This window comes from Azotobacter armeniacus (genome assembly GCF_054779355.1).
Genome location: NZ_BAAGYK010000154.1, coordinates 1 through 54,841, shown reverse-complemented (window position 1 = coordinate 54,841; position 54,841 = coordinate 1). Strand labels below are relative to the sequence as shown.

Below are 54,841 nucleotides of genomic sequence, written 5' to 3'. Positions count from 1 at the left end.
GCCCAGGGACCCGGCGGGGCGCGCCTGCTGATCACCGCGCTGACCGACCTGGTGGGCACGCAGGGCTTTCGCTGGGTCGTCTTCACCGGGACGGCGATGCTGCTGAACAGCTTCCAGCGCCTGGGCCTGCCGCTGGTCGAGCTGGGTCCGGCGGACCCGGCCCGCATGGGGGCGGATCTGGCTGACTGGGGCCGTTATTACGACACGCATCCTGAGGTCATGGCGGCGAACGTCGCCGAGACCCACAAGCGCCTGCAGTCCTCCGGCGTCTACCAGCGCCTGGGGTATCGGCCACTGTATCGGGAGATCGCCGATGTCGCCTGCGGTTGAGTCCTTCTGGCAGATCCTGGCGGCCCATGGCGAGCGGCCGGCCTTGCAGGAGGGCGAGCGTCGGCTGAATTACCGTCAGCTGCTCGACGAGGCCGGGGAGCGAGCCGGACATCTGCGGCGAATCGGTGTCCGGCGCCTGTCGCTGGAGCTGGACAACGGCATCGAGTGGGTGCTGTGGGATCTGGCGGCGCTGCGGGCCGGTGTCGTCTGCATTCCCCTGCCGGGATTCTTCTCCGTGGATCAGCAGCGCCATGTGCTGGACAATGCCGGCGTCGATACGCTGATCGCCGCCGACCTCTCCCGGCATGCGCTCCTGGGCTTCCTGCCGCTGGCCGAGCAGCTCGCGCAGCGTCGGCCGCAACAGGTCGCCGAGCTGCCGGCAGGGACCGTGAAGATCACCTACACCTCCGGCACCACCGGCCAGCCGAAAGGCGTTTGCCTTGATGCCGACCTGCAGTTGCGCGTGGCGGCAAGCCTCTGGCAGGTCTGCGGGCCAAGCGGGATCGAGCGTCATTTGTGCGTGCTGCCGCTGGCGGTCCTGCTGGAGAGCGTCGCCGGTCTCTATGCGCTGCTGCTGGGCGGGGCACTGGTCGAGCTGGCAGCGCTGGCCCAGGTAGGCCTCGAAGGCGCCAGCCGCTTCGATCTGCCGCGCTTTCTCGGGGCATTGCAGCGCAGCCGTCCGAACAGCCTGATCCTCCTGCCGCAGCAGCTGCTGGCCTGGGTTACGGCCCTGGAAAGCGGCCAGCCGCTGCCGGATTCCCTGCGCTTCGTTGCGGTCGGCGGCGGGCGGGTTGCGCCGCAGCTGCTGGAGCGCGCCGAGGCCCTCGGCCTGCCGGTGTTCGAGGGCTATGGGTTGTCCGAATGCGCCTCGGTGGTCTGCCTGAATACCCCCGGACAGCGCCGTATCGGCAGTGTCGGCCGGCCGCTGGCGCACCTGGCGGTGCGCCTGGCCGAGGATGGCGAAGTGGAGGTTCGCGGCGCGCGGATGCTCGGCTACCTCGGCGAGCCGGCGCCGGCCGGCGACTGGCTGGGCACTGGCGATCTCGGCCACTTCGAGGGCGACTTCCTGATCCTGCACGGGCGCAAGAAGCACCAGTTCGTCACCGCCTTCGGGCGCAACGTCAATCCGGAATGGGTCGAGGCCGAGCTGATGCAGCAGTTGCCGATCGCCCAGGCCTGGCTGCACGGCGAGGCGCAGGTGGCCAACGTGGCAGTGCTGCAGCCGCGCTCGGCCGAGATCACCGACGAGGCGCTGGCGCAGGCCGTGGCACGGGTCAACGCCGGCCTGCCGGACTATGCCCGCGTCCACCACTGGCTGCGTGCCGAGCAGCCGTTCGGCGTCGCCAACGGCCTGGCCACCGCCAATGGCCGGCTACGCCGGGGGGCGCTGCTTCAGCGTTACCGGGCGGCCATCGAGCATGTGCTGGCCACCCTCATCCCTTGAAGGAGACAGCATGGATTTCCATACGAGGTTGCAAGAGCAGACTGCAGCCGAGCGCGACTACCTGCTGGCGGCGCCGCTCATCGGGCAGGCTCTGCAGGGACAGCTCAGTCTGGCCAGCTACCTGGCGTTTCTCGGCCAGGCCTACCACCACGTCAAGCACACCGTGCCGCTGCTGATGGCCTGCGGCGCGCGCCTGCCCGAGTGGCTGGAATGGCTGCGCGAAGCGATCGCCGAGTACATTGAGGAGGAATACGGCCACCATGAGTGGATCCTCAACGACATCCGTGCCTGCGGCGGAGATGCCGAGGCGGTGCGCAAGGCCACGCCCAACCTGCCCACCGAGTTGATGATCAGCTACGTCTACGACCGCATCAACCGCGGCAGCCCGGTGAGTTTCTTCGGCATGGTCCAGGTGCTTGAGGGGACCAGCGTCGCCGTCGCCACCCGCGCCGCCGGGTCCATCCAGGCGTCCCTGGGACTGCCGCCGCAGGCATTCAGCTATCTGACCTCCCACGGCAGCCTCGATCTCGAGCACATCGAGCTGTTCAAGCGGCTGATGAAGCGTCTGGAGGACGGCGAGGACCAGGTCGCGGTGGTACATACCGCGAAGGTGGTCTATCGCCTGTATGGCGACCTGCTCCGTAGCCTACCGTTGACCGCCTGAGGAGGTGGATATGCAGTTATCCGATTGTCGGGGATTGCTCATCGGGGCCAGTGGTGGCATCGGCCAGGCGCTGATCGTCCGGCTCTGCGAGGCCGGCGCCCGGCTGCTCCTGGTAGGCCGCCATCTCGAGCCCCTGCAGGCCCTGCAGAAGCGCTACCCGGCACAGCTGGAAATCGCCCAGGCGGACATCGCTGAGGTGGACGGACGCCAGGTAGTACTGGTCGCGGCCCGGCGTTTCGGCGGGCTGAACATCCTGATCAACGCCGCCGGGGTCAACCGCTTCAGCCTGCTGGAGGACCATGACGAGGAGGGCATCGCCGCCCTGATCGGGCTGAACGTCACCGCCACCCTGCAGCTCACCCATCGCCTGCTGCCGCTGCTGCGCCTGCAGCCGCGTGCCCTGGTGGTCAACGTCGGCTCGACCTTCGGCTCCCTCGGCTATCCCGGCTTCACGGCCTACTGCGCCAGCAAGTTCGCTGTGCGCGGCTTCTCCGAGGCTCTGCGCCGCGAGCTCGCCGATACCCAGGTCAAGGTGCTCTACGTCGCGCCGCGGGCGACCCTCACGGGCATGAACGCCGACAACGTGGTGGCGATGAACGACGAGCTGAAGGTGGCGATGGACGATCCGCAGACGGTGGCCACGGCACTCGCCGAGGCGATCCTGCGCGAGCAGGAGGAACTCTACCTGGGCTGGCCGGAAAAGCTCTTCGTGCGCCTCAACAGCCTGTTGCCGCGGGTCGTCGACCAGGCCCTGCGCAAGCAGTTGCCGGTCATCCAGCGCTTTGCCCGCGGCAAGTCCTGAGCGAAGATCCCACACCCACCGAACGAGGCACCCCATGAACACATCCATCCTGCGCGGATTGCTGCTGGGCGGCGCGCTGGTCTGCAGCCTGCCCGGCTTCGCCTTCGGTGAGGCCGGCACCCTGAACCTGCAGCATCTGCAGAGTCGCTGGGCCGAGATCAGTTACCAGCTGCCCGAGGTGCAGCGGGAGGCGGCCTTCGAGCGTCTCGCCGGCGAGGCCGAGATGGCGCTCAAGAGCGAGCCGAACTCGGCCGAGCTGCTGATCTGGCGAGGTATCGTCCTCAGTACCTGGGCTGGAACCAAGGGTGGGCTGGGTGCGCTGGATCTGGCCAAGCAGGCTCGGACGAGCTTCGAGCAGGCCCTGGCGATCGATCCCAAGGCCCTCGACGGCTCGGCCTACACCAGTCTCGGCACCCTCTACTACCAGGTGCCGGGCTGGCCGCTCGGCTTCGGCGACGACGAGCGCGCCGAGACGCTGCTCAAGCAGGCCCTGGGCCTGAACCCTGACGGCATCGACCCCAACTACTTCTATGCTGACTTCCTGTATCGCGAGAAGCGTTATCCCGAGGCGCTCGCGGCGCTGCATAAGGCGCAGGCCGCACCGCCGCGCCCCGGCCGCGGCGTCGCCGATGCCGGCCGGCACAGGGAAGTCGAGGCGCTGCTCGGCAAGGTCCGCGCCGAGCTGAAATGAGCTGAGGGAGAGGCGACCGGGATATGCGCATTCTGCTGGTGGAGGACGATGCGGCGCTGGGCGAGGGCATCCGCACCGCGCTCAAGCCCGAGGGCTACACGGTCGACTGGCTGCAGGACGGCGCCGCCGCGCTGCATGCGCTGGGCTGCGAGAGCTTCGACCTCTGCGTGCTCGATCTCGGCCTGCCGCGGCTGGACGGCCTGGAGCTGCTGCGGCGCCTGCGCGCCGCGGGCAATCCGCTGCCGGTGCTGGTGCTGACCGCGCGCGACGCCACCAGTGAGCGCATCGCCGGGCTGGATGCCGGTGCCGACGACTATCTGGTCAAGCCGTTCGACGTCGCCGAGCTGAAGGCGCGGCTGCGCGCGCTGCTGCGGCGCAGCTTCAATCGCCCGCAGCCGGTCCTGGAGTACCGTGGCATCCGTCTCGATCCGCAGAGCCAGGCGGTCAGCTACCAGGGGCGGGACATCGCCCTGGCGCGCAAGGAGTTCCTGCTGCTGCACGAGCTGCTGGCGCAGCCGGGCCGGGTGCTGACCCGCGACCGGCTGCAGCAGGCACTCTACGGCTGGGAGGAGGAGGTGGAAAGCAACGCCCTGGAGGTGCATGTCCACCACCTGCGCCGCAAGTTCTTCCCCGAGCTGATCCGCACGGTGCGTGGCGTCGGCTACATGGTGGACAAGCCCTGATGCGCTCGATCCGTGCCCGGACCCTGTTCCTCGTCCTCGGTGTGCTGACCCTGTCCCTGTCGCTGATCTCCTACAAGAGCTACCGGGATGCCCAGCACGAGATCGAGGAACTGTTCGATGCGCAGCTGGCGCAGACCGCCCGGCTGCTCGCCGGACTGGTCGGTCGCGAAATGCTCGAACGCGAGCGCGGGGAGGTGCAGGCCATGCTCGACGAGGCGCTGGCGATGCAGACCCTGCCGGGTGGGCATGCGGCGCTGTCGCTGGGCCATCGCTACGAGGGCAAGCTGGCCTTCCAAGTGTTCGACGAGCAGGGCCGGCTGATGCTGCATTCGGCGAGCGCCACGCACTCCCTGTTCTCCAGCCTGCTGGCGGAGGTGCCGACAGCCTTGGCCGAGGAGCGGCTGATCGGCTATCACCTGCTGGAGCTGGAGCCGTTCCGCTGGCGGGTCTTCGTCCTCCACGACCGGGCCGACCGGCGCTGGATCCTGGTGGGCGAGCGCGAGGATGTGCGCGGCGAACTGGCGGGCAAGATCGCCAAGCGCAGCCTGATGCCGGACCTGTTCGGCCTGCCGCTGCTGGCGCTGCTGGTCTGGCTGGCGATCGGCTGTGGGCTGCGTCCGCTCGAGCGGATGGTCGGGCTGATCAGGGCGCGCGATCCGAACAACTTGGCGCCGCTGCTGCTGGCGCCCCTGCCGCGGGAGCTGGAGCCGGTGATGGCGGCGCTCAACCGCCTGCTGCTGCAGCTCACCCAGCTGCTGGAGCGCGAGCGCCAGCTGCTCGCCGCCGCCGCCCATGAGCTGCGTACGCCACTGGCGGTGCTGCGCATCCATGCGCAGAACGCTCTCGAGGCGCCGGATCCGGCCGACCGCGCCGAGGCGCTGCGCCAGCTGGAGCCGGGTGTCGAGCGGGCGACCCGGGTGGTCGGGCAGCTGCTGGCGCTGGCCCGCCTGGAGCCGGCGGCGGTGCAGCTGAACATGGCCAGCCTCGACCTGGCCGCCTTCCTGCGCAGCGAGCTGGCCGAGCTGACGCCGCTGGCGCTGGCCAAGCGACAGGAACTGATCCTGGAAACCTCCGGCGAGGGCGGCTACGAGCTGCGCGGCGATGCGCCCAGCCTGGCGATCCTGGTGCAGAACCTGGTCGCCAACGCCGTGCAGTACACCCCGGTGGGCGGGTGCATCCGGTTGCTGCTCGAGGCTGGCGCGGGCAGCCTGCTGCTGCGCGTGCAGGACAGCGGTCCGGGCATCCCGCCGGCGCTGCGCGAGAAGGTGTTCGAGCGCTTCTTCCGGGGGGGCGATGGCCAGGGCGCCGGGCTCGGGCTGTCCATCGTGCGCCGGGCGGTGGAGCTGCACGGCGGCGGGATCGCCTTGGGCGAGTCGCACTTCGGTGGGCTGGAGGTTTCCGTTCGTCTTCCCCGTTAGCTATGCTGCGCAGCTCCGGCGCACTGCCACCCTCGCGTGATGAGCGGGTGCGGTAATTCTCCAACAGCTTGCTAAGATCCACTCGGAATCCGAACAAGGAGATCGGTCATGTTCGCTCTGGATTCACGTTTACAACAAGACACCCTGCCAATCGGCGATTTCCCGCTATGCCGTCTGCTGCTGATGAAGGATGCCCACTATCCCTGGTTCATCCTGGTACCGCGGCGGGAGGAAGTCAGCGAGCTGTTCCAGCTCGATGCCGAGGACCAGCGGGTCCTGTGGCAGGAAACCACCGAACTGGCGGAAACTCTCAAGGACACCTTCGGCGCCGACAAGATGAACGTGGCCACCTTGGGCAACATGGTCGCCCAGTTGCACATGCACGTCATCGTGCGCCGGCGCGACGACGCCGCTTGGCCGGCCCCCGTGTGGGGGCAGCATCCGGCGCAGCCATACTCGGCCGAACAGGTTGCCGCCATTCGCGACAAGCTGCGCCTGGTGCTGACCGGGGACTTCCGCTTCATCGAGGACTAGAGCATGAGCCTGGAAACGCGCATCAACGATCTGGAAACCCGCCTGGCCTTCCAGGACGACACGATTCAGGCGCTGAACGATGTGCTGGTCGCCCAGCAGCGGGTGGTCGAGCGCCTGCAACTGCAGCTGGAGGCACTGGCCACGCGCCAGGAGGCGCTGATCGACGAGCTCGGCTCGGTGGAGGACGACGGGGCGCCGCCACCGCACTATTGATGGAGGATCATGCCCGCACCCCGTCGGGTCGCGGGCTTTCCCTCAGCGCCGGGCATGCGGACGGGCGACCACGTCCTCGGCCTGCAGTCCCCGATCGCACCGGGTCACGCTGAACTCCACCCGCTGGCCTCCGACCAGCATCCGCGGCCCTTCGCCGCGAATGGCGCGAAAGTGCACGAACACATCTTCCCCGGTATCGCGGGCGATGAAGCCGAAGCCCTTGGTTGTGTTGAACCACTTCACAATGCCGGTTTCGCGCCCGCTCCACTCCCGCTCGTCCGTCTCCTCTCTGATCTGGGGCTGGCCCTGCTGCGGCGCGGCGCGGCGGCCCAGGTTGAGGCCCAGGTGCAAGAGCACGGCGGCAGCGGCGCTGGACAGGCTGAACAGTACGGCCGGCTGTCCGCCGATATACTCCAGCGGCACCAGAAGGATCAGAGCCTGGAGCTGCACGCTCAGCATCAGCAGGCCCGAGACCAGCCGCTGCGCCGGATGGGCGACGCGCCGGGCGCCGGGCGCCTGGAGCAGGTTGAGCAGGCCGAACAGATTCAGGTAGACGGCATTGGCCTGTTGCAAGAGGGGCAGGGCGTCGCTGCCGAAAGTAGGAACGAGCGACAGCGGCAGGGCCATGCTCCCTGTCGCGAGGTGAAGGATCTTCAGCATGTTCGATGGCTCACGATGAAAATGAAAAAGTCGGTCCGGTAAATAAATAGCCAATCGGGGCTTGGCGCTGCCCGATCCGGCCAAGTGACGTTGCAAAAAAACGCACGGTGCGCGGCCGGTGATTATCGACCCGCCGGAAAGTGCGTTTCATGCGCTGGGACACAGGAGGGCGTCCAGTTTTCGGCAATCTTCCGGGCGGCCGCGCACGGGGCAGTCCCCACGGCTCTGGGTTAGAATGCAGGCAGAATCCTGCAGGAGCTGTCCATGTCGTCCTTCAAAAAAATGATCGAGAACATCACTCTGGAGATGTACCAGAGCCTCAAGCTGGCGGTGGAAATCGGCAAGTGGCCGGATGGCCGCAAGCTGACCCAGGAGCAGAAGGAGCTGAGTCTGCAGGCGATGATCGCCTGGGAGATCCAGAATCTGCCGGAGGAGGAGCGCACCGGCTACATGGGCGAGCAGAAGTGCAAGTCGAGCGGCGAGCCGATTCCCAACCTGCTGTTCAAGCCCTCGGACACCCTGCACTGATGGCCGAGCTTGCACGCGGTGCGCTGGACAAGATGGCGACACGCCTCGACGCCCCGGTGTACTACGCCCTGCGCCTGGGTGAGGAGGAAATACCGGTCAATCCGCTGATCGGCAGGCCCCTGCGCCTGGAGTACCTGGGCGCGATCCATTGCAGCCATTGCGGGCGCAAGACCAACAAGAGCTTCGGCCAGGGTTACTGCTACCCCTGCTTCAAGAAGCTGCCGCAGTGCGACAGTTGCATCGTCAGCCCGGAAAAGTGCCATCACGCCCTCGGTACCTGCCGCGACCCGGCCTGGGGCGAGCGCTTCTGCATGACCGAGCACGTCGTCTATCTGGCTAACTCCTCCGGAGTCAAGGTTGGCATCACCCGTGCCAGCCAGGTGCCGACCCGCTGGCTCGACCAGGGGGCCAGCCAGGCGCTGCCGATCCTGCGCGTCGCTACCCGCCAGCAGTCCGGACTGGTGGAGGATCTCTTGCGCAGCCAGGTCGCCGACCGCACCAATTGGCGCGCGCTGCTCAAGGGCGACGTCGCGCCGGTCGATCTGCCGGCCGTGCGCGAGCAGCTCTTCGACAGCTGCCGGGATGGCCTCGAAGCCCTGCAGGCGCGCTTCGGCCTGCAGGCGATCCAGCCCCTGATTGATGCCGAGCCTGTGGAAGTCCGCTACCCGGTGGAGGTCTACCCCGATAGGATCGTCAGCCTCGATCTGGACAAGACGCCGGTGGTGGAGGGGACCCTGCAGGGCATCAAGGGCCAGTACCTGATCTTCGACGTCGGAGTGATCAACATCCGCAAGTACACGGCGTACCAGTTGGCGGTCTCGGCCTGAGCCGAGCCCGGTTTTTATCCCCTCACCCCACCCGCTTCCCCAGGGGAACGGGTATCGATGGAGCCGAACGATGCGTACCGAACAGCCGAAAACCATCTGCCTCAAGGACTATCAGGCGCCCGACTACCTGATCGACGAGACCCACCTGAGTTTCGAGCTGCACGAGGACCGCACCCTGGTGCACGCCCGACTGGCGATGCGCCGCAACCCGGTCCGCGGCGCCGGCTTGCCGCCGCTGGTACTGGACGGCCAGCAGTTGGAGCTGCTCTCGGTCGTCCTTGACGGCCGCGAGCTGGGCGCCCACGAATACCAGGTGGACGACAGCCACCTGACCCTGCAGCCGGAGCGCGCCGAATTCGTCCTCGCCACCAGCGTGTGCATCCATCCGGAGAGTAATACTGCGCTGGAAGGCCTGTACAAGTCCGGCAAGATGTTCTGCACCCAGTGCGAGGCCGAGGGCTTTCGCAAGATCACCTACTACCTCGACCGCCCGGACGTGATGAGCCGCTTCACCACCACCGTCAGCGCCGAGCAGCAGCGCTACCCGGTGCTGCTCTCCAACGGCAACCCCATGGCCAGCGGCAGTGAGGACAACGGCCGGCACTGGGCGACCTGGGAAGATCCGTTCCGGAAGCCCGCCTATCTGTTCGCCCTGGTCGCCGGCGATCTCTGGTGCGTGGAGGACAGCTTCACCACCCTGAGCGGCCGCGAGGTGACCCTGCGCATCTACGTCGAGCCCGAGAACATCGACAAGTGCCAGCACGCCATGGACAGCCTCAAGCGCTCCATGCGCTGGGACGAAGAGGCCTACGGCCGCGAGTACGACCTGGACATCTTCATGATCGTCGCGGTCAATGACTTCAACATGGGCGCCATGGAGAACAAGGGGCTGAACATCTTCAACTCCAGTGCCGTGCTGGCCAAGGCCGAGACCGCCACCGACGCCGCCCACCAGCGGGTCGAGGCGATCGTCGCCCACGAATACTTCCACAATTGGTCGGGCAACCGGGTGACCTGCCGCGACTGGTTCCAGCTGTCGCTCAAGGAAGGCTTCACCGTTTTCCGCGACGCCGGCTTCAGCGCCGACATGAACTCCGCCACGGTCAAGCGCATCGAGGATGTCGCCTACCTGCGCACTCACCAGTTCGCCGAGGATGCCGGCCCCATGGCCCACTCGGTGCGCCCGGACTCCTACATGGAGATCTCCAACTTCTACACCCTGACCGTCTACGAGAAGGGCTCCGAGGTGGTGGGCATGCTTCGCACCCTGCTCGGCGCCGAAGGCTTCCGCAAGGGCAGCGACCTGTACTTCCAGCGCCACGACGGCCAGGCGGTGACCTGCGACGACTTCCTCAAGGCCATGGAGGACGCCTGCGGCGTCGACCTGACCCAGTTCAAGCGCTGGTACAGCCAGGCCGGCACGCCTCGCCTGGAGGTCGCCGAGCAGTACGATGCCCAGGCCAGAACCTGCACCCTGACCTTCCGCCAGAGCTGCCCGCCGACCCCCGGCCAGGTGAAGAAGGAACCCTTCGTGATTCCCGTGGCCCTGGGCCTGCTCGACAGCCAGGGCCGCGAGCTGCCGCTGCGCCTGGCCGGCGAAGCCGAAGCCGGCGGCACCAGCCGGGTGCTGGCGGTGAATGCCGCCGAGCAGTCGTTCACCTTCGTCGACCTTCCCGAGCGGCCGCTGCCGTCGCTGCTGCGCGGCTTCTCCGCACCGGTCAAGCTGGTCTATCCCTACAGCCGCGACCAGCTGATGTTTCTCATGCAGCACGATTCCGACGGCTTCAACCGCTGGGAGGCCGGCCAGCAGCTCGCCGTGCAGGTGCTGCAGGAGCTGATTGGCCAGCGTCAGCGCGGCGAACCCCTAGTGCTCGACCGGCGGCTGGTCGCGGCGCTGCAGAGCGTGCTGGAGAACGACAGCCTGGACCAGGCGATGGTCGCCGAGATGCTCTCCCTGCCGGGTGAGGCCTACCTGATCGAGATCAGCGCGGTGGCCGACGTCGAGTCCATCCACGCGGCCCGCGAGTTCGCCCGCCGCGAACTGGCCGAGGCCCTGTACGAGCCGCTCTGGCAGCGCTACCAGGCCAACCGCGAGCTGTCCCGGCAGAGCCTCTACTTCGCCTCGGCCGAGCACTTCGCCCGCCGCGCCCTGCAGAACATCGCGCTGTCCTATCTGATGCTCTGTGCCCGGCCCGAGGTGCTGGCGGCCTGCCAGGACCAGTACCAGGCGACCGATAACATGACCGAGCGCCTCGCCGCCCTGGCGGTGCTGGTCAACTCGCCGTTCGAGGCGGAGAAGGCCCAGGCGCTGACCCTGTTCGCCGACTACTTCCAGGAAGACCCGCTGGTCATGGACCAGTGGTTCAGCGTGCAGGCCGGCTGCCCGCTGCCCGGCGGCCTGGAGCGCGTGCAGGCGCTGATGGAGCACCCGGCGTTCACCCTGAAGAACCCGAACAAGGTGCGCGCGCTGATCGGCGCCTTCGCCAACCAGAACCACGTCAACTTCCATCGTGCCGACGGCCTGGGTTACCGCTTCCTCGCCGACCAGGTGATCATGCTCAACGCCCTCAACCCGCAGATCGCCGCCCGCCAGCTGGCGCCGCTGATCCGCTGGCGCAAGTACGACGGGGCCCGTCAGGCGCTGATGAGAGCCGAACTGGAGCGCATCCTCGCCTCCGGCGAGCTGTCCAGCGACGTCTACGAAGTGGTCAGCAAGAGCCTGGTCTAGAGCCTGCGGCCCTGCCTTTCCCGGGAGCGGAATGGCAGGGCCAGCCTTGCCATTCAAGAGCGAACGTCGGCGAACTTCAGCCATTCGACCTATGTCTAGACTCGACTTAGGTCTTGAAGCGTAATTTCCGCGAATCGATAAGACTCGGGCTCGTCGTCAACCTGACTCCGAGAAGCTCCCATGTATTCCGATCGTATTCGCCTGCCCTCCCTGCTTGAAAAAATCATGAGCGCCGACGAAGCCGCAGCGCTGATCCAGGACGGCATGACTGTCGGCATGAGCGGTTTTACCCGTGCAGGCGAAGCCAAAGCCGTGCCTCTGGCCCTGGCCAAGCTGGCCACCAGCTCGCCGCGCCAGATCTCCCTGGTCACCGGCGCCAGCCTGGGCAACGATCTCGACAAGAAGCTCACTGAGGCCGGAGCCCTGGCCCGTCGCATGCCCTTCCAGGTGGACAACACCCTGCGCAAGGCGATCAACGAAGGCAAGGTGATGTTCGTCGACCAGCATCTGTCGGAAACCGTCGAGCAGATGCGCTCCAAGCAGATCAAGGCTCCGGATGTCGCCGTGATCGAGGCCGTCGCCATCACCGAGGAAGGCCACATCGTGCCGACCACCTCCGTAGGCAACTCCGCCAGCTTCGTCGCCGAGGCCAAGCAGGTGATCGTCGAGATCAACCTGGCCCACAACCTGAATCTCGAAGGTCTGCACGACATCTACATCCCGATTGCCCGCCCGGGTCGCGGTCCGGTTCCGCTGGTCAACGTTGACGACCGCATCGGCACCAAGGCCATCGTGGTCGATCCGGCCAAGATCGTTGCCGTCGTCATCTGCGATACCCCGGACTCCCCGTCTACCGTCACTCCCCCGGACGACGAAACCCAGGCCATCGCCGACCACCTGATTGCCTTCCTGGAGCGCGAAGTGGCTGCCGGTCGCCTGGCCAAGAGCCTGCTGCCGCTGCAGGCCGGCATCGGCTCCATCGCCAACGCCGTGATGTGCGGCCTGCTGAAGTCGGACTTCAGCGGCCTGACCATGTACTCCGAAGTGCTGCAGGACTCCACCTTCGAGCTGATCGACGCCGGCAAGATGGACTTCGCTTCGGGCTGCTCCATGACCCTCTCCGAAGAGTGCGGCAAGCGTGTGTTCGGCAACATGGAGAAGTACAAGGACAAGCTGGTGTTGCGTCCGCAGGAAATCTCCAACCTGCCGGAAATCGCCCGCCGCCTCGGCATTATCGGCATCAACACCGCGCTGGAGTTCGATATTTACGGCAACGTCAACTCCACCCACGTTGGCGGCACCAAGATGATGAATGGCATCGGCGGTTCCGGCGACTTCGCTCGTAACGCCCACACTTCGATCTTCGTCACCAAGTCCATTGCCAAGGGCGGTGCGATCTCCAGCGTGGTGCCGATGATCGGCCACGTCGACCACTGCGAGCACGATGTGGACGTCCTGGTGACCGAGCAGGGCCTGGCCGACCTGCGTGGCCTGGCGCCGCGCGAGCGCGCCCGCGTGATCATCGACAACTGCGTGCACCCGGACTACCGCGCTGCGCTGAATGACTACTTCGAGCGCGCCAGCGCCAAGGGCGGCCAGACCCCGCACATCCTGCGCGAAGCCTTGGAGTGGCACATCAACCTGGAGGAGCGTGGCAGCATGCTGGCCAGGTGATCGGCTACTTCCGGGCAGTTGCTCGATCCTGAAAACCGCGGCCCTTGGGCCGCGGTTTTCGTTTTTGGGGGCGAACTCGTTTATATGGCGCGTTTCATTTCAGCGGCTTCACGCCCCCGCGCCGTCCCAGTCCGAAGGCGATACGGTACACATCCGGCATCTGGATGCGCTGGCCGCCCATGCGCTTCAGCAGGCCGAGCGACTCGAGTTCGGCCAGTACTGCGTCGCTCACGACACTGGGAGGAGGAAGCTTGACTTCGGCGGGCGTCTCCTTGAGGCGCATCTGTAAAGCGGAGAGCGTTTCGTCTTCCTCCCAGAGCCGTTCGATATCCTGAGCCGTGCAGGGAACGGTCAACTTGCCGCGCAGCGGCTGCATGACCAGATCTACCCACGGGTAGTCCTCGCGGATCAGCTCGTTCACCCGAATCTTCGAGGCCTCGCGGACACCGGCCTGAATAGCCTTGTAGTCCAGCACCAGGGCGGCATCTTCACTGGTATCTTCCGCGGCATGGCGCAAGGCTGCGCTGAAGCTGCGCGGGCTGACTTGATCGAGACCGTCCTGCAGGTGGTTGACCAGCCAGGTGTAGGGCTTGCCCCGCTTGTAACCGCTGGGGCCGTAGGCCATGGCCGTGCCGGCCATGCGGGCAAAAACCTGCTCCTGCTGCTTTTCTTCTGAGCGAAGCGCTGCCGGAAGCTGCCAGGTGTCGTTGGTCTGCCGCCAGTCGCAGCCCAGCTCTTCCCGGCACAATGCGCGAAACGCCTCACCATCGCCTGGCGAGTTGGCCAGGCACTGGAACAGCAGCGCATACAGGTCCACACGCCGCCACACCAGAGCTGCCTTGCGCGCCAGTAGTTTGGAGGCATCGGGGAACTGGGTGATTTCCTTGTCCTGCAGCATGTCCGGGCGCATGAACAGCTTGAAGCGGATGCGGCGGGTTGAGCGCAGTTCTAGGGCCACCTGCAGCAACCCCTTGGCGAGGGGGCGGATGTGCTGCCAGTCCTCAGCCAAGCGGTCGAGCGCATCGAACAGGACCACCAGGGTTTCCCCCCTGGCATCCAGTGCCAGGTCGACCTGCTGGAGGGCGTGGTCGAAGGCTTCTGGGTGTTCTGCCACCCAGCGCACTCGCTCCAGCCATTCGCCCTCGCACGGAAAACTTCCAGCGAAGTCCGCCTTCCGTGCCAGCACGGCTTTCCAGACGGTACGGGCCGGATACTGGGCGACCAGCGAAGTCAGAACATCCTGGCTTGGTGCATCGATGGAGGACACCTGCGCACCGAAGGCTTGCACCACCCGCACACCTTGCTCGAGACGGATCTCGGGGAAGGCTTTGACGATGACGTTGCGGTGCGACTCCGAGGCCAGGTGGGCCCACCAGAAGCTCTTGCCGGCGCCCCGAATCCCCTCGACCACGCTGACTTCCGGATCGAGCGCCTTGGCATGGCTCGGTGGCACATAGGTATAGGCCGGTGCCCGATCCGGCTCGGCCCCGGCGTGATCCACCGCTGGTAGGGATTCGATGAAGGCCCTTCTCAATGCAGCCATATCAATCATTCATTCAGCCCTGCAATGGAGTCGATCACTTTATCGAAGAACGGACCAAACGCCAGCTCAATGTCCGTATCGTCCATGCCGCCTGCTTCCCGGCCGGCAAGTGGGTTGAACTCCTGGAAGCGGGCGTTCCAGCGCACCCGGAACGGGAAGTGCGGCGCGTCCGCGGCATTCGGAGCAAAGCTGAAGGCATCCGGATCGGGCTCTGCGTCGGGCTCGATCTGGTCGTACAGGTGTTCGGCAAACAGATCGTAGGCACGTTGCACGAAGCGCTCGGCACGCTGCTGCTGATCGCTCTCGGGAAATAGTGCCTGCACGATGGCCAGACGCTCCCGCACGTCGCGCAGCACGCTCGGGTGCTGGTTCCAGTGCTTGAAGAGCTGGGTGTAGCCTTGCCAGGTTTGTTCGGAGTCGGTGGCAAACAGCAGGGCGACGGTGGCCAAGCCAGAAATCGCCACTGCGGCGACATCGTGCAGACCGGCGCGGCTGTCGATCAGTACCACATCCGGCCTTTCCCGCTGCTCGAGGATTTCGACGATACGCGCCATTCGCTGGGCGAAGCGTTGCGGGCCAGTGGCGGACGGAACGTCGGCATAGATCCGCGCCAGCTTGCTCAGATAGGCCTGCTCACCCTGGCCCATGGCCGCGGCGATGCGGATCGAGCCCGGCGTGTTGTCTGCCAGTGGGCTGTCGGAGAGCAAGTCGTTCAGCACGATCTCGCCCTGGCCCACGGCATCCTCCAGAAACCAGTCCACCAGGCCGTTGCCGGCGACGCGCTCCGCCGGCAGCAACAGGCCGGACAGACCGGGCGACTCCAGGTCGAAGTCGATCAGCAATACCCGTTTGCCGTTCCGTGCTAGACGATAGGCCAGCATGGCCAGCGCCGTAGAGCGGCCAACCCCGCCTTTCAGGCCGTAGAACACGATGCGTGGCGGGTGGGCGACCTCGTCATTCTGTTTGGTGCGCAGCCAGTTCTGGCCGATGATCTGCCGGTCCAGAACCCGGACCTCGATTTCGGCCGGATTTTCCTCATCCTCGGCACGGGGGGCGGGGACACGGCTCAAGCGCCAGTCGGCGCTGCCGAACACCGCATCGGGATTGGAGAAATCATCGCGGAAGATCATGCTGGCGTTGGTCGCATAGCAGCCGAGGGATTGCTGGGCGGACTCCAGTTGCTGTCGCGCCGCTTGCGGATAATCGGCGGCGTTGCAGTTCACCGCAAAGCGGATGCGGCCGTAGACGTCGCGGACGATGCCCTCCGGCCACTCGGTCGGTAACTCGGAGGTCTGGGCGGCTTCGGCGGCCTGACGCAGGGCGTCATTGAATTGGACTTTCGGCATCAGATCACTCCATCCAGGGCGGCCTGGTCGAGCATTTCATTTACTTCCATCGCAGCCAGTTCCCAAGCAGGTACGGAAGATATGGGGATGGCCGACTCGCTCCAGTAGCGGTGGTCCGTACTCCATTCTGCAAGTGCATTCAGGCTTGGCAGCATGGCCACATAACCGGTGGCTTTGGGGCCATCCGGTATCAAATGGCCAAAGGCGACAATCCTGACGGAAAGGTGTGGCAGGTGGGTGCGGAATTTATGACGTTCCGGAATCCCTCCATCCGCACCCGGGGGGCACGCCACATGCGATCAGCAATGCCTTGATCCCGCATTCCACGCTGAAGCCGAACAACTGGCCGGCATTGGCTTCCCGCTTTTTCCCCAGCAGCAGGCAGCCATCGTCCACATGGCGGCGCGCGGCTGCAATGTAATTCACCGTACTCACATCTTGCGCCTCTGACCGCGTTTGGCTGCGACTGCTGCCAGCTCCCAGGCGCGCAGCTCGCCCAGCGTCACGCCCAGTGCTCTCACCTCATCCTTGAGGGAGCCCTCGTAGTAATCGCCCATGCGCTCGCCATAGTTGGGGTCGAGGTCGTTGTGCCATTGTTTGAGCCAAGGCACGAGTTCCCGCAGACCGACCAGCAGCAGGCGCTCGTTGGGCCAGCTTTCCTGCTTCCTCATGTTCTGCCAGGTAGTAAGCGGCGAGGACGGTGACCTGTTGCAGGTGGTCCCAGCCGGCCAGGCGATAGGCAAGCTTCCGTCGGCGCCGCGTTTGCAGCTGTGATAGCTCACCCAGCGCTCCTTGGGCACGTCCAAGGCGTCGTGCAGACACTAGAAATTGGCTTTGAGGAGGCCCTTGGTCTGGTGCTTGAGCGGCACCAGGATCTTGCAGACTGTCTCGCCGGCATTCTCGCGCCCGTTGCAGGTTCCAGGTGTCTGCCTGCTGGGCGCGCTTGCGCGGGCCTGCGCCGGTGCAGAAGCGGCTTGTCGACCGTCTTGGAGCATCCATCGGTAGTCCAGGTCCATGAGTGGGCGTTGCCGCTGATCTTGCCGGAGTGATTCTTGAACTCGACCAAGAAGAGTCCGGCTGGGGAGAGCACCAGGGCATCAACCTCGTTGACCTTGCCTTGATTGTCGATGAGCTCGAAGTTGCTCCAGACATACCAGGGATCGCGATCCGATAGCTGTGCCCGCAGCCAGTTCAGCGCTTTGCGTTCCCAAGCAAAACCTGATTCGGCAAGGGTGTGCCAGCGGGATGGGCCAAGGCTCATGCAGATCTTCCGGTGTCGTCCGGTACGTGCTCGAAAATATCTTCGACCTTGCAGCTGAAGAGTTTGCAGAGTCGATCGATGGCGGACAGATCAATGCGCGTTGCCGTCTCTTTATAGAGTGCCGTAACCGTGCTGCGGTTGAGTCCGGTCAGGCGAGCGACATCGGCAATGCGCAGCTTGTTGCGGCCCATGAGCGTGGAGAGATGGCAGCGGATCATCGTATTTGGTTATGTGCGAGCCTTAAAGTGATGCGCAGCGTAGCATTTTTTGTTCCAGCTTCAATTTATGCTTCAGCGCGGATAAAGCGGCGGCAGTTGGCTCGGTTCCGGGACCGTGCCCAGTACCTGGGCCGGCGGCAAGTCGCGGATGGCCTGCCAGAGGCCCTCGCCCTGCCAGCGCTGGCCGCTCTCGCTCTCGCTGTAGAGCGCGCCGTTCAGCCCATCGAGGGCGTCGGACAGGGGTACGAAGCGTGCCGCCATCGCAGCGAGGGTTTCCGGTTGCTGGCGGGCCCAGGCGTCGAGGGCCTGGCGGGTCGCCTGGGTGTCGTTGGCCTGGCAGGCGCGGCGCAGGTCGTCGAGCAGGGTACGCGGGCTGGGGCCGCCGGCGGCGCTGCGCAGGATCGCTGGCTGGCGGCGGGCACGCCACCAGAGGCCGAAGCCGAGCAGGGTGGTGCAGAGCAGCAGGGCGCTGGCCAGCTGCCAGAGCCAGAGCGGCTGGCCGGGCAGGGCCAGGGTCGTTCCTAGGGGCTGCGGCGGTTGCGCGTCCAGTTCCGGGTTCGTCGCCACCAGCAGGGTGCGCGCCGGCAGGCGGGTGCGCTCCAGGCGGTCGTGGACGGTGTTCCACCACAGCATGTCCTGCGCCGGCAGTTCGATCCGGCCGTCACGGGTCGGCACCAGCGCCTCGCGCTCCTCGCGGCTGCCGATCAGGCCGCGCTCGCCGGCCTGATCGGCCAGTTGCGGCTGGTCGGGATAGCGGCGCAGACCGTCGACCGGCGGGCTGGGGAGGGGCGGCAACTGGGCGGCGCTCAGCCCGTCGGCCTTGAGGATCAACTGGCGGGTCAGCGAGTCGCCGGCCCGCGCCAGTTCCGGCGCGGGGCTCCAGCTCTCGCCCAGGGCGATGGCGCGCGCCGGCAGCCAGGGGGCGTCGGCCGGGTATTCGGCAGGTTTGGCCCTGACCGTCAGGGGGATCTCCGGCGACTCGACGCGGATCTGCCGGCCGCTGTGCGGACCGAAGGGCAGCAGGCCGTCGCGGCCCGGAGTGCGGCTGACTTCAGTGGCGGTGAAGGCCTGGGCAGGGATCAGCAGCTCGCCGCTGCGCTGGGGAAAGAGCGCGTAGCGCACCTCGATCACTCCGTGGCGCACGCCGTTGACGCTGGTCTCGTAGGTGCGCGGTGCGCCGAGCGCTTCGATGCGGGCGTCGGCCATCTGCAGCGGGCTCAGGCTGCTGTCGTCATAGAGCGACACCGAATGGTAGATGCGCAGGGTGAGGACGACCTGGGCCTGCACGTAGACGCTTTCCCGATCCAGGCTGGCGTCGATGAACACCGGCGCCAGTCTGGCCGGGTCGGTGTCCACTTCGCTTTTCTGCACCTGCAGGACGATCGCCTGGGTCTGCCGGTCGCCCAGGCGCAGGGGCGGGATCGTCAGCTGGCCACGGCGCTTCGGTTGCAGCGTGATGATCCACTGGATGGTGCTGTGGGATTCGCCTGCCGCGCTGGTCAAGCGGTTGACCTGGCGGGTGCCGAGCACTTCGAAGTGCTCCTCGAGAGGGGCCAGGTCCGGCTTGCCGAGAGGCGCGGGATCGCTGCTTTCCAGGGTCAGTTCGAGGGTTTCGCCGGCGCCGAGCTGGGTGCGTTCGACCCGGGCGGTGAATTCCTCGGCCTGGGCCGTCCAGGCCAGCAGGCAGAGCAGGAGAGTGCAGAGCAGGCGGATCATGGACTGGCTTCCCGGTGCTGTTGCTGTTCGTACCAGAATTTGCGCCGCAGCAGTTCGCCGGGGTTGTCCGGGATTTGCCGCAGCCATTGTTCCAGGGCCTGGCGGCGCTCGTCGCCGAGCGGTTCCGCAGGCGCCTCGGCGACTTGGCCTGAGCCCGGCGGCGCATCGCCCGCGGCCTGCTCGCCGCTACGGCTTTGCCCGGCGGCGCCCGGCTGCGCCGTCGCGCTGTCGGGGGTGGCGCCCTCGGCTGTCGGGGGCGCGGTCGTGTCGGCCTGGCCGTCGTTCTGCTCGGCGCTCTGCCCGGGCCGGCGGTCCTGGCCCGGCTGCTGGTCGGCGCCGTTGTCGGCATCGGGCTGCGGCTGGCGCTGGCGCAGCAGCTCCTCGATCAGGGCCTTGTTGTGCAGCGCCGACTCCAGCACCGGCTGCAGTTCCAGGGCGCGTTCGTAGGCGTCCAGCGCGGCCTCCAGTTCGCCGGCCCGGGCCAGGGCGTTACCGCGGTTGTAGTGGGCGGCGGCGCTGTGGCCCTGGGCGAAGCGCTCGGCGGCGGCGGCGTAGTCGCCGGCCTGGTAGAGGGCCAGGCCCTGCCACTGGTTGTCCTCGAAGCGCCGTGCGGCTTCGCCCGGCCGGCCGGCTTGGAGCAGGATCCGCCCTTGCTGGTCGGGGCGCATCCACAGGTCGGCGAGCTCGAAGGCTTGGCCGGGCTGGGGCAAGGCGAGCAGCAGGGGCAGGCCGAGCAGCCAGCCGCGTCGGCCGGCGCAGGCGGCCAGCAGGAGCAGCGGCAGCAGCAGCCAGTGGCCCTGGTTGGCCCAGGCGTCGAAGCGCGCCGTCTCGTCGCCCTCGCGTAAGAGCTGCGGACCGCTCAGCAGGCCCAGCTGGCGCAGGTCGCGGTCGTCCAGGCTGGCGCTCTGGTAGCGCCCGCCGAGGCTTTCAGCGAAGCGCGCGAGCCCGGCGCTATCCAACCGGGCGAGGAGGATCGCGCCCTGTTCGTCCTTGATGAAGGTGCCGTCCTCCTGGGCGATGGGTGCCCCGCTGGTGCTGCCGATGCCGAGAATGCCGAGGCGTTCGCTGTCTCCGCCGAGCGCCCGGGCGATGCCCTGGCGTTCCTGTTCGTCCAGCTCGCTGCCGATCAATAGCAGTTGGCCACGTCCCTGGGCACCCTGTTCGAGCAGGGCCAGACCGCGGGCCACGGCGAGGTCGGCGCGCCGCCCGGCGACCGGCATGATCGGCGGGGCGAGGACGTCCAGCAGGTTACGGGTGGTCTCCAGGTCGTCGGACAGCGGCACCAGGGTGTGCGCGCTGCCGGCGTAGACGACCACCGCGGTCTGTGCCTCCTGACGCGCCTCGAGCAGGTCGAGCAGCTTGCGCCTGGCCAGTGCCAGACGGTTCGGCGCGACGTCGCCGGCGAGCATGTTCGGGGTCAGTTCGAGCAGCACCACCAGCGGGTCGGCGCGTTGCGGGGTAGTCTGCTCGATGCGCTGCCAGCTCGGGCCGAGCAGGGCCAGCAGGGCGAGCAGCCAGGCCAGTCCGAGGGCGATCCACGGCAGGTGGCTGCCGCGTCCGGCGCGCTCGACGAGCAGCGCCTGGTGGAAGGCCGGCGGCAGCAGCAGCTCCCAGCGGCCGGCACGCCGCTGGCGGTGCCAGAGCCGCCAGAGCAGCCAGGCGAGCAGGGGCAGCAGGGGCAGCCACTCGGGGTGCAGCCAGTGCGGCCATAAGGGGTTCATCGGCGTTGTCCTCCCTGGCGGGGGCGCGGCGGCCACAAGGTGCGGGCCACTGGCAGCAGGCCGAGCAGCAGCGCCGCGGCCAGGGGCCAGGGGTACAGCGGGTGGGTCGGGCGCACCTGGGTCGGCGGCTGGGCGACCGGCTCCAGGCGGTCGAGGGTTTCCTCGATGGCGTGCAGCTCCTCGCTGGTGCGGGCGCGGAAGTATTCCCCGCCGGTCTGTTCGGCGATGGCGCGCAGGGTCGGCTCGTCCAGGTCCAGCCCGGGGGTCAGGCCGAGCTGGCCGAGTAGGCCATGCTGCTGGGGATCGGCGCCGATGCCGATGGTATGGATGCGTACCCCTTCCTCGGCGGCCAGGCGGGCGGCGACCTGCGGGTCGATCTCGCCGGCGGTGTTGGCGCCGTCGGTGACCAGCACCAGCACGCGGCTTTCCGCCGGGCGCTGGCGCAGGCGCTTGAGGGCCAGGCCGATGGCGTCGCCGAGGGCGGTGTTCTTGCCGGCGATGCCGATCATGGCTTCTTCCAGCCAGGTGCGCACGGTCTGGCGGTCGAAGGTCAGCGGTGCCTGCAGGTAAGCCTGGCTGCCGAACAGGATCAGCCCGATGCGGTCACCCCGGCGGTCCTCGATGAACTGGCCGAACAGCCGCTTGACCAGATCCAGGCGGCCGATGGTTTCGCCCTGCCAGTGCATGTCGGCGTACTCCATGGAGCCGGAAACGTCCACCGCGAGCAGCAGGTCGCGGCCGCTGGTGGGCAGCGGCAGAGGCTCGCCGACCCATTCAGGACGGGCCGCGGCGCCGAGCAGCAGCAGCCAGAGCAGGACAAACGGCGCCTGCTGCCGCCAGCCCGGCAGGCGCAGGCGCAGGCGGGCGCGGCGGCCGCTGAGGCTTTCCAGCTCGTCGAGGAAGGCCACCCTGAGCGCCGCCTCGCCGCTGTCGGCCGGCGGCAGCAGCAGGCGCAGCAGCCAGGGCAGCGGGGCGAGCAGGAAGACCCAGGGCCAGATGAATTCAAACATGCCGGCGGATCCAGGTTTCCACGGCCTGGTAGAGCCCGTCGATGGCCTTGTCGTCAAGCCGGCATTCGGCACGGTAGCCGCCTTCCACGAGGATCATCCAGCGGGTCAGACCGGCGGCCGGGCAGCGGCTGTCGAGATAGGCCAGCCAGGCGCGGCCGCTCAGGGTGTGGCTGTGATTGTCCGGGTAGTGGGCGCGGCAGAGGCGCTTGAGCAGCGCGTTGAGCTGCTGCAGCCAGGGACCGGCGGGCATGCCGTAGGGTTTGCGCAGCTGCGCCAGCTCTTCCAGGGCGGCGACGCGCAGCGGATCGAGGATCAGTGGCGCTGCCGGCTCGGCGCGGCGCCGCGGGCGCTGCCAGTGCAGCCAGCAGAAGGCCGCGAGGGCGATGCCGGCGACCAGCACCAGCAGCCACCAGCCGGGGGCCGGCGGCCACCAGTGGATGGCCGGTGGGGGGATCAGTGGTTGCAGGTTGTCGAGCGGGTTCATGGATGGCTCACCGGCCGCGGTTGCAGCCGCTCGCGCAGCTGCTCGATCAGCTCGAACTGGGTGCTGAGCGGCAGCAGCAGGCTGCCGAGGCGTTCGGCGAGGCGCTGCCAGCGCGCCTGGCGCGCCTGGCCGAGGCTGCGATAGGCCTGGCGCAGCTCGCTGTCGTGGGTGTCCAGCTCCAGCTGGGCGCCGTTCTGGGCGAAGCGCAGCAGGCCGGCGCTGGGCAGGGCATGATCGAGGGGATCGGAGAGCGGCAGCAGCAGCAGCTCGCTGTGCCGGCCGAGGAGCAGCAGCTGGCGCTCGGCGGTGTCGGACAGTGCCCGCTCGTCGCACAGCACCACCACCAGACTGCCTGGGCGCAGCACCTCGTGGGCGCGGCGCAGGGCCAGGCCGAAGCTGTCCGGCTCGTCCGGCAGTTCGCTGTGCAGGGCTTGGTTGGCGCGAACCAGGCGGTTGAGCAGCTGCAGCAGACTCTGCTTGCTGCGCCGCGGCTTGATCTCGTGGGGCGCGCCGCTGCCGAACACCAGCCCGCCGACCCGGTCGTTGTGCTCCAGGGCCGCCCAGCCGATCAGCGCCGCAGCCTGGGCGGCGAGCACCGACTTGAATCGTCGCGAGGAGCCGAAGAACAGCTGGCGGCTCTGTTCGGCGAGGATGAAGATCGGCCGTTCGCGCTCTTCGTGGAACAGCTTGGTGTGCGGCTCCTGGGTGCGTGCGGTGACCCGCCAGTCGATGTTGCGCACGTCGTCGCCGGTCTGGTAGACGCGCACCTGGTCGAAGTCCACGCCGCGCCCGCGCAGCCTGGAGTGGTGCGCGCCGAGCAGCACACTGCGGCGGGTTGCGCTGGAGAACAGCTGCACCTCGCGCACCCGGTGGCGGATCTCGATCAGCTCGCTCAGGCTCACCTGGACGCCGTCCGGAGCCGCCGCCGGGTGCGGCCCGCCTGCCGCCTGCGGGTGCATTCAGGCCACCGCCACCACGTCGAGGATGCGCTGGATGACCTGATCCTGGTCGACCCCGGCGGCCTCGGCCTCGAAGGAGAGGATCAGACGGTGGCGCAGCACGTCGAACAGCACCGTCTGGATGTCTTCCGGGCTGACGAAGTCGCGCCCGACCAGCCAGGCGTGGGCGCGCGCGCAGCGGTCGAGGGCGATGGAGCCGCGCGGACTGGCGCCGTAGGTCAGCCATTCGCCCAGCTCGGCGTCGAAGCGCGCCGGCGTACGCGAGGCCATCACCAGCTGCACCAGGTATTCCTCCACCGCATCGGCCATGTACAGGCCGAGGATCTCCTTGCGCGCGGCGAAGATCGCCTGCTGGCTGAGCCGGTGCTCGGGTTTGGTCTCGCCGTGCAACGCCTCGCCGCGGGCCTGCTGGAGGATCTTGCGTTCCACCGCGGCGTCCGGGAAGCCGATCTTCACATGCATGAGGAAGCGGTCGAGCTGGGCTTCCGGCAGCGGGTAGGTGCCCTCCTGCTCGATGGGGTTCTGGGTGGCCATCACCAGGAACAGCGGCGACAGCTCATAGGTGCGCCGGCCGATGGACACCTGGCGCTCGGCCATAGCTTCGAGCAGCGCCGACTGGACCTTGGCTGGGGCGCGGTTGATCTCGTCAGCCAGTACCAGGTTGTGGAAGATCGGCCCCTGCTGGAAGACGAAGCTGCCGGTTTCCGGGCGGTAGATCTCGGTACCCGTGATGTCCGCCGGGAGCAGGTCGGGGGTGAACTGGATGCGATGGAATTCCGCCTCGATGCCCTCGGCGAGATCCTTGATCGCCTTGGTCTTGGCCAGGCCGGGGGCACCCTCGACCAGCAGGTGGCCGTCGGCGAGCAGGGCGATGAGCAGGCGGTCGATCAGCTTTTCCTGGCCGAGGATCTGGCTGGCCAGGTATTGCCGCAGTGCTACTAGCGCTTCTCGATGATCCATCTCTCTACACTTCCGCAAAATGACCGCAGGTCTTGTCTGCCGTAGGGCAGCGGGCGCCACTTTAAAACAAAACGTGGCGCCGTGCCGCCGCACTAATGGCCCGCCGTGACGAGCCAGCCCTCCGATTTCGAAGCCGCCGCTGTGCGCCAGAGCGAGGAGGAGCAGGTTGTCCACGACCTCCTGAGCGGCTGCATCGAGGCGATTGTAGATGGCCGACAGCACATCGGCGCCGAAGGAGTAGCCGATCAGCACGAGGCGCCTGGCGCCCCAGTGTTCGGTAGCTGTGCATGATCCGGGCGAGATCGGCGGCAGCCTGTTCCGGCGACTTGTGGTTCCAGAAATAACGCAGGCAGTTGACACCCATCACGGATAGCTGCGCCAGGCATGATATCCATGGTGGCGCTTCAGGCTCCGGGGTTGCGTCTGCAGGGCTCAAGGCGCCTGTCTCGAGCTGCCGGGCAGCGCCCGGGCGTAGGGCAGGCATGGACGGGCCAAGGGCCGCCTATGCTGCATGCAGGAACATTTTCAGGAGTGCGACCATGGCGTTTTTCATGGCCGACAGCAAGGCCGACTTCCTGGTGCAGTTGCAGGCGGCCCTGGGGGCGCATCTGGACGAACGGCTGCTGCCTCAGGTGATGCTGTTCGCCGACGAGTTCTTTGCCATGATCGGTCTCGACGAGCTGAGCGAAAGGCGGCTGTCCGACCTGGTCGGCTGTACCCTGTCGGCCTGGCGCCTGCTCGAGCGTTTCGATCCGGCGCGGCCTGAGGTGAAGGTCTTCAACCCCGACTACGAGAAGCACGGCTGGCTGTCCAGCCACAGTGTGGTCGAGGTGTTGCACCCGGACATGCCCTTTCTGGTCGACTCGCTGCGCATGGAGCTGAACCGCCGCGGCCACGGCATCCATACCCTGCAGGGCGGGGTGTTCGGGGTGCGCCGCAACGCCGCCGGCGAGCTGTTGGAGGTCCTGTCCCGCGGCGGCCACGGCGAAGGGGTGCAGCAGGAGGCGCTGATCTTCGCCGAGATCGACCGTTGCGCCAGTCTGGGCGAGCAGAGCATGCTTGAGCAGGCTCTGCAGGAGGTACTCGGCGAGGTGCGCCTGGCGGTCGCCGATTTCGAGCCGATGACCTCCTGTGTCCGGGCGCTGCTGGACTGGCTGGAGCGGGCGCGGCTCAAGGTGGACGCCGAGGAGTTGGCGGAGATCAAGGTATTCCTGCTCTGGCTGCTGGAGGATCATTTCACCTTCCTCGGCTACGAGGAACTCCGCGTAGTGGACTGCCCGGACGGCGGCGCGCGGGTCGCCTATGACGAGCGCTCCCTGCTCGGCTTGAGCAAGCGCCTGCGCAGCGGGCTGGACGAAGCCTGGCTGCGCATCGAGCCTGAAGCCCTGCACTACCTGCGCGAGCCGCTGCTGCTGTCCTTCGCCAAGGCCTCGCAGCCGTCCCGTGTGCACCGCCCGGCCTATCCCAACTACGTCTCCCTGCGCGAGCTGGACGAGGCCGGCCGGGTGGTCCGGGAATTCCGTTTCATGGGCCTGTACACCGCCTCGGTGTACAACGAGAGCGTCCGGCACATCCCCTACATCCGCCGCAAGGCCGCGGAGATCGAGCGGCGTGCCGGCTTCGACAGCAGCAGCCATCTAGCCCGCGAGCTCAGCCAGGTGCTCGAGGTTTTGCCGCGCGACGACCTGTTCCAGACCCCCCTCGACGAGCTGTTGCACACCGCGATCAGCATCGTGCAGATCCAGGAGCGCAACCGCCTGCGCCTGTTCCTGCGCAAGGACCCCTACGGGCGCTTCGTCTACGGCCTGGCCTACGTGCCGCGGGACATCTACTCCACGGAGATCCGCCAGAAGATGCAGCAGCTGCTGATGGAGCGCCTGAAGGCCAGCGACTGCGAGTTCTGGGTGTACTTCTCCGAGTCCATCCTGGCGCGGGTGCAGTTCATCCTGCGCGTCGATCCCAAGGTGCGGCTGGATTTCGACCCGCAGCGCCTGGAGCAGGAGATGATCCGCGCCTGCCGCTCCTGGCGGGACGAATATGCCAGCCTGATGGTGGAGAGCTTCGGCGAGGCCCAGGGCACCGGCCTGCTGGCGGACTTCCCGCAGGGCTTTCCGGCCGGCTACCAGGAGCGCTTCGCCCCCCACTCGGCGGTGGTCGACATGCAGCACCTGCTCACCCTGGGTGACGAGAGGCCGCTGGTGATGAGCTTCTACCAGCCGCTGCGCCAGGGCGACCAGCAGCTTCACGGCAAGATCTACCATCCGGATACCCCGCTGCCGCTGTCCGACGTGCTGCCGATCCTCGAGAACCTCGGCCTGCGCGTGCTCGGCGAGTTCCCCTACCAACTGCGCCGCCGCGACGGCCGCGAGTTCTGGATCCACGACTTCTCGTTCACCTGCGCCGAGGGTGCGGAGGTGGACCTCCAGCAGTTGAACAACACTCTGCAAGACGCCTTCATTCATATCGTGCGTGGCAACGCCGAGAACGACGCTTTCAACCGCCTGGTGCTGAGCGCCGCCATGCCCTGGCGCGAGGTCGCCCTGCTGCGCGCCTATGCCCGCTACCTGAAGCAGATCCGCCTGGGCTTCGACCTCGGCTACATCGCCGCCACCCTGCTCAACCACAGCGACATCGCCCGCGAGCTGGTGCGCCTGTTCCGCACCCGCTTCTACCTGGCGCGGCGCATCGCCGGCGAGGACCTGGAGGACAAGCAGCAGCGCCTGGAGCAAGCCATCCTCGGCGCCTTGGATCGAGTCGAGGTGCTCAACGAGGATCGCATCCTGCGCCGCTACCTGGAGCTGATCAAGGCCACCCTGCGCACCAACTTCTACCAGCCGGACGCCGGCGGCCAGGCCAAGGGCCACTTCAGCCTCAAGCTCGACCCGCAGGCGCTCTCCGAGCTGCCACGGCCGGTGCCCCGCTACGAGATTTTCGTCTACTCGCCGCGAGTCGAGGGCGTCCATCTGCGCGGCGGCAAGGTGGCCCGCGGTGGCCTGCGCTGGTCAGACCGCGAGGAGGACTACCGCACCGAGGTGCTCGGCCTGGTCAAGGCCCAGCAGGTGAAGAACGCGGTGATCGTGCCGGTTGGCGCCAAGGGCGGCTTCGTCCCGCGGCGCCTGCCGGCCGGCGGCTCGCGGGACGAGATCCAGGCGGAGGCGATCGCCTGCTACCGGATCTTCGTCTCGGCCCTGCTGGACGTCACCGACAACCTGAAGGAGGGCGAGATCGTGCCGCCGGCCAATGTGCTGCGCTACGACGGTGCCGATCCCTACCTGGTGGTGGCCGCCGACAAGGGCACGGCGAGCTTCTCCGACATTGCCAACGGTATCGCCGCCGACTACGCCTTCTGGCTGGGCGATGCCTTCGCCTCCGGTGGCTCCAGCGGCTACGACCACAAGAAAATGGGCATCACCGCCCGCGGCGGCTGGGTCGCCGTGCAGCGTCACTTCCGCGAGCACGGCATCGACGTGCAGCACGACCCGATCAGTGTGATCGGCATCGGCGACATGTCCGGCGACGTGTTCGGCAACGGCCTGCTGCAGTCGCGGAGTGTGCGTCTGGTGGCGGCCTTCGACCATCGGCACGTGTTCATCGATCCCGATCCCGATCCAGCGCAGAGCTTCACCGAGCGGCGCCGGCTGTTCGAGCTGCCGCGCTCCACCTGGGCGGACTACGACGCGGCGCTGATCTCCCCCGGCGGCGGGGTGTTTCCGCGCAGCGCCAAAAGCATTCCGATCAGCGCGCAGATGCAGGAGCGCTTCGCCATCGCCGCCAAGCAGCTGACCCCCGCCGAACTGATCAGCGCCCTGCTCAGGGCGCCGGTCGATCTGCTGTGGAACGGCGGCATCGGCACCTACGTCAAGTCCAGCCGGGAAAGCCACGTGGACATCGGCGACAAGGCCAACGACGTGCTGCGTATCGACGGCCGCGAGCTGCGCGCCAAGGTGGTGGGCGAGGGCGGCAACCTCGGCATGAGCCAGCTCGGCCGGGTCGAGTACTGCCTCAGTGGTGGGGCCTGCAATACCGATTTCATCGACAACGCTGGCGGGGTCGACTGCTCCGACCACGAGGTGAACATCAAGATCCTGCTCGGCGAGGTACTGGCCGCCGGCGACATGACCGGTAAGCAGCGCGACCAACTGCTCCACGAGATGACCGACGCGGTGGCCGGGCTGGTGCTGGGCAACATCTACAAGCAGACCCAGGCGCTGTCCCTGGCCGAGCGCCGCGCGCGGCTGCACCCCGGCGAGTACCGCCGGCTGATCGATGCGCTGGAGCATGCCGGGCGGCTGGATCGCCTGCTGGAGTTCCTGCCGAGCGACGAGCAGTTCGCCGAGCGCCTCGCTGGTGGGACCAGCCTGACCCGTCCAGAGCTGGCGGTGTTGATCTCCTACAGCAAGATCGACCTCAAGGAGTCCCTGCTGGACTCCCCGGTACCGGACGACGATTACCTGATCCGCGACATGGAGAGCGCTTTCCCGCCGCTGCTGATGGAGCGCTTCGGCGCGCTGATGCGCAGCCACCGGCTGCGCCGCGAGATTGTCGCCACGCAGATCGCCAACGATCTGGTCAACCACATGGGCATCACCTTCGTGCAGCGCCTCAAGGAGTCCACTGGCATGGACGCCGCGGCGGTGGCCGAGGCCTATGTGATCGTCCGCGACATCTTTCACCTGCCGCACTGGTTCCTGCAGATCGAGGCGCTGGACTACCAGGTGCCCGCCGAGCTGCAACTGACCTTGATGGACGAGCTGACCCGTCTCGGCCGGCGCGCCACCCGCTGGTTCTTGCGCAACCGCCGCGGCGAGCTGGACGTTGCCCGCGACGTGGTGCACTTCGGCCCCCGGGTCGCCGCCCTCGGCCTGAAGCTCGAGGAGCTGCTCGAAGGCAGCACCCGCAAGCAGTGGCAGCTGCGCTACCGCGGCTATGCCGAGGCGGGGGTGCCGGAGCTGCTGGCGCGGCTGGTAGCCGGCACTGGCTACCTGTACACCTTGCTGCCGATCCTCGAGGCGGCTGACGTCACCGGGCGCGAGCCGGCGGAGGTAGCGCTCGCGCACTTCGCCGTGGGTGGTGTCCTGGAGCTGCCTTGGTATCTGCAGCAGATCACCAACCTGCCGGTCGAGAACCAGTGGCAGGCGCTGGCCCGGGAGGCGTTCCGCGACGACATGGACTGGCAGCAACGCGCCATCACCATCGCCCTGCTGCAGGTGGTTGGCGGACCAGAGGCGGTCGAGGCGCGGGTGGCGCTCTGGCTGGAGCAGAATCAGCCGGCGGTCGAGCGCTGGCGGGCGACCTTGGCCGAGCTGCGTGCGGCCGGCACCGCGGAATATGCCATGTTCGCGGTCGCCAACCGCGAGCTGGCGGACCTGGCGCAGAGCGGCACGCGCGGGGCCTGAGTGTCGAGCCCGCTGCTGCCGGGCTGTCAGGGGGCTCAGCGGGCCTGGGGGGGGAGCTCCCGCCGGGGGCGGAAGCGCTGGCCGTGCTCGGGCAGCCAGCGGTAGAAGAAATAGAATTCGAAGAGCGAGGGATGGGAGCAGTGACAGAGGAAGTGGGTGGAGGAATCCTGGGAACCGCTTTCGCACTGCAGATAGCCCAGGTCGATCATTGTGGACAGCGCCTCCCGCTCCTCGGAGCTCACCCATACCCGCTTGCCGCGGATCAGGTCGACCACCAGAGCGCACAGTTTGGCGAGGGTGGCGGTTTCCTTGGGAGCTCCGTCGTTTGCCAGGGCGGGCGGGGCGGCCATGATCCGGTTGATCGGCTTGAATCCAAATGGTAGGCCGGTCTGTTGCCATTTTCTGGCCATTTCAAACATCTCCTTGTCGAGCACAGTCCGTTCCAGAGCAACTTGCGGGTATCGACTGCGGCCGGGCAGGCGCTCGCCGCGAGCGCTTTCCACACCCCCTGCTTTCCTGCAGCGGGTGCAGTTACGACCGGCAGTCGCGAAAAAGGTTTGACCAATATCAAGGAAAACTGGCGTCCAGGGTTGCCGTGAGGCCGTTTTACCGGTAGTCCGGCAATCCCGGCCCGCCGATATTGGCGGCTCTTGGATCGGCCCGCTATTCGACGGGTTTGGCCAGCTGCTGAAGCAGGACTTCGTGGAAATGCTCCGGTGCCTGGATCTGCGGGGAATGACCGAGATCGGCGAAGGTCTCGAGGGTGGCGCCGGGAATGCGCTTCGCCGCTTCCCGGGAGAGCCGACGGTAGTCGCCGAGCAGCGGGCGCAGCTCGGCCGGTACCGCGTCCTTGCCGATGGCGGTGTTGTCCTTCTCGCCGATCAGCAGCAGGGTCGGCACCTTCAGCTGCTCGAACTCGTAGTACACCGGCTGAGTGTAAATCATGTCGTAGGTCAGCGCCGAGCTCCACGCCACGCGCTGCTTGCCCGGCCCCTGGAACAGGCCGGCTTGCATCTGTACCCAGCGGTCGAACTCGGGGCGCCACTGGCCGGCGTAATAGGTGCTGAGCTGGTAGTTGCGGATGCCCTCGGCGCTGGTTTTGAGTTCGCGGGCGTACCACTCGTCCACAGTGCGATAGGGCACGCCGACGGCCTTCCAGTCCTCCAGGCCGATGGGGTTGACCAGCACCAGGCGCTCCAGCTGCTGCGGATAGAGCAAGGCGAAGCGGGTGGCGAGCATGCCGCCCATGGAGTGGCCCATGAGGCTGTAGCGCTGGATGCCGAGGGATTCCAGCAGCGCCCGGGTGTTGGCCGCCAGTTGCTGGAAGCTGTACTGGTAGTGCTCCGGCTTGCTGGACTTGCAGAAGCCGACTTGGTCCGGTGCCACTAACCGGTAGCCGGCCTTGACGAGGGCGGTGATGCTGCCTTCCCAGGTCGCCGCGCAGAAGTTCTTGCCGTGCAGCAGAACCAGCGTGCGGCCGTTGGGTTCGGCCGGCCGCACGTCCAGGTAGGCCATCCGCAGCGACTGGCCCTGGGATTCGAAGGCGAAGTACTGGACTGGGTGGGGATAGTCGAAGCCTTCCAGCTCGGGGCCGTAGAGCGGGGATTCGGCAGCCATGGCGGCGGGCAGGCTCAGGGCCAGCAGCGCGGGGTATAACCGGCGGGACATGGACAGCTCCTTCATGGACATCTCCTTGGGGCGGTGGGGCTGCAGATTCAGCCGGGCGCGCTATCCGCGGCCGGCAGCAGCCCGGCGAGAAAGCCGGTCACGTCCGGCGCGCCGGCCTGGTAGAGCCCTTCGCCGAGGGCGTTGGCCGCCGGATGGCGGCGGGGTAGCAGGAGGAACTCGGGGGCGCCGCTGCGGCGCAGCAGGGTGAGGCGGGCATAGGGCATGCCCAGGTCGAGCAACAGGCCCATGAAAGCTGGATCGCTCCAGGCCTGTGCTGGCATGGCGAGCACGTGGTAGCGCTGGCGCAGGCCTGCCAGGCCGCTTTCGCTCAGCCGGTAGCTGGTCAGCTCGGCGGGCAGGACGACCTCCAGGCCGCGCCGCCGGGCATAGACGACGGTGCCGGCGAAGGCCGGCAGGTGCTGCGGCTCGCCGGCCCAGAACAGCCGCTCGCCACGCCAGCCGGCTTGGCGCAGGTGCAGGCGGCCGGCCTCGGGAAACTCCGCCACGGCCTGGCCGAGGGTGCGCACGAAATCCTTGTAGCTGATGATCCGCACGGTGCGGCATGCGGAAGTCGCACTGTAGGCCTCGAGGCCGTCGTGCAGCGGGGCCTGCGGGTCCTTGCCGACCAGTCCGTCGATCTGGCGCAGGTCGATACTGTCCAGGCTGTGCTGCTCTTGCTCGACGAGGCGCATCAGCACCGCGCGGGCATCCGCCTTGTCCTCCTGGACCGGCCCGGAAAGGGCGTCGCGCGGCAGCTCGACCAGCCGGTGCAGGGGTGGATCGGCTTGCCACCAGATGCTCTCCTGCACCGGCGGCAGCGGCTGAAAAGGCAGGCGCAGCGCCCGGGCCTTCAGCAGCAGCTGACGTGGTGTGCGCCTCCCCAGGCCCAGACGCTGGGCAAGGGCGGCGAGGCTTGGAGGCAGGAAAAACATGCTGGGGTGATCCATTGACAGGCTGGGGGCGGGCAGTGTGGCAGATGACTGTGCAGGTGCCTACCCTGAGCGCCGGTGGCGAATCCTGCAGCCGCGCTTTTCCCCCGCGGGAGACGGCGCCGACGAATTTTTCGCTGCTTTGCTGTCGGAAAGCGCAGGGGTTTTCGTATCGACTCATCCCTCTGAAGGAGAATTCGCCATGACCACACGACGCCAATTCCTCTCCGTCGCCGCGGTAGGCACCGCCGTGCTGGCGGCCTCACCCCTGCTCGCGCAGACGTAGGGAAGTGGCTCGCTGATGCCGACCAAAGGCAAGCCGGGCAGTGGGCCGGTACCGACCAACGCGCCGGTCGCCGGCGGCAAGTTCCGCCCGTTCACCCGCATCGGTCTGGGCGGCGTGGCCATCGGCAATGGCTTCGCGCCGGCCACCGGCGAGCAGAGCCAAGCCATGCTGCAGGCCGCCTTCGATGCCGGAGTCCACTATTTCGACACTTCACCCTGGTATGGCCTGGGTCTCAGCGAGCGCCGCTTCGGCCATTTCCTGCATAACCTGAGGCGCGAGGAGTATGTGCTGTCGACCAAGGTGGGACGCCTGCTGACCAAGGCCCGGGGCTTCGGCGTCAACCATCCCGCGCCGGCACTGCGTGCTCTGGAGGTCGGCGATCCGGACATCTTCCTGCTGGCCTGCCAGTATTCGCTGCTCGACCACCAGAAGGCACTGGACAACACCTTCCCGCAGCTCGCCAAGCGTGCTGGCCGGGCGCGACCGTTATCTCTACGCCGCCACCATTCCGTCCTGGGCGCCGGAGAAGCGCATGCGGGTCATGGCGATCGCCGACCAGTACGGCATCGATCTGCGCACCGCCGCCCTACAGTTCGCCGCCGCCCATCCGGTGGTCTCGGCCATCATCCCCGGCGCGCGCATGCCCGAACAGGTGCAGGCCAACATCCAGTCGATGCAGATCGCGATCCCCAACGAGTTCTGGGAAGCGCTCAAGCGTGAGGAGCTGATCGCGCAGAACGCGCCGGTGACCAGGCTCGCTTGAGGCGCCGCGCTGATGGCCTGTGTGGTTGCCTGGTCAACTCAAGGTCGGAGAAGCGAGGCTCCGGGACCGGACGCCGAAATCGACCCATCGAATCGATCAAACAGGTCCTGGAAGCGCGCGGCGTGGCTATAATCGCCGCCCCACGCCAATCGCCGAGTCAACCCTGCCCATGTACAACCTGGCCCGCCAGCTGCTGTTCAAACTGTCCCCGGAAACCGCCCATGAACTGTCCATCGATCTGCTCGGGGTTGGTGGCCGGCTGAACCTCAACGGCCTGCTGTGCCGCAGGCCGGCGAGCCTGCCGGTGCGGGTGATGGGCCTGGACTTCCCCAACCCGGTCGGCCTTGCCGCCGGGCTGGACAAGAACGGCGACGCCATCGACGGTCTCGCCCAGCTGGGCTTCGGCTTCATCGAGATCGGTACCGTGACGCCGCGGCCGCAGCCGGGCAATCCCAAGCCGCGGCTGTTCCGCTTGCCGGAGGCCGAGGCCATCATCAACCGCATGGGCTTCAACAACCAGGGCGTCGACCATCTGCTGGCGCAGGTCCAGGCCGCCCGCTATAGCGGCGTGCTCGGCATCAACATCGGCAAGAACTTCGACACTCCGGTGGAGCGGGCAGTGGACGACTACCTGATCTGTCTGGACCGGGTCTACCCCCATGCCAGTTATGTGACGGTCAACGTCAGCTCGCCGAACACCCCGGGACTGCGCAGCCTGCAGTTCGGCGACTCGCTCAGGCAGTTGCTCGAAGCCCTGCGCCAGCGTCAGGAGGAGCTGGCCGGGCGCCACGGCCGGCGGGTGCCGCTGGCGATCAAGATCGCTCCGGACATGAGCGACGAGGAAACCGTGCAGGTCGCCCGGGCGCTGCTGGACACCGGCATGGACGCGGTGATCGCCACCAACACCACCCTCGGCCGCGAGGGCGTCGAGGGCCTGGCGCATGCCGGCGAGGCCGGCGGGCTGTCCGGTGCGCCGGTGCGCGAGAAGAGCACCCACACGGTGCGGGTGCTGGCCGGGGAGCTGGGCGGGCGCTTGCCGATCATCGCCGTCGGCGGCATCACCGAAGGCCGCCATGCGGCGGAGAAGATCGCCGCCGGGGCCAATCTGGTGCAGATCTATACTGGTTTCATCTATAGGGGGCCGGCGCTGATCCGCGAAGCGGTGGATGCCATCGCCGCGGAACAGGGCCGGCCGGCCAGGTCGCACTGCGCGCGATAAGAAAGGGCTCCCGAAGGAGCCCGTGGTCTTGATGCCTGACGCCTCTGCAGCAGGCGTTCAGGATGAGAATGCCGTGATCCCTCCGATCAGCTTACGGCACGTAGTTGGTTCAAGCGGTGGATGCCAGCGGTGCCGGTCAGGCCATCCCAGTTGTCACCACGGCCCTCGCGCCAGCCGTTGAGCCAGGCCTGACGGGTCGACGGGTGGGTGAAAGGACAGAGTTCGCGGGATTTGCCATGAATGCCGTTCTGATAGCCGCGCAGAAAAGCCCGTTCCAACGGATCACGCTTGAGTCTTCTCATAGGGTGTTGCCCTCACTGTTGACTGTTATGTCCCATTGGCCTCATGGCGAGACCTGGCAGACTTGGCTGCCAATGAAACCGCTGCCGGCGTGGCGGTTTCTTCCCTCGCCGTTGCAGCGAGGACTCTGGTTGCTTTCTATCCAATGAGTTCTGGCCTGTGAATGACCGTTTTGTCATAAGATCGAAATTTTTTTGAAGTCAAAGACATAAGCTTTCAAGAAAAAATTACTTCAACTTCGACAAAACCCTGCTGATTTGGGGGGGTATGTGAGACGGCATGGGATTTGCCAGCCGGCTGGCTTCGTGTTGCACTCCATGTGGCCATGCGACAAAGGGTCACGCCGCAGGCTTGTCATGATCGAATGGCGTGCCGATCCGGCACGTACGTTGGCCTGTCATCAATTGTTTCCGCGTTGCGACGGAGCCTGTTTGGGCACAGGGCAAGGCGTGAGGAGAGAGGTTTGGTCATTCCAAATGAACGACGAACAATGTGGCACTCTGCCCAAACAGGCCCGTCCCTTCGGGTTGCGCCTGAAAGCGACCCATGCGGCGTTGCAGCCTTTGGCAAGGGAATGACCATTGCCTGCAGGCTGCGCCTTGCCTGGACCGCTTTCAGGCGGCAACGCAATCGGGGAAACAATTGATGACAGGCCATGACTGCCTGAGGCACTGGAAGCCCCCCATGTCGGATCGTTACGAACTCGTTCTCACCTGCCCGAAGAGTCTGGAAGGCCTGCTCGCCGAGGAGGCGGCCGGCCTGGGCCTGGCTGAGGGCCGCGAACAGGTTGCCGGGGTGCAGGGCCTGGGCGACCTGGAAACCGCCTACCGGCTGTGCCTCTGGTCGCGCCTGGCCAACCGCGTGCTGCTGGTGCTCGGGCGCTTTCCGGTGGGCAACCCCGAGGAGCTGTACCAGGGTGTACAGGCGGTCGACTGGCAGGATCACCTGCTGCCGACCGGCAGCCTGGCGGTGGAGTTCAGCGGTCACGGCTCGGGTATCGACAACAGCCATTTCGGCGCCCTCAAGGTCAAGGATGCGATCGTCGACCAGCTGCGCCGGCACAGCGGCCAGCGCCCCTCGGTGGACAAGCTCAATCCTGACCTGCGCATCCACCTGCGCCTGGACCGGGGCGAGGCGGTGCTTTCCCTGGACCTCTCCGGACACAGCCTGCACCAGCGTGGCTACCGCCTGCAGCAGGGCGCCGCGCCGCTCAAGGAAAACCTCGCCGCGGCGATCCTGATCCGCGCCGGCTGGCCGCGCATCGCCGCCGAGGGCGGAGCGCTGGCCGACCCCATGTGCGGGGTCGGCACCTTCCTGGTCGAGGCGGGGATGATGGCCGCCGACCTCGCGCCCAACCTGCGCCGCGAGCACTGGGGCTTCGCCAACTGGCTGGGGCATGTCCCGGCGCTGTGGAGGCGCCTGCACGAGGAGGCCGAGGCGCGCGCCGCCGCCGGTCTGGCCCGGCCGCCCCTGTGGATTCGCGGCTACGAGGCCGACCCGCGGCTGATAACGCCTGCGCGCAACAACATCGAGCGCGCCGGGCTGGACGGTTGGATCCGGGTCTACCAGGGCGAGCTGGCTACCTTCGCGCCGCATCCGGACAAGGGGCAGCAGGGACTGGTGGTGTGCAACCCGCCCTATGGCGAGCGCCTCGGCGATCCGGCGAGCCTGCTCTATCTCTACCAGCATCTCGGCGAGCGCCTGCGCAGCCAGTGCGAGGGATGGGAGGCGGCGGTTTTCACCGGCGCGCCGGAGCTGGGCAAGCGCATGGGCATCCGCAGCCACAAGCAATACGCCCTCTGGAACGGCGCGCTGCCGTGCAAGCTGCTGCTGTTCAGGGTGCAGCCGGAGCAGTTCGTCACCGGGCGCACTGAGACGGCGCCGAGTGAAGCGCGGATGATCGGCGGCCAGTTGGTGGAGCGTCCGCCGGCAGTGCGCAGCGCGCCGGCACGGTTGTCCGAAGGCGGGCAGATGTTCGCCAACCGCCTGCAGAAGAACTTCAAACAGCTCGACAAGTGGGCGCGCCGCGAAGGCATCGAATGCTACCGGCTGTATGATGCCGACATGCCGGAATATGCCCTGGCGGTGGACCTGTACCGCGACTGGGTGCACGTGCAGGAGTATGCGCCGCCGCGCTCGATCGATCCGGACAAGGCCCAGGCGCGTCTGCTCGATGCCCTGTCGGCGATTCCCCAGGTGCTGGACATCGACCCGGCGCGAGTGGTGATCAAGCGCCGCGAACGCCAGGCCGGCAAGAGGCAGTACGAGCGCCAGGACCAGCAGGGGCGCTTCATGGAGGTCGGCGAGGCCGGCGTGAAGCTCTTGGTCAACCTCACCGACTACCTGGACACCGGGCTGTTCCTCGACCACCGGCCGCTGCGCCTGCGCATCCAGCGCGAGGCGGCCGGCAAGCGTTTTCTCAACCTGTTCTGCTACACCGCGACGGCCACCGTGCATGCGGCCAAGGGTGGGGCGCGCAGCACCACCAGCGTCGATCTGTCGAAGACCTACCTCGACTGGGCGCGGCGCAACCTGGCGCTGAACGGCTTTTCCGAGCGGCACCGGCTGGAGCAGGCCGACGTGATGGAGTGGCTGGCCGCCGACCGCGGCGAATACGAGCTGATCTTCATCGACCCGCCGACCTTCTCCAACTCCAAGCGCATGGAGGGGGTGTTCGACGTGCAGCGCGACCACGTGCGCCTGCTCGACCTGGCCATGGCGCGCCTGGCGAAGGGCGGAGTGCTGTATTTTTCCAACAACTTCCGCAAGTTCCAGCTCGACCCCATGCTCGAGCAGCGCTATGCGGTGGAGGAGATCAGCGCGCAGAGCCTGGATGCGGATTTCGCCCGCAACCCGAAGATTCACCGCGCCTGGCGGCTGCAGGCGAGAAAGGACTGAGGGCGGCCGGCCGCTCCGCAAGGGAGCGGCCGGCCCGGACGGTCAGCGCTGGGCGGTGTTGGACAGTTTCGGCTGGCGGTACAGGTCGACCAGCACCTGGTCGAGGATCGACGAGGCGCCCCAGGGCCGCGGGTGGTTGAGGAGGGCGACCACCACCCAGGTGTTGCCGTTCTGGTCGCGGCTGAAGCCGGCGATGGCGCGCACGGTTTTCAGGGTGCCGGTCTTGATGTGCGCCTCGCCGACCAGAGGGGTGCGGCGCAGACGCTTGCGCATGGTACCGTCCATCGCCACCAGCGGCATCGAGGCGATGAATTCGGCCGCATAGGGACTGTGCCAGGCGGCCTTGAGCATCTCGGCCATTTCCCGGGCGCTGATCCGCTCGGCCCGCGACAGGCCTGAGCCGTTCTCCATCACCAGATGTTGCGCATCGATGCCCTTGCGGGTCATCCATTGGCGGACCGCGCGGTACGCCGCCTGGGCGTCGTCGGTGTCGGCACTGGTGCGGAACTGCTCGCCAATGCTGAGGAACAGCTGGCGGGCCATGGTGTTGTTGCTGAACTTGTTGACATCGCGAATGATCTCCACTACGTCCGGCGAGAAGGCGCGGACCAGCAGGCGGGCCTGCCTGGGCACCTCGCCGAGGCGGTCCTGACCCTGGATGCTGCCGCCCAACTCCTGCCAGATGGCGCGCACGGCGCCGGCGGCATAGGTCTGGTGGTCGAGCGGGGCGATGTAGCTCTGTGCGCTGCAGCCGGCCGGCAGCTTGCCGGTGACCACCATGCTGTAGCCCTTTTCCTGCGGGATCAGGTTATAGCGCACGTCCGGCCAGTCCGGACAGGCGCTGGCCGGCAGCACCTTCGCCTGGTTGTCGATGGTCATGCCGGCGATCGGTGGCTCGATGCTGACCTGTACCTTGCCGGGTTCGGCGCGGGCGATGAAGCGCAGCGCCTTGAGGTTGATCAGCAGGGAGTCGGGCTCGACCAGGAAGGGCTTGTTGCTGTCGCCGCCGTCATCGTTGAACGCCGGCAGCTGCGGCTTCACGAAGTGGCTGCGGTCGAGCACCAGATCGCCGTGCACTTCCCGCACGCCGTTGGCGCGCAGGTCGCGCATCAGCAGCCAGAGTTTTTCCATATTCAGCTTGGGATCGCCGCCGCCCTTCAGGTACAGGTTGCCGTCCAGCACGCCGTCGCGCAGCGGGCCGTCGGCGTAGAACTCGGTGCGCCACTTGTGGGTCGGGCCGAGCAGTTCGAGGGCTGCGTAGGTGGTCACCAGCTTCATCGTCGAGGCTGGGTTCAGCGGCACGTCGGCGTTGATGAAGGTCGGCGTGCCCGGCCCGGTGAGCGGCAGCACCGCCAGGGACAGGGCATCGCCGGGGAGCTTGTGGGCGCTCAGCGCCTGCTGGACATTCTTCGGCAGCGTGGTGTTGATCTGGGCCGCGCTCGCCGACAGGGCGAACGACAGCAGCAGGCTGGCAATGGCAAGCCGGCGGAAAGTTGCAATCATCAAGGGTGCCCCTCCGACTCAGGGCTGAACGAAGCGAAATGGGAGAAGAGTCCGGCTGCTTCCGGGAACGGTTTCGCATTATGCCCGAAGCGGGGCGGCCGATGGTTGCCCGATGTGCAGGATCCCCCGCCGCGCTGCTCAGCGCGGCAGTACATTCGTGCGGGAGCGGGCGGCCCGCCAGTCGCGCAGCCGGCGCCTGATGTACAGGGTCAGCGCCACCAGCAGCGCCAGCAGCACGCCGATCAGACTGCCCAGCAGGCGCTCGCGGCTCAGTTGCCAGTCCTGCGCCAGGCTCTCGGCCAGCAGGAGGATGCAGAAGGTCATCTGCAGCACGTAGAGGCTGTAGCGGCCCACCTGGAAGGCGCGGTTGAGCAGGATCAGCGGCAGTACCAGGGCGACCAACTGCGCCGGGCTCTGCAGGCCATGACCGACGAGCACCAGCAGGCCGGCGGCGAGCAGGGCGGCCAGGGCTGTCTTGAGCGCGCGCAGCAATCTGCCCTTGAGGTCGATCTGCAGGCCGGTGACCACCGCCAGGGTCAGCCAGTAGCCGCGCGGCTGTCCGGCCAGGTTGACGATCAGCCCGGCCAGGCCGCAGACCAGAGTGCAGCCCAGGGCATAGAGCCGCCACGGTGGTTGCGGCAGGCGCGCCGCATGGTGGCGCAGCACCTTGAGCACGCTGGACAGGCACGGCATGTAGGGCCACAGGCGCAGGCCGTGCAGGCCGCGCAGGCTAAAGGCGAGCAGGGTCACCCAGAGGCCGCCGAGGGTGAACAGCGTGGCCACGGCGTAGGGGTTGGGCATGCTGCCCAGGGGCTGCTGGCCTTGTCCCAGGCACAGGCAGACCAGCATGCCGAGGCCCAGCTTGCCGGCCTCCCGGCCGAAACGCTGCAGCCAGGCGAGCAGCAGGCCGCCGGCGGCGAAGACCAGCAGGCTCTCGAGTGGACCGGGCGCGGACCAGAATCCCAGGCCCGCGCTGCAGGCGCCAAGGAGGGTCAACAGGAGCATGCGCAGCATGCCGAAGCGGTGCAGGGGGTCGGCCTGGGCGGCCAGGAAGGCGCCGATCGATGCCCAAAGAAATCCGGAATGGCCGCTGAACAGCCCGAGCAGCAGGGGCAGGGCGCAGCCGAGGCTGGCCACGATGGCCGCTCCCCAGGAGGGGGCGGCCGTCCATTGGTGGCGGGAGGGCAGAAACCGGAGCATCGGCTGCGTTCCTTCTTTCACTTCGATACGGCCGGGGGCTTCGTGCCCCCGCGCCGGGCGGTCCTGACCAGCGGGACGCAGATGCTTATGCGTGACCGGAAAACCCGGTCATTTCCCGGGCCATCTCGGTGGCATAGCCATCGGTCATGCCGGCGATGAAGTCGATCATGCGCAGGAAGGCGTGGTACAGCGGCCACTGCGGGTCCGGTGCGTTGTTGCCGAGCAGGTCGAGGATGCGCCGGTTCTTGAACGACGGACGCCGTCCGCCGTGCTGCTCCAGCGCCGCGCCGCAGAAGGCGTCGAGGAGGATCTCCAGGGTGGTATAGGCGCCGATCTCGTGGAGGGTCTTGCGCTTGTCGTGGAAGATCTTCTCGCGGGCGATACGCTTGGCCTGCAGCACGCAGCTCTTGGACGGTCCATGCATGTGCTCGACCAGATCCCCTGGCAGGCTACCGCTCAGCAGGGCCTTTTGCTGTTCGACGAAAGCCCGGGCCGCCGCGTTGGTCAGGTGGTCAATGGCCTTGCCGCGCAGGATTGCCAGCTTGCGCCGCCGCGAATCGCGCGGGCCGAGCTGGCGGTAGGATTCCGGCAGGTCGTCGCCGACCAGGCCGAGCAGCAGGGCCTCGACCTCGGGGTAGTCCAGCAGCTCCATTTCCAGGCCGTCTTCCAGGTCGATCAGCGCGTAGCAGATGTCGTCCGCCGCCTCCATCAGGTAGACCAGCGGATGGCGTGCCCAGCGCTGCTCGTCCTGCTGCGGCAGGCCGAGTTTCTCGGCGATCTGTTCGAGCAGCGGCAGTTCGCTCTGGTAGCAGCCGAACTTGTGCTTCTTGTAGCCCTGGGCGGGTGCGTGGCGCGATGCCCAAGGGTACTTGAGGTAGGCGCCGAGGGTGGCGTAGGTGAGGCGGGTGCCGCCGTCGAACTGGTGGTATTCCAGCTGGGTGAGCACGCGAAATCCCTGGGCGTTGCCCTCGAAATGCAGGAAGTCGTCGCGTTCCGCGTCGCTCATTTCGTCCAGCCAGCCGCGCCCGGCGGCCTGATTGAACCAGTAGCGGATGGCATCCTCGCCGGAATGGCCGAACGGCGGATTGCCGATATCATGGGCCAGACAGGCCGATTGGACGATCATGCCGAGGTCGGCGGGACCGCACCACTCCGGCAGGGCATCGCGCAGCACCTCGCCGACCCGCATGCCCAGCGAGCGGCCGACGCAGCTAACCTCCAGGGAGTGGGTCAGGCGGGTGTGGATGTGATCGTTGCTGGACACCGGATGGACCTGGGTTTTGCGGCCCAGGCGGCGGAAAGCTCCGGAGAAGATGATGCGGTCATGGTCCTTGTGGAAGGGGCTGCGGCCCAGTTCGTCGACGTTGTGCAGCGATTTGCCCAGGCGCTCTCGGGTCAGTAGGGTTTGCCAATCCAAAGCCGTTCCTCATTGTTCAGTAGGCAGCCGGCGCAGGGGCCAAACGCCCGGACTGCCGCGCGACTGCCAGCGCATCCTTGGACAGCGCGAGGAATCCGTCAAGCCTGGGGCTTGGGCGGAACCTGCGGATGCTTCGGCGGACGGGATTCGCGGTACTGCCTGAGGCCGGCGTTGACCAGGGGATAGACCTCCAGGGCGAAGCGCGCCAGCTTGCCGAAGCGGCCCAGACGCTTGCCGAACAGGGTCAGCAGAAGCACCCCGCCGAAGGTCAGCGGCGTGCTTTTACCCCATGCGGAGCGGCTGGTGGGCGCGAACAGGTGGCCGAGCTGACGCAGCGGATGGCGCAGGGGTTCGGCGTGATAGTCGAGTTGCTGGCGCTGCATCTCCATGCGCAGGCGCACCAGCTCCTTGCGCATGCCCAGTGGGGTACGGCGGGGTGGGTTCATGGCAGCAGCTCCCGGTTGCGCGCCAGTTCCTCGAGGGTCGCCTGGAATGGATGCTCGCTGCGCCGCGCCAGCTTCAGCGTGCGGGCGATGCAGAACAGCAGGGCCAGGCCGTAGGCGAGGCACAGGCCGAAGATGGCGGCCAGCCGGTGGCTATCCCAGAAGGCGACGACCACGGCCGCGGAAAGGCCGATGAGCAGCAGCAGGCCGAACAGCAGGCACAGGCTGGCGCAGAGGAACAGCTGGAAGGCGTAGGTTTTCTCCTCCTGGAGTTCGATGCCCAGCAACTCCAGGTGGTTGTGCAGCAGTCCGAGCAGGGCTCCGCCGAACCGTTTCAGGGACGGCTTACGATCTTCCCCGGGCGGCGGCGGTGGCGAGACATCCATTGGCGACGACTCCCCAGGCGCTCAGCGGCGACCGGCCAGCAGGCCGAACAACAGGCCGACCCCGGCGGCGATGCCGAGCGACTTCCACGGATGGCTGTGCACGTACTCCTCGGTGGCCTGCAGTGCCGCCTGTCCCTGCTCGCGCAGACGGGCCTCGCTGTCCTTGAGCGTCTCGCGGGCGCGGTCAAGGTTGCTCTCGATCTTCGCCCGCAGTTCGTCCGCCTCGTCGCTGGTCACCTCGGTGCTGTGGCGGAGCAGGCGTTCGGTGTCATCGAGCAAGGTGTGGAATTCGTCGATCACCGCCTGCTGGGCGCGCTGCAGGTTGCTCCGGTGTACCGAGGCCGATGCGCACGGCTCCCAGCTGCAGCTGAGGTGGTCAGAGGATGGCGGCGGGGTTTGGTTGCTGTCCATGATCATGCGGGATGGTCCTCATCACGTGGTGGGCAATGGCCGCCGCATGCCGGTGGCGGCCAGGCAAGCCGCCTAACTGAGCGGCTTGTGGTTTCACCATAGGTTGTCTTGGTTGCATGTTAAACTTCAAGTTCATTGTCGTTAGGAGGCTCCCGTGCTTCCCGAGTGCCAACTGTTCGGAACCCCCGGCTGCCATCTCTGCGAGGTGGCCGAGGGGCTGCTGATCCCCTTTGTCGAGAACGGCTTGCTGGTCGAGTTGGTCGATATTGCCGAGGACGAGAGCCGGGTCGCGCGCTATGGCTTGCGCATCCCCGTGCTGCGGCGACTGGACAACGGCGACGAGCTGAATTGGCCCTTCGAGGCCGAGCAGGTCGTCGCCTTTCTGCGCCAGCCGGGCTTCAGCGGTGGCTGAGTCGATTGCCCTGGTCACTGCGCCATTGCCAGGGCGAGATGATCTCCGTCTGCGACGGTTTCGCGAGAAATCCCTGTCTTGCCGGACAAGGGGGATAGCCTGTCTACGTGATCCTTCTTCTTGCATTCTCCGGGGCAGGGGCTATCGAGCTAGCTAATTATAGTAGGAAGCCGCGGCTATCCGCCTACGGCTTGTTCCTAGCGCTTGCGCCACAGCCAGCCGGCGGCGATCAGGCTGCCCACGGTGATGCCCAGCAGATCGGCGAGCAGGTCGTGGTAGTCGGCGATGCGATAGCCGGTCAGCGCCTGCAGGCCCTCGATGGCGAGCCCGTAGAGGAGCAGGCCGGACGGCAGCAGGTAGCGCCGCTCGGGAAAGCCCAGGCGGCCGAGGAAGGCCAGCACGCTGAAGGCCAGCAGGTGGTTGCCCTTGTCCCAGCCGGTATCCAACGGCGGGCTGACGTCCTTGATCAGGGACAGCGCCAGCACCGCCGTCAGGCAGCCGAAGAAGGCCAGGCGCCAGAGGAGGAGGGGATTGGCGAGGTAACGCACGGCGGGCATCGGCACGCGTCCTCTCAGGCGTCCAGTTTCGCGCGCAGCGCTTGGTAGGCCGGGGCGGCATGGATGCCCGCCTCGGCCGCCAGTTGCAGCGTCGCCTCGAGATCGCAGGTGTACACCAGCACGGTCTGCAGCTCGTCGTCCAGCGGCTCGCTGAAGTCCACGAGCACATAGCCGCCCTTCTCCGGGTAGAGGCTGCTCAACTGCACCTGGATGCGGTTGAGCGCCTTCAGCGGTTCCACCTTGTGCAGCTGCTTGGGCTTGAGTACGAAGGGCACCTCCGGGCCGAACGAGGCGACGATCTGCTGGAACAGCTCTTCAGGGGTGTCCCCCTGGAACAGCACCGTCTCCGGCAGGCTGCCCACCACCACCCACTCGCCCAGCGGAATGGGAAAGCTGTCGTCGTAGTTGATGTCCGGATTGGCCGTGAGGAAGGCCTGCGGGTCGGCAAAGGCCTGCGCCGCCTCGTCGGCAATCCGGGCGATTTCCTCTTCGCCCAGGCAGCCCGAGCTGATCCTGTGGAGGAGTTCCTGGAGTTGGTCTTTCATGGGGGCCTCGATGGTTGGAGAGGGAGACTGGCGGTCGGTGTGCGATGCGTCGGGTGAGGAGCGTTTCATGGTGCCGATTCTAGCGTATTCACGTGGAGCGGCCGACTGGCGCCTTTACCGTGAGCAAGGTTAGGCTCTCGATGTGATCAGGAATGCGAGTGATTGGCAGTTCTTCGCGAAAGCAATGATGTCATTGTGCTTCTATCTCTTGTCGGAGTAATTTACAGCGCAGGAAGCCAGGAGTGGCTTCCCGCGCTGCGACAGGAGGTACATGCATGGCATCCCGATTTTCCCAACTCGCCCCACAGACCCGTCGGCTCTGGGCCAAGAGCGGCGATCCGCTGGGGCATGGATTGCTTGCCCATTTGCTGGATGTGGCCGCCGTGGCCGAAGTGCTGCTGGAGCATGAGCCACCAGGCACCCTTGAACATTTCGCCAGACAGTTCGGCCTGCCCGAGCAATTCTTCGCGCGCCATGTCGCCACGCTGGTCGGTCTGCACGACTTCGGCAAGGCGATTCCCGGCTTCCAGGCCAAGTGGCCGCAGGGTCGGGAGCTGGTCGAGGCGAGCGGCCTGGCGTTTGCCGAGCCCTCCCTGCGCGTCACCGATCATGATTGCGCCAGTGCCGCCTTGCTTTGGGAGCATCTGCCCGCGCTAGGCGCCGAGCTGACCTGGGTGCTGGGTGTGCTGCAGGGGATCAGTGCTCATCATGGCTACAACCTTGATCGTCCGGAAATCAATGACGCCAAGCCGGCTTTCGAGACGCCTGCCTGGTCCCAGGCACGCAAGGTGCTGTTCGACAGCTATTGGCAGACGCTGGCGCCCGAAGGCGTGCCTGCGGCCGAGGAGTTGCCGCTGGCCGCCGTGGAGTGGCTGGCGGGGCTGACCAGCGTAGCCGACTGGATCGGCTCCAATCCCGACTGGTTTCCTTTGGGCGAACGGGCGGATTCGCTGGTCGAACACTTTGAACACGCCAGGAAACTTGCCGCCCTGGCCCTGCGGGAGATCGGCTGGACCTCCTATCGCGCTCTGTTGCAGGAGGAGGCGACGACCGACTGCTTGATCGGGCGCATCGTGGATCGCGAAGGGCTGGACGCTCGGCCTTTGCAGAAGGAAGGCGACCGGCTGCTGGCCGATGTGCAAGGTCCGACCTTGCTATTGGTCGAGGCGCCGATGGGTGAGGGCAAGACCGAGCTGGCCTTTCTCGCCCACCTGCGCCTGCAGGCGGTCAACCGGCACCGCGGCCTGTATGTCGCGCTGCCGACCCAGGCAACCGGCAATGCCCTGTTCGACCGGTCGCTGACCTTCCTGAAGGCCTTCAACGACCGGCAGCCGCTGGACGTCCAGTTGGTGCACGGCGGCGCTTTGCTGGACGAGCGGGTGCAGCGCCTGCGCGGCATCCATGGCGAGGGGGACGACAGTGTCGGCTCGGCAGCCTGGTTCTCCCAGCGGCGCCGCCCGCTGCTGTCGCCCTACGGCGTCGGCACCGTCGACCAGGCGCTGTTCGCCACGCTGAACGTCAAGCATCACTTCGTCCGGCTATGGGGCCTGGCCAATCGGGTGGTGGTGCTGGACGAGGTGCATGCCTACGACACCTACACCACCGGCCTGATCGAATCCCTGCTGCGCTGGCTCAAGGCGTTGGGTTCGTCGGTGGTGCTGATGAGCGCGACCCTGCCCGAGCAGCGCCGCAACGCCTTGCTAGAGGCCTGGAATGTGTCGTTGGCCGAGGTGCCGGAGCTGCCCTACCCACGCCTGCTGCTGGCGGACGATCGGGGTCTGCGCGGTGCGACCTTCGACTCCCGGCCCTTGCCGCCGATCATTCTCGAAACCATCGGCGAGGACCTGAACGACCTGGTGGCCCGTGCCTGTCAGTTGCTCGAATCCGGCGGTTACGGTGGGCTAATCGTCAACACGGTCAATCGTGCCCAGGAGCTGTATCGCCACTTGCAGCCGCTGCTGGGCGAAGACGTAACGCTGATCCTCTTCCACGCCCGTTTCCCGGCGGATGAGCGCAGCGAGCGGGAGCGGCAGGTGCTGGAGATGTTTGGCAAGCGCGCCCCGAACCAGCAGCGCCCCGGCCGGGCGCTGCTGATCGCCACCCAGGTGGCCGAGCAGTCCCTGGATATCGACTTCGACTTCCTGATCACCGACCTGGCGCCGGTCGACCTGATTCTGCAGCGTGCCGGGCGCCTGCACCGCCATCGACGGGTGAGGCCTCAGGCCCATGCCGAGGCGCGGCTGTTCGTCGCCGGGCTGGACCCGCAGCGCCTGCCCGAACTGAAGAAAACCGCCTGGGAATTCGTCTACGAGCCCTACATCCTCGGCCGCACCTGGGCCTTGCTGTCCCGCGAGCAGATCCTGCAGTTGCCGCAGGATATCGACCGGCTGGTGCAGGCGGTCTATGGCGACACGTTGTTGCCGGCTGACCTGGAGGCCGAGGCGCTCGCCTATATCGACGTCGAGGCCTATGGCATGCACAACGCCCGGTTCAACACCGAGCGGCAACTGGCCGTGAACATCGCCATCGATCCGGCCGCCGAACCGCTGAACGCCTACCTGGAAAAACCGCGCGGCAACGAGGAAGGCGAAGGCCTTGGACTGACCAACCGCACCCGCTTGGGCGATGACGTCATCACCCTGGTGCCGGTGTATCAGGTGGCCGGTGGCTGGAGCGTACAGCCGGATGGGGATGTCTTCGATCCGCAGCGGCCCCTGTCCGATGCCCTGGCCAGGCAGCTCTACAGCCGCCAGCTCAAGCTCGGTCGCCAGGCGGTGGTCGCGCATTTCGCTGCGCTGGATGCACCGCCGGCCTTTGCCGGGCATCCCCTGTTGCGCCATCTCAAGCCCCTGGTGCTGGGAAACGGCACTTGCGCGATCGGCAAGCTGCTGCTGCGCTTGGATGAGCGCCTGGGGCTGGTTTACGAGGCCGCCATCCAACCCGAGGAGAAGGCATGACTCGGCGTTTCAATCTGCTCGACGAGTCCTGGCTGCCGGTGCGCCTTGCCGATGGCCGAGTGCGCGATGTCAGCCTGCTCGAGCTCTTCGAACGGGCTGGCGAGATCCAGGCCCTGGCGGAAACCGCGCCGCCCAGCCTGATTGCCGAATACCGGCTGCTCTTGGCCATCACTCATCGAGCGCTGACCTGGGCGCACGGCCCCTGGAGGGACAAGGATCGTGCCCGCTGGTATCGCGAGGGACTGCCGCAGGAGGCGCTGTGCGACTATCTGGAGCACTGGCGCGAGCGGTTCTGGCTGTTCCACCCCGAGCAGCCGTTCCTGCAGGTGGCGGCGCTGGCCTCCCTCGAGGAAACCCGCGACAGGCAGAAACCCTGGACGCAGATTTCCCTGGCCAGCGCCAATGGCAACGCGCCGGTAGTATTCGATCACTCCTGCGACGTGACTCCGACTTCGATAGCGCCTGCCCTGGCCCTGCGCAGCCTGCTGGGTTTCCTGCAGTTCACCCCGGGCGGTCTGGTCAAGACCCTGCGCGACTCCGACAAGGCCGGTCCCCTGGCCAACACCGCGGCCGCGCTGCCGGTTGGCGCCAATCTGCAGCAGACCCTTTGTCTGGCTTTGCATCCGGCCTCGATTCGGGAAGATCTGCCGAGTTGGGAGCGCACTCCGGCGCAGCGTCGGGATCTGCTTGCCGAACCCTCCCTGGCAACGGGGGCCAACGATCGTTACACCCGCCTCAGTCGCGCGGTGCTGCTGCTGGAGACGGAGGCGGGACAGGTGCAGTGGCTGCGCTTTGCGGCGGGGATCGCCCTGGGCGACGATCCCAATGCGCCCGATCCGATGGCCAGCTACCGTGCCGGCAGCAACAGCCTGGTACGGCTGAGTTTCACCGAGGGCAGGGCGCTTTGGCGCGATCTGCCGGCCTTGCTGCCCGATGCCGAAGGCAAGGCATCCCAGCCGGCCACGGTGCTGGGGTGGGCCGCTAACCTGCATGTGTACCTCGGCGCCTTCCAGCGTGAACAACCCCTGCTGATCGCCGGACTCGCCAGCGACCAGGCCAAGCTCCTGCGTTGGCGTTGCGAGCAGATCGCCCTGCCGACGGTGATGCTGGCCGAGACCCAGCTGGCCGGCTATCTGCGCAGCGAGATGCGCCGCGCCGAGGCGCTGCACGAGCAAATCCGTACGCTGGCCACCAGCATGCTCGCCGACACCATGTCCGACCCGCGCAACAAGGACACCCGTGCTCGGGCACGGGCCGTGCTGGATGCTGGCGCCTCGGCCGCCAGCTTCTTCGCCACGGCCGAACATGCCCTGCCGACCCTGCTTCAGCGCATCGGCGCAGGCGATGGCGCGGGAGCCAGCCGTCATTGGTCGGCCTGTCTGCTGCAGGCGGCCGAGGTCTGTTGGGAGATCCTGCGCCGCAATCTGGGGCAGTCGCCCCTGGCGCTGCGCGCCGAGGCCCGCGCCTGGCCGCGCTTCCGAGGTTTGCTGCGCGATCTGCAGCCGGCCGTTTCGAATCCGAAAAACACCAAGGAGGCTCAGGCATGAGCGAATTCGCGCAGAACTTCGTTGCGTATCTGACCCGGCTGCGCGAGAGCAATGCCGGGGCTTTGGCGGAACTGCGCCGCAGCCAGGGCTTCGCCCCTGGCGCCTATCCGCCGGCCTATCCCCATGTCGAGCGTTTCGCCCCCACCGACTGCCATGCCCAGGATCCGCAGCGCCTGGCCCTTTATGTAGTAGCCGGATTGTTCGCCCTGCATCCGCAACCGGCGTCCCGAAGTCTGGCGGCGAGCTTCGGCGAGCTGATGCGCCGCCGCGGCAGCGGCAGCATTGAAAAACGCTTCATCGCCCTACTCGGTGCCGATGCCGAGAACCTGCCCGACTACCTGCGCCAGGTGGTCAGCCTGCTGGCGGCGGACGATCTCGGTGTGGATTACGCCGCCCTGCTCAAGGATCTCGGCTTCTGGCTGAACCCGCGTCTGGATCCCGAGCGGCGCGACCAGATACGCCAGCGCTGGGCGCGGGACTTCTATCGCATCCTGGCCCAGGTTTCCGAGCCGCAAAACCCTGCCGTTACCCAAGATTGAGAGGGATGTCATGACCTTGTTCGTCGAGTTCCATCTGATCCAGAACTTCGCCCCGTCCAACCTCAACCGTGACGACACCGGCGCGCCCAAGGAGGCTTTGTTCGGCGGCCATCGCCGGGCGCGGGTGAGCAGCCAGTGCTTCAAGCGGGCGATTCGTCTGGCGGCGCAGGAGCATGAACTGGTGGCGCCGGAGTATTGCGGTGTGCGGACCAAGAAACTGCTGGATCTGCTGCAGGAAAAACTGCAAGGCCGTGACCTGGAAGAAGCCAGGGGCAAGATCGAAACCGCCCTGGCTGCCGCCGGCCTCAAGCTCAAGGACGACGGCAAGACCGAATACCTGCTGTTCCTCGGCGAGGGCGAAATTGCGGGATTCGCCGAGCTGATCGAGGAGCACTGGGACGAATTGGCTACCGCACCTGTCGGCGGCGAGAAGAAGGGCAAGAAGGAAGCGAAAGCCAGCGCACCCGCCGAGGTAGTGAAAAAGGCCAGGGCCCTGCTCAATGGCGGCAAGGCGGTGGATGTGGCGCTGTTCGGCCGCATGCTCGCCGACCTGCCGGAAGTGAACCAGGATGCCGCCTGCCAGGTCGCCCATGCCATCAGCACCCACCGCGTCGAGCGCGAGTTCGACTATTTCACCGCTGTGGACGACAAGGGCGGGCCCGAGGAAACCGGCGCCGGGATGATCGGTCAGGTCGAGTTCAACTCGGCGACCTTCTATCGCTATGCAGTGGTCGACGCTCACAAGCTGCTGGCCAACCTGCAGAACGACCGGGATTTGACCCTGGCAGCATTGGAGGCCTTCACCCAGGCCAAGGTGCGCGCCATCCCCACCGGCAAGCAGAACACCTTCGCCGCCCACAACCTGCCGGCCTTCGTCGGCGTCTGCCTGCGCCGTGCCAGCCCGCTCAACCTGGCGAACGCCTTCGAGAAGCCGGTGGCGCCCGGGCGCGAGCAGGCGCTGAGCAGCCTGTCGGTAGCCGAACTGGCCAGGCATGAGAGCCTGATGGCCGGCGTTTATGCCGATCCGAGCGACCGTTGGGCCTACCTCGACCTGAGTGGCGCCTGGCCGGAAGGGAAGGGCGAAGCCCAGCCCAATCTGGCTGGCCTGGCCCGCTGGGTGAAGGAGCAGGTCGCCGCCGAACTGGAGGACTGAGCAATGGCCACCTTGCTACTGCGTTTGCAGGGGCCGATGCAGTCCTGGGGCACGACCAGCCGTTTCGACGAGCGCGATACTCAGCTCGAGCCGTCCAAGTCCGGCGTGCTCGGCCTCATCTGTGCCGCTCTGGGACGGGATCGCAGCGAACCGCTGGAGGATCTGGCGGCTTTGCGCATGGGCGTGCGGGTGGATCGCGAGGGCGTGCCGATGCGCGATTACCAGACGGCCACCGGTGTGCTGATCGCCAGCGGCAAGGCGGATTTCAAGCGCACCGTGGTCAGCCCGCGCTTCTACCTGGCCGATGCGGTTTTCCTGGTCGGGCTGGAAGGCGCCGACACCACGTTGCTCGAGCACATCCAGGCCGCCCTTCGGGCGCCGGTCTGGTCGCTGGCGCTGGGCCGCAAGAGCTTCGTGCCGAGCAAGCCAGTATTTTTGCCGGATGGCATGCAGCAAGCGGATCTGTTGGCCGCCCTGCAGACCTATCCGGCTCTGGTAGTACCGGAGGGCACCACCTGGCGCCTGGCGCTGGAAGACCCCCAGGAAGGCTCGGTGCGCCTGGATCAGCCGGTCGGCCCCTTTGCCGAGCGGCGTTTCGGGCCACGTTTCGTCAAACAGGAAGTGATGCATGTACCTGACCCGCTTGACGCTTGACCCCCGCAGCGCCCAGGCGCGCCGCGATCTGGCCGATGCCTACGACATGCACCGCACTCTGGTGCGGACCTTCGTGTCCGACAAGCAGGGAACACCCGAGCGCTTTCTTTGGCGCCTGGAAACGGGGGCCAATCCCTGGGCCAGTCCGACCCTGCTGGTGCAGTCCCGCGAGTCCGGCAACTGGGATGTCCTGCAGGCCCTGCCGGGCTACCTGCAGCAACCTGCCGAGAGCAAGGCCCTGGATCTGGAGGCACTCATCCAGCCCCAACGACAGTACCGCTTCCGCCTGCTGGCCAACCCCACCGTGACCCGTGCCGGCAAGCGCTACGGCCTGCTCGGCGAAGCCGAGCAACTGGCCTGGCTGCAGCGCCAGGGCGAGCGGCATGGTTTCGAGGTGCAGGCGGCACTGGTCAGCGCCACCGACCTGCTGGACAGCCGGCGCAAGGGCAGTGCGCCGATCATGGTGCAGCGGGCGTGTTTCGAGGGGCTGCTGCAGGTTGCCCAGGCCGACGATGTACGTCAGGCGCTGGTCAACGGCATCGGCCCAGCCAAGGCCTTCGGTTGCGGCCTGCTCAGCGTGGTGCGCTGCTGATGCTGCCGCCCCTCAAGCCCCTGCCGATGAAGGACCGAGTGTCGATGATCTTCGTCCAGTACGGACAAATCGACGTGCTGGACGGCGCCTTCGTGGTGATTGACCAGAACGGCGTGCGCATGCACATCCCGGTCGGCTCGGTGGCCTGCATCATGCTCGAACCAGGCACCCGGGTTTCCCATGCCGCTGTGCATCTGGCCTCGACCGTGGGCACCCTGCTGGTCTGGGTGGGCGAGGCCGGTGTGCGCCTGTACGCCAGCGGCCAGCCCGGCGGCGCCCGCGCGGACCGCCTGCTGTATCAGGCCAGGCTGGCGCTGGACGACGAACTGCGCCTGAAGGTGGTGCGCAAGATGTACGAACTGCGCTTCAAGGAAAAGGCCCCGGAGCGGCGCAGCGTGGAGCAGCTGCGGGGCATCGAGGGTGCTCGCGTGCGGGAAACCTACAAGCTGCTGGCCAGGCAGTATGGCGTCGACTGGCGCTCGCGCAACTACGACCGCCAGCAGTGGAATGCCGCGGATGTGCCCAACCGCTGCCTGTCGGCGGCGACCAGTTGCCTGTACGGCATCGCCGAGGCGGCGGTACTGGCGGCCGGTTACGCCCCGGCGGTGGGCTTCATCCATACCGGCAAGCCGCTGTCGTTCGTCTACGACGTGGCCGATCTGTTCAAGTTCGACACCGTTGTGCCCGTGGCCTTCCGCATTGCCGCCAAGTCGCCGATGCAGCCGGAGCGGGAGGTGCGCCTGGCCTGCCGGGATATTTTTCGCTCCAGCAAGCTGCTGGGCAAAATCATCCCGACCATCGAGGAGGTACTGGCGGCCGGCGACATCTCCCCGCCCGAAGCGCCGCCGGAGTCCGTACCGCCTGCCATTCCCAATCCCGAAAGCACCGGCGACGCCGGGCACAGGTCGCAGTGATGAGCTTTATTGTCGTCATCACTGAAAACGTCCCGCCCCGCCTGCGCGGCCGCATGGCCATCTGGCTGCTGGAGGTACGCGCCGGCGTCTATATCGGCGATGTCTCCCGACGCATCCGCGAGATGATCTGGCAGCAACTGGCCGAGGGGCACGAGGACGGCAATGTGGTCATGGCTTGGGCGAGCAATCACGAATCCGGTTACGAGTTCCAGACCCTGGGGCCGAGCCGTCGAATTCCCATCGAATTTGACGGTCTGCATCTGGTCGCTTTTCAACCCCCGGAAAAGCCCGATCTTTAACAAGAAAAAATCGGTAGATTTTTAGCAGTCAATTTTTTCTTTATGGAACAATTGGTTATGCTAAGTGCGTTCCCCGCGCCTGCGGGGATGAACCGCGGAAAGGTACTTGATCCACCGGCTTGAGCGGGCGTTCCCCGCGCCTGCGGGGATGAACCGGAGGCCGGTCCAGGCGATCCGACGCCGGTCAAGCGTTCCCCGCGCCTGCGGGGATGAACCGTAATCGCCCCTCGCTGACCAGACAGCATCAAGGCGTTCCCCGCGCCTGCGGGGATGAACCGAACCGGATGCTCTGGATCAGCTACGTACCTACGCGTTCCCCGCGCCTGCGGGGATGAACCGGCTCAGCCAGCACAAAGGAGGAGATTGCCGTGGCGTTCCCCGCGCCTGCGGGGATGAACCGCCATTGTTGCCCCGTATCGGCCTGCATCAGCGGCGTTCCCCGCGCCTGCGGGGATGAACCGCTTGCGCCCGTCCTGGCTGGTGAACACGCGCGGCGTTCCCCGCGCCTGCGGGGATGAACCGGATTGAGAGCCCATTGCCGGCCGTCTGGCGCTGCGTTCCCCGCGCCTGCGGGGATGAACCGCTGGCAGAGCGGTGCAGGGAGCTGGAGGAGGAGCGTTCCCCGCGCCTGCGGGGATGAACCGGCCTCCTTACGACTGCGGCACGCTCGAGCACAGCGTTCCCCGCGCCTGCGGGGATGAACCGTTTTTTGGCGCTCATATGCGTGCCATAAAAAAGCGTTCCCCGCGCCTGCGGGGATGAACCGCCTATATAGCTCTTGCTGGTCCGGCGTCTCTCGCGTTCCCCGCGCCTGCGGGGATGAACCGGGTAGGCGCTGGTGGGTTCGGTTTTTGCTGGGGCGTTCCCCGCGCCTGCGGGGATGAACCGCTGTTGGTGCCCTCGTCGTGCAGCACCCAGGCGCGTTCCCCGCGCCTGCGGGGATGAACCGGAGCGCGACGAGCTTGAAGCCGAGCTTGAAGCGCGTTCCCCGCGCCTGCGGGGATGAACCGGGGAGGCAGAAATTAGCGCCCACTGGCGGCAGGCGTTCCCCGCGCCTGCGGGGATGAACCGTTGTTGGCCGCTCCGAGCCTGGCTGGAAGGTCGCGTTCCCCGCGCCTGCGGGGATGAACCGCGGTTGGGCAAAATGGCCTCGCTCTTGATCCGGCGTTCCCCGCACCTGCGGGGGATGAACCGCGGCACGCCCTGAGCCAGACGGGGCCAGCATTGAGCGTTCCTCGCCCTAGCGGTGATGACTTAAGAGAGCTATCGCCGGACCTTTCCGACGAAAGGTGCTTTCCATGCCAGTCTCAGTCAATAGTGCTGTAAACCCTTGCTGATACTAATCTTTTAAAAAGTAATGTCATGCTGCTGTATATCGGCAGTCCGGGTGGCGGAAAAACGATCTCACCAGCTCCGGCAACTTCTGGATTCTGCGCAGC

The 54,841-nt window shown here is 67.0% G+C and carries 52 protein-coding genes, 2 pseudogenes and 1 CRISPR repeat array (1 of these 55 cut by a window edge); of the genes and pseudogenes, 28 read left to right on the top strand and 26 right to left on the bottom strand.

What is annotated here, in order from left to right:
* From ACYVD0_RS20050 to ACYVD0_RS20010, 9 genes are all read left to right on the top strand, one after another.
* Positions 1–330, top strand: the final stretch of a protein-coding gene (locus ACYVD0_RS20050) for a thermostable hemolysin (protein ID WP_460428434.1). Its footprint begins 357 nt before the window's first position; the window shows 330 of its 687 coding nt (coding positions 358–687); its start codon lies off the left edge, out of view; it ends in the stop codon at positions 328–330.
* Positions 314–1,774 (top strand): acyl-CoA synthetase family protein, encoded by a 1,461-nt coding sequence (locus ACYVD0_RS20045; protein ID WP_460428433.1) that lies wholly within the window; start codon positions 314–316, stop codon positions 1,772–1,774. Before ACYVD0_RS20050 ends, ACYVD0_RS20045 begins: the two co-directional genes overlap by 17 nt.
* A 10-nt stretch (positions 1,775–1,784) precedes the next feature.
* Positions 1,785–2,438, top strand: a complete 654-nt coding sequence (locus ACYVD0_RS20040; protein ID WP_460428432.1) for a TenA family transcriptional regulator — start codon at positions 1,785–1,787, stop codon at positions 2,436–2,438.
* A 10-nt stretch (positions 2,439–2,448) separates the two neighbouring features.
* A complete protein-coding gene (locus ACYVD0_RS20035) occupies positions 2,449–3,240 on the top strand; it encodes an SDR family oxidoreductase (protein WP_460428431.1) in 792 nt (263 codons plus the stop codon).
* A 34-nt stretch (positions 3,241–3,274) separates the two neighbouring features.
* Entirely contained in the window at positions 3,275–3,931 is a 657-nt protein-coding gene (locus ACYVD0_RS20030) for a tetratricopeptide repeat protein (protein ID WP_460428430.1), read from the top strand.
* Positions 3,932–3,954: 23 nt separating this feature from the next.
* Positions 3,955–4,614 carry a response regulator transcription factor family protein gene (locus ACYVD0_RS20025; RefSeq protein ID WP_460428429.1) on the top strand — a complete coding sequence of 220 codons (660 nt, stop codon included), beginning with the start codon at positions 3,955–3,957 and terminating at the stop codon, positions 4,612–4,614.
* The gene (locus ACYVD0_RS20020) at positions 4,614–6,032 is read left to right on the top strand and encodes a sensor histidine kinase family protein (protein WP_460428428.1); all 1,419 of its coding nucleotides are present in this window, start codon (positions 4,614–4,616) and stop codon (positions 6,030–6,032) included. Before ACYVD0_RS20025 ends, ACYVD0_RS20020 begins: the two co-directional genes overlap by 1 nt.
* Positions 6,033–6,140: 108 nt before the next feature.
* Positions 6,141–6,566: an HIT family protein gene (locus ACYVD0_RS20015; protein ID WP_460428427.1), complete on the top strand. Its 426-nt coding sequence runs from the start codon at positions 6,141–6,143 to the stop codon at positions 6,564–6,566.
* A 3-nt stretch (positions 6,567–6,569) separates the two neighbouring features.
* Positions 6,570–6,779 carry a SlyX family protein gene (locus tag ACYVD0_RS20010; protein ID WP_460428426.1) on the top strand — a complete coding sequence of 70 codons (210 nt, stop codon included), beginning with the start codon at positions 6,570–6,572 and terminating at the stop codon, positions 6,777–6,779.
* 42 nt (positions 6,780–6,821) lie between these two features.
* On the opposite strand, the gene ACYVD0_RS20005 is transcribed toward ACYVD0_RS20010, so the two are convergent.
* Complete coding sequence (locus ACYVD0_RS20005) at positions 6,822–7,439, bottom strand: cold-shock protein (protein ID WP_460428425.1); 618 nt, start codon at positions 7,437–7,439, stop codon at positions 6,822–6,824.
* Between the two features lie 264 nt (positions 7,440–7,703).
* Here ACYVD0_RS20005 and ACYVD0_RS20000 point away from each other — a divergent pair, with 264 nt between their 5' ends.
* From ACYVD0_RS20000 to ACYVD0_RS19985, 4 genes are all read left to right on the top strand, one after another.
* Positions 7,704–7,967, top strand: a complete 264-nt coding sequence (locus ACYVD0_RS20000; protein ID WP_460428424.1) for a YeaC family protein — start codon at positions 7,704–7,706, stop codon at positions 7,965–7,967.
* The gene (locus ACYVD0_RS19995; protein ID WP_460428423.1) at positions 7,967–8,794 is read left to right on the top strand and encodes a DUF2797 domain-containing protein; all 828 of its coding nucleotides are present in this window, start codon (positions 7,967–7,969) and stop codon (positions 8,792–8,794) included. Before ACYVD0_RS20000 ends, ACYVD0_RS19995 begins: the two co-directional genes overlap by 1 nt.
* 70 nt (positions 8,795–8,864) lie before the next feature.
* On the top strand, positions 8,865–11,522 hold the full coding sequence (pepN, locus tag ACYVD0_RS19990; RefSeq protein ID WP_460428422.1) for a M1 family metallopeptidase: 2,658 nt from the start codon (positions 8,865–8,867) through the stop codon (positions 11,520–11,522).
* Between the two features lie 180 nt (positions 11,523–11,702).
* Positions 11,703–13,196, top strand: a complete 1,494-nt coding sequence (locus ACYVD0_RS19985) for an acetyl-CoA hydrolase/transferase family protein (RefSeq protein WP_460428421.1) — start codon at positions 11,703–11,705, stop codon at positions 13,194–13,196.
* Positions 13,197–13,290: 94 nt separating this feature from the next.
* Here ACYVD0_RS19985 and ACYVD0_RS19980 read toward each other — a convergent pair whose 3' ends face one another.
* From ACYVD0_RS19980 to ACYVD0_RS19920, 13 genes and pseudogenes are all read right to left on the bottom strand, one after another.
* Complete coding sequence (locus ACYVD0_RS19980) at positions 13,291–14,739, bottom strand: hypothetical protein (protein WP_460428420.1); 1,449 nt, start codon at positions 14,737–14,739, stop codon at positions 13,291–13,293.
* 5 nt (positions 14,740–14,744) lie between these two features.
* Entirely contained in the window at positions 14,745–16,085 is a 1,341-nt protein-coding gene (locus tag ACYVD0_RS19975; protein WP_460428419.1) for a ParA family protein, read from the bottom strand.
* The gene (locus tag ACYVD0_RS19970; protein WP_460428418.1) at positions 16,085–16,240 is read right to left on the bottom strand and encodes a hypothetical protein; all 156 of its coding nucleotides are present in this window, start codon (positions 16,238–16,240) and stop codon (positions 16,085–16,087) included. Before ACYVD0_RS19970 ends, ACYVD0_RS19975 begins: the two co-directional genes overlap by 1 nt.
* A 276-nt stretch (positions 16,241–16,516) precedes the next feature.
* Positions 16,517–16,885: a DUF7008 domain-containing protein gene (locus ACYVD0_RS19965; protein ID WP_460428544.1), complete on the bottom strand. Its 369-nt coding sequence runs from the start codon at positions 16,883–16,885 to the stop codon at positions 16,517–16,519.
* Positions 16,864–17,346 carry an NERD domain-containing protein gene (locus tag ACYVD0_RS19960; protein ID WP_460428417.1) on the bottom strand — a complete coding sequence of 161 codons (483 nt, stop codon included), beginning with the start codon at positions 17,344–17,346 and terminating at the stop codon, positions 16,864–16,866. The genes ACYVD0_RS19965 and ACYVD0_RS19960 overlap by 22 nt, the downstream gene beginning before the upstream one ends.
* Positions 17,343–17,564, bottom strand: coding sequence for a helix-turn-helix domain-containing protein (locus ACYVD0_RS19955; protein ID WP_460428416.1), 222 nt, complete (start codon positions 17,562–17,564; stop codon positions 17,343–17,345). Before ACYVD0_RS19955 ends, ACYVD0_RS19960 begins: the two co-directional genes overlap by 4 nt.
* A 72-nt stretch (positions 17,565–17,636) precedes the next feature.
* Entirely contained in the window at positions 17,637–19,280 is a 1,644-nt protein-coding gene (locus tag ACYVD0_RS19950; protein ID WP_460428415.1) for a BatD family protein, read from the bottom strand.
* On the bottom strand, positions 19,277–21,001 hold the full coding sequence (locus tag ACYVD0_RS19945) for a tetratricopeptide repeat protein (RefSeq protein ID WP_460428414.1): 1,725 nt from the start codon (positions 20,999–21,001) through the stop codon (positions 19,277–19,279). Before ACYVD0_RS19945 ends, ACYVD0_RS19950 begins: the two co-directional genes overlap by 4 nt.
* Positions 20,998–22,011 carry a vWA domain-containing protein gene (locus ACYVD0_RS19940; protein WP_460428413.1) on the bottom strand — a complete coding sequence of 338 codons (1,014 nt, stop codon included), beginning with the start codon at positions 22,009–22,011 and terminating at the stop codon, positions 20,998–21,000. Before ACYVD0_RS19940 ends, ACYVD0_RS19945 begins: the two co-directional genes overlap by 4 nt.
* Positions 22,004–22,495, bottom strand: coding sequence for a DUF4381 domain-containing protein (locus ACYVD0_RS19935; protein WP_460428412.1), 492 nt, complete (start codon positions 22,493–22,495; stop codon positions 22,004–22,006). The genes ACYVD0_RS19940 and ACYVD0_RS19935 overlap by 8 nt, the downstream gene beginning before the upstream one ends.
* The gene (locus ACYVD0_RS19930) at positions 22,492–23,454 is read right to left on the bottom strand and encodes a DUF58 domain-containing protein (RefSeq protein WP_460428411.1); all 963 of its coding nucleotides are present in this window, start codon (positions 23,452–23,454) and stop codon (positions 22,492–22,494) included. The genes ACYVD0_RS19935 and ACYVD0_RS19930 overlap by 4 nt, the downstream gene beginning before the upstream one ends.
* Positions 23,455–24,414: an AAA family ATPase gene (locus ACYVD0_RS19925; RefSeq protein WP_460428543.1), complete on the bottom strand. Its 960-nt coding sequence runs from the start codon at positions 24,412–24,414 to the stop codon at positions 23,455–23,457.
* A gap of 123 nt (positions 24,415–24,537) precedes the next feature.
* Positions 24,538–24,781: pseudogene (locus tag ACYVD0_RS19920) on the bottom strand (AcvB/VirJ family lysyl-phosphatidylglycerol hydrolase); the annotation flags it as partial.
* A 172-nt stretch (positions 24,782–24,953) separates the two neighbouring features.
* Between ACYVD0_RS19920 and ACYVD0_RS19915 the strand changes: the two are divergent.
* Positions 24,954–29,810, top strand: coding sequence for an NAD-glutamate dehydrogenase (locus ACYVD0_RS19915; protein ID WP_460428410.1), 4,857 nt, complete (start codon positions 24,954–24,956; stop codon positions 29,808–29,810).
* Positions 29,811–29,845: 35 nt separating this feature from the next.
* Here ACYVD0_RS19915 and ACYVD0_RS19910 read toward each other — a convergent pair whose 3' ends face one another.
* The 3 genes from ACYVD0_RS19910 to ACYVD0_RS19900 all read right to left on the bottom strand — a co-directional run bounded on the left by ACYVD0_RS19910 (position 29,846) and on the right by ACYVD0_RS19900 (position 32,410).
* On the bottom strand, positions 29,846–30,220 hold the full coding sequence (locus ACYVD0_RS19910) for a hypothetical protein (RefSeq protein WP_460428409.1): 375 nt from the start codon (positions 30,218–30,220) through the stop codon (positions 29,846–29,848).
* Between the two features lie 253 nt (positions 30,221–30,473).
* Positions 30,474–31,478, bottom strand: coding sequence for an alpha/beta fold hydrolase (locus tag ACYVD0_RS19905; protein WP_460428408.1), 1,005 nt, complete (start codon positions 31,476–31,478; stop codon positions 30,474–30,476).
* 47 nt (positions 31,479–31,525) lie between these two features.
* Positions 31,526–32,410 (bottom strand): DUF6685 family protein, encoded by an 885-nt coding sequence (locus tag ACYVD0_RS19900; RefSeq protein ID WP_460428407.1) that lies wholly within the window; start codon positions 32,408–32,410, stop codon positions 31,526–31,528.
* Between the two features lie 199 nt (positions 32,411–32,609).
* Here ACYVD0_RS19900 and ACYVD0_RS19895 point away from each other — a divergent pair, with 199 nt between their 5' ends.
* The 4 genes and pseudogenes from ACYVD0_RS19895 to ACYVD0_RS19880 all read left to right on the top strand — a co-directional run bounded on the left by ACYVD0_RS19895 (position 32,610) and on the right by ACYVD0_RS19880 (position 34,675).
* Positions 32,610–32,693, top strand: a complete 84-nt coding sequence (locus tag ACYVD0_RS19895) for a twin-arginine translocation signal domain-containing protein (RefSeq protein ID WP_460428542.1) — start codon at positions 32,610–32,612, stop codon at positions 32,691–32,693.
* 15 nt (positions 32,694–32,708) lie between these two features.
* A pseudogene (locus ACYVD0_RS19890) lies at positions 32,709–32,936 on the top strand (aldo/keto reductase); the annotation flags it as partial.
* A 289-nt stretch (positions 32,937–33,225) separates the two neighbouring features.
* Positions 33,226–33,456 (top strand): aldo/keto reductase, encoded by a 231-nt coding sequence (locus tag ACYVD0_RS19885; protein ID WP_460428406.1) that lies wholly within the window; start codon positions 33,226–33,228, stop codon positions 33,454–33,456.
* A gap of 169 nt (positions 33,457–33,625) precedes the next feature.
* Positions 33,626–34,675, top strand: a complete 1,050-nt coding sequence (locus ACYVD0_RS19880) for a dihydroorotate dehydrogenase (protein ID WP_460428405.1) — start codon at positions 33,626–33,628, stop codon at positions 34,673–34,675.
* A gap of 86 nt (positions 34,676–34,761) precedes the next feature.
* Here ACYVD0_RS19880 and rmf read toward each other — a convergent pair whose 3' ends face one another.
* The gene (gene rmf, locus ACYVD0_RS19875; RefSeq protein WP_089168634.1) at positions 34,762–34,977 is read right to left on the bottom strand and encodes a ribosome modulation factor; all 216 of its coding nucleotides are present in this window, start codon (positions 34,975–34,977) and stop codon (positions 34,762–34,764) included.
* A 682-nt stretch (positions 34,978–35,659) separates the two neighbouring features.
* Between rmf and rlmKL the strand changes: the two genes are divergently transcribed.
* Complete coding sequence (gene rlmKL / locus ACYVD0_RS19870; RefSeq protein WP_460428404.1) at positions 35,660–37,873, top strand: 23S rRNA (guanine(2445)-N(2))/(guanine(2069)-N(7))-methyltransferase; 2,214 nt, start codon at positions 35,660–35,662, stop codon at positions 37,871–37,873.
* 42 nt (positions 37,874–37,915) lie between these two features.
* Here rlmKL and dacB read toward each other — a convergent pair whose 3' ends face one another.
* The 6 genes from dacB to ACYVD0_RS19840 form a co-directional block, all read right to left on the bottom strand.
* Positions 37,916–39,376: a D-alanyl-D-alanine carboxypeptidase/D-alanyl-D-alanine-endopeptidase gene (gene dacB / locus ACYVD0_RS19865; RefSeq protein WP_460428541.1), complete on the bottom strand. Its 1,461-nt coding sequence runs from the start codon at positions 39,374–39,376 to the stop codon at positions 37,916–37,918.
* Positions 39,377–39,514: 138 nt separating this feature from the next.
* A complete protein-coding gene (locus ACYVD0_RS19860; protein WP_460428403.1) occupies positions 39,515–40,576 on the bottom strand; it encodes an FUSC family protein in 1,062 nt (353 codons plus the stop codon).
* A gap of 85 nt (positions 40,577–40,661) precedes the next feature.
* On the bottom strand, positions 40,662–41,993 hold the full coding sequence (locus ACYVD0_RS19855) for a deoxyguanosinetriphosphate triphosphohydrolase family protein (protein WP_460428402.1): 1,332 nt from the start codon (positions 41,991–41,993) through the stop codon (positions 40,662–40,664).
* A 98-nt stretch (positions 41,994–42,091) separates the two neighbouring features.
* Entirely contained in the window at positions 42,092–42,439 is a 348-nt protein-coding gene (locus ACYVD0_RS19850; RefSeq protein ID WP_460428401.1) for a hypothetical protein, read from the bottom strand.
* On the bottom strand, positions 42,436–42,822 hold the full coding sequence (locus ACYVD0_RS19845; protein WP_460428400.1) for a phage holin family protein: 387 nt from the start codon (positions 42,820–42,822) through the stop codon (positions 42,436–42,438). Before ACYVD0_RS19845 ends, ACYVD0_RS19850 begins: the two co-directional genes overlap by 4 nt.
* Positions 42,823–42,843: 21 nt before the next feature.
* Positions 42,844–43,233: an ElaB/YgaM/YqjD family protein gene (locus ACYVD0_RS19840; RefSeq protein WP_460428399.1), complete on the bottom strand. Its 390-nt coding sequence runs from the start codon at positions 43,231–43,233 to the stop codon at positions 42,844–42,846.
* Positions 43,234–43,387: 154 nt separating this feature from the next.
* Between ACYVD0_RS19840 and ACYVD0_RS19835 the strand changes: the two genes are divergently transcribed.
* Positions 43,388–43,645 carry a glutaredoxin family protein gene (locus ACYVD0_RS19835; RefSeq protein ID WP_460428398.1) on the top strand — a complete coding sequence of 86 codons (258 nt, stop codon included), beginning with the start codon at positions 43,388–43,390 and terminating at the stop codon, positions 43,643–43,645.
* A gap of 197 nt (positions 43,646–43,842) precedes the next feature.
* Here the strand turns inward: ACYVD0_RS19835 and ACYVD0_RS19830 are convergent, their stop codons facing one another.
* Positions 43,843–44,202 carry a VanZ family protein gene (locus tag ACYVD0_RS19830; RefSeq protein WP_460428397.1) on the bottom strand — a complete coding sequence of 120 codons (360 nt, stop codon included), beginning with the start codon at positions 44,200–44,202 and terminating at the stop codon, positions 43,843–43,845.
* Positions 44,203–44,216: 14 nt separating this feature from the next.
* Entirely contained in the window at positions 44,217–44,747 is a 531-nt protein-coding gene (locus tag ACYVD0_RS19825) for a hypothetical protein (RefSeq protein ID WP_460428396.1), read from the bottom strand.
* A gap of 275 nt (positions 44,748–45,022) precedes the next feature.
* Between ACYVD0_RS19825 and cas3 the strand changes: the two genes are divergently transcribed.
* Genes cas3 through cas2e form a run of 8 tightly spaced genes read left to right on the top strand, consistent with a single transcriptional unit; the run spans position 45,023 to position 53,402 of the window.
* Entirely contained in the window at positions 45,023–47,704 is a 2,682-nt protein-coding gene (gene cas3, locus ACYVD0_RS19820; RefSeq protein WP_460428395.1) for a CRISPR-associated helicase Cas3', read from the top strand.
* Complete coding sequence (gene casA, locus ACYVD0_RS19815) at positions 47,701–49,251, top strand: type I-E CRISPR-associated protein Cse1/CasA (RefSeq protein WP_460428394.1); 1,551 nt, start codon at positions 47,701–47,703, stop codon at positions 49,249–49,251. The genes cas3 and casA overlap by 4 nt, the downstream gene beginning before the upstream one ends.
* On the top strand, positions 49,248–49,790 hold the full coding sequence (casB, locus tag ACYVD0_RS19810) for a type I-E CRISPR-associated protein Cse2/CasB (protein ID WP_460428393.1): 543 nt from the start codon (positions 49,248–49,250) through the stop codon (positions 49,788–49,790). The genes casA and casB overlap by 4 nt, the downstream gene beginning before the upstream one ends.
* A gap of 10 nt (positions 49,791–49,800) precedes the next feature.
* Positions 49,801–50,943 (top strand): type I-E CRISPR-associated protein Cas7/Cse4/CasC, encoded by a 1,143-nt coding sequence (cas7e, locus tag ACYVD0_RS19805; protein WP_460428392.1) that lies wholly within the window; start codon positions 49,801–49,803, stop codon positions 50,941–50,943.
* A gap of 3 nt (positions 50,944–50,946) precedes the next feature.
* Entirely contained in the window at positions 50,947–51,597 is a 651-nt protein-coding gene (cas5e, locus tag ACYVD0_RS19800) for a type I-E CRISPR-associated protein Cas5/CasD (protein ID WP_460428391.1), read from the top strand.
* Positions 51,572–52,189: a type I-E CRISPR-associated protein Cas6/Cse3/CasE gene (gene cas6e, locus ACYVD0_RS19795; protein ID WP_460428390.1), complete on the top strand. Its 618-nt coding sequence runs from the start codon at positions 51,572–51,574 to the stop codon at positions 52,187–52,189. The genes cas5e and cas6e overlap by 26 nt, the downstream gene beginning before the upstream one ends.
* Positions 52,189–53,103, top strand: a complete 915-nt coding sequence (cas1e, locus tag ACYVD0_RS19790) for a type I-E CRISPR-associated endonuclease Cas1 (RefSeq protein WP_460428389.1) — start codon at positions 52,189–52,191, stop codon at positions 53,101–53,103. Before cas6e ends, cas1e begins: the two co-directional genes overlap by 1 nt.
* On the top strand, positions 53,103–53,402 hold the full coding sequence (gene cas2e, locus ACYVD0_RS19785) for a type I-E CRISPR-associated endoribonuclease Cas2 (RefSeq protein ID WP_460428388.1): 300 nt from the start codon (positions 53,103–53,105) through the stop codon (positions 53,400–53,402). The genes cas1e and cas2e overlap by 1 nt, the downstream gene beginning before the upstream one ends.
* 66 nt (positions 53,403–53,468) lie before the next feature.
* Positions 53,469–54,534: direct repeats of the CRISPR family, unit length 29 nt; unit sequence GCGTTCCCCGCGCCTGCGGGGATGAACCG.
* Positions 54,535–54,841 lie beyond the last annotated feature (307 nt).

What these genes read in the sequence shown, in the direction of transcription:
- ACYVD0_RS20045 (WP_460428433.1), top strand. Translation starts at nt 314, where the DNA reads ATGTCGCCTGCGGTTGAGTCCTTCTGGCAGATCCTGGCGGCCCATGGC.
- ACYVD0_RS20040 (WP_460428432.1), top strand. Translation starts at nt 1,785, where the DNA reads ATGGATTTCCATACGAGGTTGCAAGAGCAGACTGCAGCCGAGCGCGAC.
- ACYVD0_RS20035 (WP_460428431.1), top strand. Translation starts at nt 2,449, where the DNA reads ATGCAGTTATCCGATTGTCGGGGATTGCTCATCGGGGCCAGTGGTGGC.
- ACYVD0_RS20030 (WP_460428430.1), top strand. Translation starts at nt 3,275, where the DNA reads ATGAACACATCCATCCTGCGCGGATTGCTGCTGGGCGGCGCGCTGGTC.
- ACYVD0_RS20025 (WP_460428429.1), top strand. Translation starts at nt 3,955, where the DNA reads ATGCGCATTCTGCTGGTGGAGGACGATGCGGCGCTGGGCGAGGGCATC.
- ACYVD0_RS20020 (WP_460428428.1), top strand. Translation starts at nt 4,614, where the DNA reads ATGCGCTCGATCCGTGCCCGGACCCTGTTCCTCGTCCTCGGTGTGCTG.
- ACYVD0_RS20015 (WP_460428427.1), top strand. Translation starts at nt 6,141, where the DNA reads ATGTTCGCTCTGGATTCACGTTTACAACAAGACACCCTGCCAATCGGC.
- ACYVD0_RS20010 (WP_460428426.1), top strand. Translation starts at nt 6,570, where the DNA reads ATGAGCCTGGAAACGCGCATCAACGATCTGGAAACCCGCCTGGCCTTC.
- ACYVD0_RS20005 (WP_460428425.1), bottom strand. Translation starts at nt 7,439, where the DNA reads ATGCTGAAGATCCTTCACCTCGCGACAGGGAGCATGGCCCTGCCGCTG.
- ACYVD0_RS20000 (WP_460428424.1), top strand. Translation starts at nt 7,704, where the DNA reads ATGTCGTCCTTCAAAAAAATGATCGAGAACATCACTCTGGAGATGTAC.
- ACYVD0_RS19995 (WP_460428423.1), top strand. Translation starts at nt 7,967, where the DNA reads ATGGCCGAGCTTGCACGCGGTGCGCTGGACAAGATGGCGACACGCCTC.
- pepN (WP_460428422.1), top strand. Translation starts at nt 8,865, where the DNA reads ATGCGTACCGAACAGCCGAAAACCATCTGCCTCAAGGACTATCAGGCG.
- ACYVD0_RS19985 (WP_460428421.1), top strand. Translation starts at nt 11,703, where the DNA reads ATGTATTCCGATCGTATTCGCCTGCCCTCCCTGCTTGAAAAAATCATG.
- ACYVD0_RS19980 (WP_460428420.1), bottom strand. Translation starts at nt 14,739, where the DNA reads ATGGCTGCATTGAGAAGGGCCTTCATCGAATCCCTACCAGCGGTGGAT.
- ACYVD0_RS19975 (WP_460428419.1), bottom strand. Translation starts at nt 16,085, where the DNA reads ATGCCGAAAGTCCAATTCAATGACGCCCTGCGTCAGGCCGCCGAAGCC.
- ACYVD0_RS19970 (WP_460428418.1), bottom strand. Translation starts at nt 16,240, where the DNA reads ATGCTGCCAAGCCTGAATGCACTTGCAGAATGGAGTACGGACCACCGC.
- ACYVD0_RS19960 (WP_460428417.1), bottom strand. Translation starts at nt 17,346, where the DNA reads ATGAGCCTTGGCCCATCCCGCTGGCACACCCTTGCCGAATCAGGTTTT.
- ACYVD0_RS19955 (WP_460428416.1), bottom strand. Translation starts at nt 17,564, where the DNA reads ATGATCCGCTGCCATCTCTCCACGCTCATGGGCCGCAACAAGCTGCGC.
- ACYVD0_RS19950 (WP_460428415.1), bottom strand. Translation starts at nt 19,280, where the DNA reads ATGATCCGCCTGCTCTGCACTCTCCTGCTCTGCCTGCTGGCCTGGACG.
- ACYVD0_RS19945 (WP_460428414.1), bottom strand. Translation starts at nt 21,001, where the DNA reads ATGAACCCCTTATGGCCGCACTGGCTGCACCCCGAGTGGCTGCCCCTG.
- ACYVD0_RS19940 (WP_460428413.1), bottom strand. Translation starts at nt 22,011, where the DNA reads ATGTTTGAATTCATCTGGCCCTGGGTCTTCCTGCTCGCCCCGCTGCCC.
- ACYVD0_RS19935 (WP_460428412.1), bottom strand. Translation starts at nt 22,495, where the DNA reads ATGAACCCGCTCGACAACCTGCAACCACTGATCCCCCCACCGGCCATC.
- ACYVD0_RS19930 (WP_460428411.1), bottom strand. Translation starts at nt 23,454, where the DNA reads ATGCACCCGCAGGCGGCAGGCGGGCCGCACCCGGCGGCGGCTCCGGAC.
- ACYVD0_RS19925 (WP_460428543.1), bottom strand. Translation starts at nt 24,414, where the DNA reads ATGGATCATCGAGAAGCGCTAGTAGCACTGCGGCAATACCTGGCCAGC.
- ACYVD0_RS19915 (WP_460428410.1), top strand. Translation starts at nt 24,954, where the DNA reads ATGGCGTTTTTCATGGCCGACAGCAAGGCCGACTTCCTGGTGCAGTTG.
- ACYVD0_RS19910 (WP_460428409.1), bottom strand. Translation starts at nt 30,220, where the DNA reads ATGGCCAGAAAATGGCAACAGACCGGCCTACCATTTGGATTCAAGCCG.
- ACYVD0_RS19905 (WP_460428408.1), bottom strand. Translation starts at nt 31,478, where the DNA reads ATGTCCCGCCGGTTATACCCCGCGCTGCTGGCCCTGAGCCTGCCCGCC.
- ACYVD0_RS19900 (WP_460428407.1), bottom strand. Translation starts at nt 32,410, where the DNA reads ATGTTTTTCCTGCCTCCAAGCCTCGCCGCCCTTGCCCAGCGTCTGGGC.
- ACYVD0_RS19895 (WP_460428542.1), top strand. Translation starts at nt 32,610, where the DNA reads ATGACCACACGACGCCAATTCCTCTCCGTCGCCGCGGTAGGCACCGCC.
- ACYVD0_RS19885 (WP_460428406.1), top strand. Translation starts at nt 33,226, where the DNA reads ATGCGGGTCATGGCGATCGCCGACCAGTACGGCATCGATCTGCGCACC.
- ACYVD0_RS19880 (WP_460428405.1), top strand. Translation starts at nt 33,626, where the DNA reads ATGTACAACCTGGCCCGCCAGCTGCTGTTCAAACTGTCCCCGGAAACC.
- rmf (WP_089168634.1), bottom strand. Translation starts at nt 34,977, where the DNA reads ATGAGAAGACTCAAGCGTGATCCGTTGGAACGGGCTTTTCTGCGCGGC.
- rlmKL (WP_460428404.1), top strand. Translation starts at nt 35,660, where the DNA reads ATGTCGGATCGTTACGAACTCGTTCTCACCTGCCCGAAGAGTCTGGAA.
- dacB (WP_460428541.1), bottom strand. Translation starts at nt 39,376, where the DNA reads ATGATTGCAACTTTCCGCCGGCTTGCCATTGCCAGCCTGCTGCTGTCG.
- ACYVD0_RS19860 (WP_460428403.1), bottom strand. Translation starts at nt 40,576, where the DNA reads ATGCTCCGGTTTCTGCCCTCCCGCCACCAATGGACGGCCGCCCCCTCC.
- ACYVD0_RS19850 (WP_460428401.1), bottom strand. Translation starts at nt 42,439, where the DNA reads ATGAACCCACCCCGCCGTACCCCACTGGGCATGCGCAAGGAGCTGGTG.
- ACYVD0_RS19845 (WP_460428400.1), bottom strand. Translation starts at nt 42,822, where the DNA reads ATGGATGTCTCGCCACCGCCGCCGCCCGGGGAAGATCGTAAGCCGTCC.
- ACYVD0_RS19840 (WP_460428399.1), bottom strand. Translation starts at nt 43,233, where the DNA reads ATGGACAGCAACCAAACCCCGCCGCCATCCTCTGACCACCTCAGCTGC.
- ACYVD0_RS19830 (WP_460428397.1), bottom strand. Translation starts at nt 44,202, where the DNA reads ATGCCCGCCGTGCGTTACCTCGCCAATCCCCTCCTCCTCTGGCGCCTG.
- ACYVD0_RS19825 (WP_460428396.1), bottom strand. Translation starts at nt 44,747, where the DNA reads ATGAAAGACCAACTCCAGGAACTCCTCCACAGGATCAGCTCGGGCTGC.
- cas3 (WP_460428395.1), top strand. Translation starts at nt 45,023, where the DNA reads ATGGCATCCCGATTTTCCCAACTCGCCCCACAGACCCGTCGGCTCTGG.
- casA (WP_460428394.1), top strand. Translation starts at nt 47,701, where the DNA reads ATGACTCGGCGTTTCAATCTGCTCGACGAGTCCTGGCTGCCGGTGCGC.
- casB (WP_460428393.1), top strand. Translation starts at nt 49,248, where the DNA reads ATGAGCGAATTCGCGCAGAACTTCGTTGCGTATCTGACCCGGCTGCGC.
- cas7e (WP_460428392.1), top strand. Translation starts at nt 49,801, where the DNA reads ATGACCTTGTTCGTCGAGTTCCATCTGATCCAGAACTTCGCCCCGTCC.
- cas5e (WP_460428391.1), top strand. Translation starts at nt 50,947, where the DNA reads ATGGCCACCTTGCTACTGCGTTTGCAGGGGCCGATGCAGTCCTGGGGC.
- cas6e (WP_460428390.1), top strand. Translation starts at nt 51,572, where the DNA reads ATGTACCTGACCCGCTTGACGCTTGACCCCCGCAGCGCCCAGGCGCGC.
- cas1e (WP_460428389.1), top strand. Translation starts at nt 52,189, where the DNA reads ATGCTGCCGCCCCTCAAGCCCCTGCCGATGAAGGACCGAGTGTCGATG.
- cas2e (WP_460428388.1), top strand. Translation starts at nt 53,103, where the DNA reads ATGAGCTTTATTGTCGTCATCACTGAAAACGTCCCGCCCCGCCTGCGC.